Source organism: Pedobacter sp. B4-66 (assembly GCF_018492665.1).
In the GTDB taxonomy this organism is placed as follows: Bacteria; Bacteroidota; Bacteroidia; order Sphingobacteriales; family Sphingobacteriaceae; genus Pedobacter.
Window position 1 is genome coordinate 403,701 of the sequence record NZ_JAFVME010000006.1, and the last position, 57,671, is coordinate 461,371.

Here is a 57,671-nt window from a genome sequence, read left to right on the forward strand (position 1 = left end):
TGATTGAATCTCCATCCTTCCCGGCAATTTTAGAAATATTGGTAAACCCATGACAGGCATGAATCCAACCATCAAAGCCCCTGACAAAATTGTTTACCATACCATGGGTATCTTTAAAGCCAAACTTTCCTAAAAGCACCTCCTGACTATCAGACTTCCCATCACCATTATTGTCTTTAAAATGATAAACATTGGGAATGCTATAGGCAACAGCACCATCTGCTACCGGCATAATTCCGATTGGAATATTCAGATTGTCATTAAAAGGCGTGAACACCTCTGCACGTCCGTCACCATCACGATCCTCCAAAATGGTGATCCTATCCTTTCCTGCTCCCTGACCCGCTGCTATTGGGTATTCTGAAGATTGAGTTACCCATAGACGGCCCTGATCATCAAACTCCATGTTAATCGGTTTAGTAATATCAGGCTCAGAAGCAAACAATGAAATCTCAAAGCCCTCAGGAACTGTGAAACCAGCCATCTCTTCTTCTGGCGTCTGGAATTCTGTTGTCCGGACATGGTCCGCAAATTTGTTATTCTCTGATGAAGTGTCCTTATCTCCACCGGCACAACCTACCAACAATAAAGCAGCAAGACCAACGGAGAGTCCACGTTTCATTTTCCTAATAACAAAAGGTCTATTTTTAACCATACTCATAAAAAACTAATACTTTTTAAATGTGACACCAATTCCCAATATCCTTAACAATCAAGGATAAAGAAGTACCTTGCAATACCGTAGCTTATCGCCCCAACTAAAAGGGCAAATCAATAGACTACACTATGAATACATATCCGAAGGTAAATCGGGGGGGTGTGCTTAAAACAAATCTATAAAGTATAAAAGACGCATTTTGATACTTTCTGATCAGTTGATACAAGTATATTGCTCAATCATAAGTGATCCTGCCCAGAATGGGCTATAAAGATGATACTAGTATTTAGTCGTTGTTTTTCTTTAACTACTCAATTTTATTAAACCTCAAATGCATAACCCTTCCATCATTAACTTCAAAACCTATGATTTGATTTCTATTACCGCGTAATACCTTCAGGTGTCCCATCCACCAATAATCGGTACGCATGTGATCCTTTCCAGTAAGCTTTAATTTGGTATCCTCGTATTTATTATTGGTTAATATTAAATCCTTACCTTTTAAAACAACCCCATACTTACAATCCAGTTCCGGACAATAATACGTCCCTGCATACTCTTGCAATTGTTTATCTGTTTGATTATTGACTGCTACGTACTTAAACAAAGAACGTTCACCACCCGGCCACCATTGTTTAACAAGGACATCGCCTTTGTTTGTTGTGCTGAACAGAAATTTAACATCAGGTGAAGAAGCTTCCATGAAAGTGCCCTTTTCGTCTTTTAATAAGAGGTCTGAGCGGCCATACCTTTCCCAATACAATTTTTCATTGAATAATTTAAAAGTAAACTGTGTTCCGTCATCAGAAATATAATCACCAGAGAACTTCTTTGCACCTGCAAGATCTTTTAAAACGGCTTTACTGCTATCAATAGCCGAAACAACAGGATCAATTGCTTTTTTGGAAGTATCTTTAATAAATAAGTTAGCCATTTCATACATCTTACCCATGTTAAAATCACCAACATTACTAAAAATGATAAAGCCCATTTTTAAATCAGGAAAAGTAACAACCGATGTTCTGTAACCCGCATCGGCTCCGTTATGCGAATATTGTTTCCACCCTCTGTAGGTATTATTAGCAATTCCCAATGCATAGTCAGATTCTTTGCCGTTGTTAAATCTCCCCTTTTGCGTTAGCGTTTCTATGTCTTCCTGAGTACCTACCTTAGGATTGTAAAAATTCATAACCCATTTAGCCATATCATTCACATTGGTAAAAAGACTGGTTGCTCCTGCGTTAGAATACGACAAAATACTATTGCTAAAGCCACCTCCATCCTTAGGGTAATACGAATAGGAGCGATTTTTTACAACTTCAGTATAATCGTCATGAAAGTGTGTATCAATCATACCCAAAGGTTTGAAAATGACAGAATCTGTAAATTGTCTAAGCGTTTTCCCAGTAACAGATTTTACAATTTCAGCGAGCATCATAAACCCACTGTTAGAGTAACTATATTCTTCTCCCGGTTTAAAATTCAGGGCCTGTTGCTTGCTCAGCACTTTAACAATTTGTTCCTGCTTAATTACATCATCAAGCCTTGTGCCCGATATTGCCAACAACTGCCATTGATCTCTAATCCCACTAGTATGGTTAAGCAACTGCCGAATGGTAATTTTTTCTTTAAGATCAGGAAACCAGGGAAGATATTTATGAATCTCATCATCTAATTTAAGCTTCCCTTGTTTGGCAAGCAAAACAATAGCATAAGCCGTAAATTGCTTAGAAACTGATGCCATATGATAGATAGTTTCCGGCGTATTGGACACGCCGTATTCTATATTAGCCAAGCCATATCCTTTAGCATAAATCAACGAATCGTTGCGCACAATGCCTATGACACAACCAGGGCTGCTAAAAGTATTCCATTTCGCAAATAAGCCGTCAACTTTTTTTGTAATGGAGTCTGGCAACGCTTGTGCCCATACCTTTGTGGTCGGTATCAACGTGCATAAAAATAGAATAATCGCTTGTTTTCGTATATTTTCGATTTTCATATATTCCTATGGTTTTAGCTTCGATCTTATTTACCAATCGCGCTCTTGTGCATTTCATTTATCAACGACTTTAGCTGCCCAAGGTCACTTTCCACAGGTCTTGGGGCAAAAATGCTCTTCACAAAATGGTTTTTATCTATCAGTAAATACCTCGGTATACTTTCTATCATCATAAACTTAGACAACTCTGATTTATACTCGCCTTCTATAAGATATTGATCATTCTCTATTTTATCATTTATGGAAGCCTGTTTCCAAGCCATCCTATCCTTGTCCTGCGAGAAATAGACCACTGCCACTCCATTTTCCATCATCCATTTCTTAGCATCAACAGATGCCGCGATATCCAGTCTGCAGCCCCCACACCAGCTTGCCCACAAATCTATATACACAGCTTTCCCTTGGTAACCGGCCAATACTTCTCTTAAACTCTGTTTCTTTCCACTTGAATAATTCGTTAAAAAGGTACTATCTAATACTTTTTTTGTTAACGGCTTGTTTAACAACCGATATTTCAAATCAGATTCATTGATGTACCTTAAATAATTGGGGTCTTTCACTTCAATATAGGCTGACTTGATTAGTGATAATAAGGCTGCATCATCTATCGCGATTTTACGTTCAGAAGCATTACCAATCAAACTGGCAATTGCATAGTCTTTGGTTTTACCGCTTAGCTCTTTCCTTATTTTCTTTTCAACTCTTTGTAAGTTTACCTTATCCTCACTTTCTTTAAGGCTTGCATATCGAACACTTAGCGCAGACTTGTATTCATTAGCAGCCAGCAAGCGATCGTCATTAAATTTGAACTTTTTCATTTCATTAAGATAGTCCTGAGGAATACTGTCGATTACCATATCCGATATCGCGGAGTACAAAAAATTTATATAATAATATCCGATCTTATTTTGCGCTATATGAGAAAGTGTTTTAGATATAGGATAAAGTGACAAAAGTGCTCCCAGTTGCTTAGTTTTATCACTGTACCATTCATCAAGTTTTAGTTTATACTTTAACAAACTGTCTCGATTATCGCGAAACTCTTTGTTTACTGTATACCTTCTTGCTATTTGAGGGCCTCCTGTAAAATCAGTTACCATTGCAAACACCTGGTAATTGGCAGCATGGTTACCAAAGAATTTGATCTTTGCATCAAACCCTGCACCATCAATAGTAAACTTTATGGTGTCTCCAGGTGTTACATAAATCAACCACTTCCTCGACAGAATCATGAAATAAAGAAACTGTGGCTTACTTAGCTTAAAAGTGCCCCTAAACTGATTGTTTTGTTTATAATCAGTTAGTAGCTTTTCGGTTTCCTGACCGCTAAATAAGGGTTGTGTCACGATGAAAATATGATCCACCTCCTGATGGTTCGCTGTACCTGAGAGGGTAACTGTTCCCTGGCCAAAAGCAAAATTAAAGGCAACTGACAACAAGATAATGAGGAGCGTTGTTTTCATATTCAGTTTATAAATATTTGGTTATTTAAACTTACATAAAAATGGTGATTTATAATCGCGTTCAATATGAAAGACAAAGTTTTTATAGAGAAAAAAATATCAATAAAGTTTTGTCGTCAAATGACGTTACATTATATTTGTCGCTATATAACGACGCAATGATATTAAGACGAGACATTTTCCAAGCACTAGCAGATCCTACAAGAAGATCGATACTAATTCTCCTTGCTTCTCAGGCATTTACTGCCGGTGCAATTGCCAACAATTTTGATGGTGCGAGGTCTACTATTTCCAAACACATACAAATTCTTACGGAGTGTGGCCTCTTAGAAGCAAAACAACAAGGGAGGGAAATCTATTACCAAATCAAGATGGATCAAATAACAGACGTTGATTTGTGGTTATCTGAACTTAGAAAAATATGGGTTAACCGTTTTGATAAACTTGATCTGTATTTAGAAAAAATCCAAAAAGACAAACTACAGCATATGAAAATACAAGAAGAGGCATTTGTAATCACTCACTCATTTGAAGCTGATCTGAAAACAGTATATGAAATGTGGACCAATCCCACGCATTTTTCAAGTTGGTTGGGGCCAGCCGGAGCTCATATGTCGTTTTCTCACGCTGAAGTTAAAGAGGGAGGAATATCACAATGGTCTATGACCACTGATGACGGACAAACTAAGCATGGTCAGCTGAATTTTAAAATAATTAATCAGAACCATCTTTTAGTTTATGCTCAGAATTTTTGTGACAAAGATGGGAACATCATTAAAGCTCCATTTTCTGCTACCTATCCCAATTATTTATTAACCACCGTCAATTTTGTAAAAGAGAGCGACAATAAAACGAGAGTAACAGTAAAATGGGAAATATTTGGCGATGCAAAAGAAATAGAAAGACACACTTTTCTTGAGATGAGACCCATTATGAAAGTTGGGTGGAATTCATCATTTGAGAAGCTTGAATCACTACTCACCTTACTTAAAAACTAAAATCCTAAACACCAATCTATAAAACTATGGAAAAGGCAGAAAATAGAGAAATACGAATGACTAGAACATTTAAGGCTCCTATTGACTTGATGTGGGAGGTTTGGACAAAGCCAGAACACATTGTAAACTGGTGGGGACCTAATGGTTTTACCAATACAATCCACAAAATGGACGTCGAAGAAGGTGGGGAATGGAAATTGACTATGCATGGGCCAGATGGAACAGATTATGCGAATAGGAGCATTTTCAAGGAAATTATTCTTTTTAAAAAAATCGTATTTGAGCACTTTAATCCGCATTTCATCACCACAGTACTATTTGAGTCGGAAGGTGAAGAAACCAAAATAGACTGGTCGTTGTTATTTGATACAGCTGAAATGCGAGAAACTGTAGTAAAAGCGCACAAAGCAGATGAAGGTCAAAAACAAAACCTGGATAAACTAGAAAAGTATCTTTCTACGCTTCCAGGAAAATCTAAAGCTTAAAAAGCTTGTCGTAATACCCCCTTCAATTTGTCAGTACTGCCCAGTATAAAATAAAACAGCTTAGCATAACTTGCCATAAACTAAATATCAGTTATGAAAACAAATGAACAAGCATACAATCAACTGAGTAACTTCATTGGAAGTTGGAATACAGAAGGGCTTATACCCGCTTCAAATGGTCAGCCTGAAATAAAAATCATAGGCACAGACAATTATAACTGGATAGTTGATGGTTTCTTTTTACTACACACCGCAGATGTGACAATAGGTAACGACAACAGTAAAACACATGAAATTATTGGTTATGATGATTTAAATGGCCATTACACCATGCGGCATTACAACAATAATGGCAACTCAGGTTTTATGACCGCAACAGTTAATGATGGTCTTTGGACTTTCAATGGTGATAGCTTGAGGTTTAAAGGTGGTTTTAATGAAAAAGGCGACGTATTTTCTGGTGTTTGGGAACAACTTACGGATAGTAAAACCTGGGCTCATTTAATGAACATCAAACTATCTAAAATAAAACTAACATGAGAAAGGTAATTTTAGCTTTGGCTGTTTCCTTAGATGGCTTTATTGAGGGGCCTAACCGCGAGGTTGACTGGATTACTTTTGATGAGGAAACCGCAAACGAATTAAATGAATTCGCAAAGGAGATTGATACTGTTTTATACGGCAGGGTGAGCTACCAGCTTTTCGGGAATTACTGCCCTGATGATAATGGGCCTGATTTCGAAAAGAAATTTTACAGCGAGATAAACAAGATGCAGAAATATGTATTCTCGAAAACACAAACAGAGTTTGAAGGTGCCCCCATTGCAATTAGTTCAGGCATTGGCCAGGTAATACAAGATCTAAAAAAACAGGAAGGTAAAGACATCTGGTTATTTGGGGGCGCGGGACTAATCTCATCATTACTCAATTTAAACCTGGTAGATGAGATAAGAATTGGCATCCACCCTATAGTATTGGGAGCCGGAAATCCTTTATTTAAAACAATTTCACAACAAATTAAACTGAAGCTTTTAAAGGCTACAACCGGTAAATCGGGCGTAGTCGGATTGTACTACAAAGTTGAACAACATAAAGATTACTAACCAATTAAAAATTACAATAAAAAATGGCTGTTATAATTTTAGAAACAGAAAGGTTAGTCGTTCGACAAATTGAATATACTGATCTCAACCGGTTGAATTTTATCTGTAGTGATACAGAATTAATGAAGTACGTTGGAGATGGGAAGCCATTATCAAAAGATCAGGTAAAAAAATGGGTTGAAGTAACGATCATTAATTATGCTGAAAAAGGTTTTGGAAATTATGCCGTTGTAGATAAGGAAACCAATGAAGTAATAGGATATTGTGGTTTAGTATTCTCTATTGCTATTAATGAGATTGAATTAATTTATGCGTTAATAAAGGACTACTGGAATAAAGGGATTGGTACAGAAGTAGCAAAAGCTGTATTAGATTATGGTTTACATACAATCAAACTTAAAGTCATTTATGCATCAATTGATCCGGAAAATATACCGTCCCAAAAAATCCTGGAAAGAATTGGTTTCCAATTTGCCTTCGAACAAAATGATGAATTTGGTTTAAGTTCTCTCTACTATAAAATCATGTAAATCCTAAACTAATGAAAAAGACAATCGTATATTCAGTGTTAGCACTTCTAACGTTCTCATCATGCAATAGCTCGAACCAATCACAAGACAACAATAGTCAAATGAAAACGACCGAAAACGACACTTTAAGCTCCAAAAATGGCTATTCAGAAGTCAATGGAATTAAAATGTATTATGAAATTTATGGACAAGGGAAACCACTTGTCTTGATTCATGGAGGTGGGTCTACTATACAAACTACATTTGGAAGGGTTATACCAATGCTTGCCAAACATAGAAAAATTATAGCTGTTGAACTGCAAGCCCATGGAAGAACCAGTGATAGAGGAAAGGATTCATCTTTTGAACAGGATGCTGATGATGTTGCGGCGCTGTTAAAAAATTTGAATATTAACAAAGCAGACTTTTTTGGTTTCAGTAACGGCGGAACAACTACTGTTCAAATCTCCATTCGTCATCCTGAAATAGTTGATAAAATCGTTTTGGGTTCTGCACTTTTAAAGCGCAGTGGCGTTTCACCGCAGTTTTGGGGTTTCATGAAACAAGCACAACTATCAAATATGCCAGAAGAACTAAAAGAAGCTTATTTACAAGTTACACCAGACTCAAATGGCTTACAAATAATGCATGATAGAGATGCTAAAAGAATGGTGAATTTTAAGGATATACCAGACGATCTGATAAAATCTATTAAAGCCCCAACCCTATTTATCAATGGCGACCAAGATGTGGTAACGCCAGAGCACGCACTCGAAATGCATAAACTGATAACTAACTCGAAAGTAGCAATAATCCCTGGAGTACATGGTGAGTATATTGGAGAAATAACCACATTAAAATCTGATTCTAAAGAAGCAGACTATGTGATTCCAATGATTGAAAGTTTCCTTGATAAACCTGAGGCAAAATAAAAAGCTAAAGAGGAAGTTCAAAAAGCTTTGTGAACTATTTCATTTCCAAATTCACGTCGACTTTTATATCCTTTTTTGTCATTTTTTCAATCTTAACAACAGGCGATTCACTCGAATCAAATTTATTCTTCTTAATGAGTACATTTTTACTCGCCGTCAAATTAATAACCGGCTTAATGGCTTTCGTCGGCAATAAACTTGTTCTCGAAATTTTATTACCAGTAAAAACCAACCCATCTACACTTCTGGCATTAAGCACTCCATCATTGTACAATATAAATGTATTGTCCTTAATACGAATATTGCGATGAACCATGTTGCCCTCCTTTAATTCATGATTTTCCGGAGCAATATTTATAGCTCCACTTCCCGAATTAAAACCACATTCCTGAAATGTATTATTGCGAATAAGCACATCTCTAACCGCACCAGATTCAAACCAACTGGAAGCATCATCAGCAATCAGAATTGGATACATGCCAGTCCGATAAAAAATATTATTTTCAATAAGTACCTTACGGCGTGTAGTAAGTAGTAAACCACGTGTATTGGTTCTTTCAAAACGGTTATTTCTAACAATTACTTCCGGTGTCCAGGTAAGATTTTCTATAACTAAATCAGCTTGAGCAAATGATGGCAGGCTACCTTCCACTTCAAGCTCCATTTCACGTTTATTTATCAACTTTGCCGTTTTCAACTTTGCAGTTCCTATAGACATCAGTGTTTTTGGATTGATAAATGCGATGCTATCACCGGCAAAAAAGGCATCAAATCCATAGGTTTGATGGTGCATAAAACGTACTTTAATTTTGCCAGCATCAGCTGTCATTATTTGCAAATGTGTCCCATGAACATTCACTGGATCATCATGAGAACCAGAGGTAAAACAGCTATCTATTTTAACCACCCCTTTACAACCTGAAAAGTGAAAACAATCTGCAAATGATGAAACAATTCGGCCGCTATTTTCCCTGGGTGCAACGGTTACTTTAAACAAAGAAATATTTTCAGAAAACTGAGATACAATTCCTAAACCATGCATAAAATGCATTTTTACATCTTCAAGTTTTATGTCTTTAGACTGAGAAATAAATCCGCCACAATTATCACGATAAGGATCTCTAATTGTGAGTACATCACCCTTTTTCAATGAAGTTTTGCTGAAGTCGCCCTCAAACCTCACATTAAAAGGAGCTTTCTCAATGGCTTTACTTTCCAAAAAAGGACTAAAAGAGCTGTAATGCATAAAATTTTTAATCGGATCAAACAGGATGGTATGAAATGATTTTGTCTTCCACCCTTCACCATAAAAACTAATACGACCAATATCAATGGAATATTTAGAGTCAGCATGAATAGCTGTTTCAATAGCATTGGGTGACACCAACATTACTGTCACTTCCGACATGGTAGGCCTTTCATAATCGAATCTAATATTCTTGATCTTTACATTTTTACTGTTTAAAATTGCAAAAGAAACCATCTTGCCATGAAGTACAATTAATGTATTGTTTCCTTCAAGGGTCACGTCACTATTATCTTCAAAAAGAAAAGCAATATTTTTCACTTTTGAAAGCGTATCATCTTCTGTACAATTGGATATATATAATTCACGATGTGCACTTCCCTCTGGCCAAATGTCAATTCGCCCACCCGGCAATTCCAAAATGGCACCTTGTTTACCTTTACAAGCATCAATAGCCTTTTGTATACCAGCTGCAGCATTCTCAAAACTGTTCTTTTTTACTCCAAAATCAACAGCCTTAATAACAGTTTGAGAGTAACCGCTTACTCCAGCAAAAAATAAGAAAAGTAGTATAAAATAATTCTTCATGTCTATCCTTTTATTGTAAACCAACCAAATCCACCGGCAGGTATATTTACACTAATAAATGTTTCCTGTTTTTCATTTAGTTCCAGATTGCTGACTTTACCATTTTGGTCTGTTAATATAGCCTTTCCTTTTAAGCCTGTATAATAAAGAGGCACTTTCATTTGTTTGGTAATTGGCTTACCAGTAGGATTGAACACAATTAACATCCCTTTTTCATCAAGTTCTGGGTTAGCATGTAACATCGCATCCAAATCTCTACCTGTCGGACGAGAAACGTGAATGATATCTGAAGTAAGAATGGCTCTGTGTTCTTTAAACCAATTCACCCATTTTGATACCATTGCTTTTGTTTCAGGAGTATCATAAAGTCTGTTCCCTCTAACTGTAAACTGACAACCACTAGCCAAATGTTGAAACAAGCCAACTTCATACCTATCCAAATTTTGAGATAATGGCTCTAATCCTACCCTGGCATCATTGGTATAAAAACCAACCAGTTGTAAAGTCATCCAGCCCATAGTCGGGGTCTTGTGCCAGGTACCATCATAAATATACTGACGACCTAATAGCAATTGTTGTTGCGGAGTTAAATTCGCACTAGCCTCACGATACCCCATACCTGTAGCGGATTGCCCATTTAGAAAATACCAGTCTGGAATTGGCACATACATGTTACGGCGTTGAAGCTCGTGAAGTACACGTACCTGTTGCTTCCATTGCTGCCATTGAGAATCGTATAGGTTAGTATGATGTGGATGTGTTGTAGATGCACACACGTCACCATGATAAGGTCCATCCATATTAAAGGTCATCAGGCCTGTTTTATCGAAGAACTTCCACATGTTCGAGTAATACTTATCTTGCCAATCACTTGCAATACAAACACTCTGCCCGAATAAACTACCTGGTTTATTGGTAATCGGATCAATACAATCCACATCAGCCCCTCTTCCTCTTGAGGCAACCTGCAATTCATAACCTCCCATTACAATTCCTTTGGTAGCAGCATAAGATGATATGCCTTTCCATAAAGAAACATAACCGGTATCCAGGTTATCATGAGAAATACCTGGCCATGCCATAATATCTAACCTTTCAAATCCCAATTCTCCCATTTGATCTATAAAACCTTTAAGCTTCGTTTTATCGTGCGAAGTAATACCTCCGGTAATTAAAGATTCAGTTACCTGCGGAGCTAGCTTTCTGTAGAATTTACGATGTGCCAGACTCTGACGTTCTCTGTCGTCGTTGTCATGTAATAGCTCGAAAGTAGTAAAAGAAGTAAACTGTTGTTTTGACTTTACAGTTTCAGAAGGCCCCATAGGCACTCTGCTTACCAATAAATTATGATGTGGAAAACCAAGAAATTTGTCCTCTGCCTGATTGTGTGATGCCCAGGTATTGTATTCACTATCTGTTCTCCATGTAGTAGTACTTTCTCCTGTTTGGTAAGCCGGAGGAGTTCCGTTATAGTGCATTAATGCTGATCCTTCTTTATCGGCATTGGCCAATGCAAAAGAATAATCACTTTCAACATGTATACGTTTTACCTGATCCTGATTTACCGCTAAAACTTCGCATTCTGTTTCACGAACAACAAAAGATGAATTGGTATTATTGTCGATAGTTAACCATTTGGCAATAACAGGCATGCCTTCATACAGTTCATAATGCACAGTAACCTGTACCGTATTTTGCCAGTTGCTCTTATTCAATGGTGCTTTATAATGCATTAAAACATGTAACCCATTAGGCGGCCAATCAGTATGTACAGCATTATATTTTTGCTGCCAAGGATAGCGCGCTGTAGGTTGCATTACCTCAATACCTGTAAAACGGAATGCTGAAGGCTCAGCGATTAAATTGCTATACCAGCTTTCTAATAAATATGACTTTTCCGGCTGTCCGCTAAATCCACCTATATCATACCAGGTGCTATCTATCATTACCCTAGCTTCGGGTTTTACTGCCCTTAGGTATTGAGCGTCGGTATTTTCATTTTTAAACCCTACACAAGCTAAATTTTCTGCCACGTAAAATTCACGACTAAGCAAACCATTGGTTAATAATAGTTTCGCCGACATTTGACCCCGATCTTTTTGCAATAATAGCTGTACAGGTGTTTTAACCTGACTAACTAACCAGTCTTTTGAATTTTCAGCCGCAGCTGGGAATGATTGTACTTTAACAATTGATTTATTACCTTCAAGCGCTGCAATTAATGCACGCTGCTCTTCTGTAGCTTGTTTTTGTTTTTTCGCAAGCTGTTTACCATTAAATAACAGATGCTTGGTGACATCGAACTTTGTTTTATTTAAAGAAGCAAACCTTACTTCATATATTAACCCATTAAAAAAGCTCCCTTTACCCAAAGCCCCTATAGAAAAATTAGAAGATACAGTTTTAGCTACCGGTAAACCTGTTAGTGTTTTTACTCCATTGGCAAGCACCGAAACGGCCTTACCATCATTTACTACAGCTATATGAATCCATTCTCCCGCAATTGCCTTTGCAATAGGCTTGGCATTTTCTTTACCATCTATTAGCACCACCCACTGATCTTCTTTTTGCGATAAAACGTACCCCTCTTTATCATCGCCATAAGCAAGCGCTAAACCAATACTTCTCCCCTTATCATTTGCTCCTTGTCGGCTATTTACCTGAAACCAGCCTTCCAGCACGAATGATGTAGCTGCTTTACCAAAATTATCAGCGATACTATAACTACCCCGGTCTTTGAATGAAATCGCTCCCTCGCCGTTTAATTTTTTATCAGCTGGTGCATCTGCAAAAAAAACAGGTTGGCCATTTCGCTTTAAATCATGACCTAGGCCACTCAAATCCTTTAAAACATCGGGAGAAGTAGCATAAGTCACTGCACCTGACCGCCCCATATTATAATGAGCTACTACAGTCTGTTGAGCGTTAGCTTGGTTAAAAAGAAGCAGTACTGCAAATACACAACATACTTGCCTATATAAATTTTTGAAATCTTGAATCAGAAATAAGTTCATTTTGCTGTTTAGCTTTATTCTTCCGGGTTATTGATAGCGCTTTCTTAATAGTTCCATCATGTATACATTAATGTCCCATTGGCTACTTAGCGGTTCACGTGTATAAGGTACAGTTGGCATATAAGGAAAAGGACCAAACTCAGGAGTTATGGTTAAGTTGGTCGCGCCATTTTTTTGGTGATGTTTTAAAATAGCATCCCACCATTGCAGGTGTGCATTTAGTTGCTGTTCCCATTCAGGCGATCTTGGGTCATTCACCTGCGGACCTTCTTCATACCCTACCCTGGCATGAATGTGAATTGCATGGGTACAGGCTAATTCAAGAGCTTCCTGCTGATCGGCTAACAAGCTCTCAGCTACGTTACACCAGTGCGAAAAATCGGCAGTAATCGGCAAATCAGGAATCTTTTCTAAAATAGCCTTAGTCCCATGAGCCGAAAACAAGGCCTTATTGCGGTGTGTTTCGTGTGCAATTGGGATGTTGTATTCCGTTGATAAACCTTTCGCCAGATCAAACAATGCCTTATTCTCTTGAAACGAGAAATAGTCCTTTCCCGTTTGTGCGTCAATTTTTACCGGATTTGCTTCGAGCAGGTTACGCAATTGCTTTTCGTAATTGCACTTATGTTCTTCAAAATCTTTCTCAAAAGATTGATAATACTGTCCTATCAAAAGTAAATTATACTTAGCAAGCGCTTTAGCCTGCTCCTCTCTTTCAACAGCATCAAAAGGAACCCATGCTTCAATACCATCGTATCCTGCCTCCTTTACCTTTCGGCAAAAGGCATCATAAGTTTCATGTTCCTGTCCCCATCTTGGGCAAAAAAACTGTAAGGTCATTTTATTTGGTTGCATACTATTCTTTATTTTAGGGATGAAAAGGGTTACTAATACCCAATAGCTCTTTTCAATTTAACAAACATTTTTTTGTTCGAACCATCTCTATTTGTTTTGTATAAGTTCCAATTATTGGCGTCAACAGTTTCCAAATGGAATGATTGCGTAGGGTCCGACAGCTGATCCTTTACCCATATCGGGAATGCACTGGCAGCTCTTGCATCTTCCCATGTTCTTATTGCTTTAAATATAGCGTCTTTCTGAGGGCAACTTTCAACATCCTTTTGATTTATTTTCAAACTGTATGTTGTACCAACCCCTACTGAAATGGCTTGTATATGCTCATATTCTTCAACTGTAGATTTGGCGTTGATTGGGAAATTGCCACCCATACCCACAGGAAAATAGTTAGCATAAGTTACATCACGTAGATCTTTCCCCTGACTAGTTGTGCTACCCCATTCGCGAGTTTCAGCATCATACAAATTCTTTCCACCACCAACATTCCAAATGCTTTGATAATGCCATGATCCTTCAGATAAAGTAGCACCTGTGAAGCGGATATATGGAACACCTAATTGCTTTGCTTTTTCAAACATTTTACCAAAGAAAAGTTTGGTCGAATAATAGCCATGTCCGTTATTAAACAAAAACTCTTGTCCATCAAAATCATAATAAGCAAGGCCATTGATTTTACAAATCTCAGCAAAGTGCTCCGCTATTTTGTCTTGCAATTGCATATTCGGAATAAGTCCATCATAACCATAGTTAACCGTTACCTGAAGCTTATAAATAGTATCTCTGTTAGTATGATTTGATGGGGTAGTCTTCCAGTATCCTCGCTTTACATTTAAAAGTCGGTACGGTTTTTCTTTCGAAACACCCATATAATGGATAAGTTCCTTACCAATTTTAATCATATTTAAGTCCGCACAATGACCTTCCCAACTAGCAATCTCATCAAGATGCGTTGGGTCGTCAACAAGAATAACTGTGTCAGCTGCACTGATACTTTTTACCAGCAAGCGTTTTTGCTGATAACACAAACTATCGCTTGGTATTGGACTGGCATCCATTGTACCCGGAGCTAAAGCAGTAGTAATAGGAGTTCTACCTATGGTAATACCTTGTTTGGCTGCCATCTCCGAAAACTCCTTATGCGAAACATTTCCGGTTGTTAATTTTATTGGTTTGTTCTCAAAATTCTTTCCATCAATATAACCTTTGTTACCACGATCAGCTCTTAAAAAGCCTTGATCATATAAACTTATTGTTTTAAAACCCAATCTTGAGGTATAAGAAATTATGCTATCATTTAAATTACCACTGGTAAGAGCGTCAGGAACAAAAGCAGCAGGATCCTTTATCCATTTTCCGTTAATGGTTGGATGAGGAAGCTTTTCCGCCAAAACAATTTTTTGAATCACATCCAATAAAGCTGTACTGTCCGGACTCCCCCATAAGGCTACAGATGATCCAATATAATCTACCGACAGTGGTTGCACTTGTATGTGATTTGGTTTATTGGCCTGCATAAGCGGCATAAGTGAAAAATTGATTTCTCTTTCAAAAGACCTGTTTCTTGATTGATAAGCAATGGATATTTGACCTTTCTTATCTACTAAGGCTGCATTACCATACATAATTCTATACCAGGGCTCCTTATGTGCATAAAAAGCAACATCACTGATTCCATCTCCTCCTAGGGTAAAAATTTGTCCTTCGTGAAGGTTTTTAGGCAAAGGAAAACGCTTGGCATCCGGCGTATGTATAATATATTGAAAAGGAGCTGCATCACCAATAGTTTCAGCTAGTCCGCTTATAGTCTTGTCATTCAAAGCAAGCATACCAATTGCGTAGTTAACCGTTTTGCTGGTGTCGCGGGCAACGCCGATAATTTCACCCATTAGGTTGGTAATGCTGGTGTGGTAGTTTCCCCACTGGATGACATCAATCCCGTTACGCGGTGAGAGCGATTGCAGTGTAAGTTTGAAATATTTCTTTTTTGGGGCGATACTGATTTTGGCAACTGAACCATTCGGATATTTAAGTACCATGATCTGGCTAGCCTGAGTATAGGTTGCGCTCGTTGGCTGGTAGTAAACGTTCTTTTTACTATCATATAAACTCATCACCGGAGAAGGCTTATCTGTAGGGCTAAATTCCCGATTAGGCTTAACCGTGATGTTTTTCATGCTGGTGATGTAGCCCTTGTTGTTGATCTGGATTTTAAAATAATCTGTGCTAAAATTGTACTGCGCAAAAACCGATATTGGAATTGTTGTAACAAAAAAAACAATTACGATTTTAATGAAATTTAGTTTCATAATGAATTGGTTATTTCAGTTGTGTGACCTGAGGCTAAGTTACCAATTCAACATGATTTAAAAATCCACTATTTTGACTAAAACTGATGAATTATTTGCCTAACATATAAAAAATGGCCGGAATTTCTTCCGGCCATAATTAAAACACTAACCTATATTTAAAAAATAAACAACCTACTGTAATGGATCAAAAGTACCACCCCATTCCTTGTTTTGTGGCAATTGATCAGGTTCAATAGAAATTTGCGCAGGACTTAAAGAGTTAAACCAGTGATTAAGGCTCAAGTTATAAGTCTGATTGGTCGACGCTGTTTTATCCAGACTTTCTACAACAACTGCAGAGAATTTAGACCTTACCGAAGCGGTCATGATATTATCTGTGTTGCCAGGCAATGCCTGACCTTTATTTAGCATCAGGAATAAACCTCTTCTAGTTGATTGAGCGTTCAGAATATCGTAACGTTTCCATCTTCTTAAATCATTAAACCTAAACCCTTCAAAAGCAAACTCTACCTGACGCTCATTCATAATCGCAGTACGAATATCCGGCTGTCCAGCTGCGGTAATGCCATATTTCTGACCAGCACCAGGAGCTATGCCTGCACGTTGGCGAATAGCATACAAAGCGGTCAATGCCTCGTTACCACGACCTGTTTCATTTGCACATTCGGCAAGGTTTAAGAGTAGTTCGGCATAACGCATTGGCGAGAACCAACTTTTAGCACCAGATGCTACCCCTACTAAGGCATTTCTGTCTAAAAGCGTATCCAGACCTTTACGCTGGAAAAATCCTGTTACACCGTTTTCATCGCCATTTTGGATAACTGGAGAAATACCTGAGAATAAAGTATTATCTCTTGCCGGCAATACAGTACTTGGTGTTGCTGTTTCTTTCCATGTCCAGGCCTGCCAGTAAGAATGGGATCTTGGCGTTGTCATTCCTATCACATTTACATCTGGTGTAGGATATACTGTTCCACCACACCAAATAGTTGCATAAAATCGATCGTCGCGATTGGTGTAAAAATCTGTTAAAAACTGTTGATTATAAGCTGCATTAGCCAATTGGTTTTTATCAAACTGCATAGGGCTACCATCACGTTTTGGATAAGCAATCAATAATGGCAGTATTGGTTGATCGGCATTGGTTGCTCCATTTGTAAACGCGATTGGTCTTATAGCGTTAAAGTTCATGTAACTATCCGGGTAGTAGAACTGCCTGGTCATGATTTGCTCCTTGTTCCTCGAATACCAAATTAACTTGTAGTTTGCAAACAACCCAAAACCTGCAGCATCTGCAGCTTGTACAGCAGCTTTAGCAGCGTTGTAGGCATTTCCCCATCTACCTTGATCATTTGTTGGGTTAAACAATGGGCTTGCATACCATAAAAGTACTCTCGCTTTAAAACCAAGTGCAGCAGCGCGGTTAATCCTCCCGTAATCAACTCCGCTGTAATTAGGTGGCAAAACGGGAGCAGCTTCATCCAGATCTTTTATAATTTGGGCAACACATTCAGATGTTTTACTGCGTGCTACTTTCAACGAATTTGGGTCGTTACCATCTTGGGTGTGCAAAATTAATGGTACACCGCCAACTGAACTTACCATCCTCCAATATGTCCAGGCGCGCCAAAATTTAGCCTCGCCTATTAACCTATTTTTGGTACTTGGACTTAACACCGATTCTGGTACACCTGCCAATTGATCCATAAAATAATTGGTTTTGTCTATATAAGTATAATCCAGATTAGTGAAATTAACAGTCACATCGACTATACCCTGTTGGAAATTACCTAAGTTTCCTCCGGATGCATTAATACTCTCATCAGCATCTGCACCACTTCCAAGCTGCCATCTAGGCATAAGCCCCCCATACACATCGTTCAAATAAGCCTTAATTAAAACAGAATCGGTCCATACATTCTGTGGATTTATGGCTCCCGTATTTTCATAATCCAATCCTTTTTTACAAGATGAGCCGAACACAATTAGGGCTACATAAAGGATAAATTTATTTTTATTTAGATATTTCATTTTGATTTCCTTTTAATGTTAAAATTTAGAACGTTACACTAACACCGGCATTGAATGATTTAACAATAGGGAATGCCGTGCCGCCGTCCATTTCAGGGTCATAGAATTTTTTATTGAATTTACTGATCACAAAAAGGTTAGATCCTGACACATAAAAACGAACATTGTTTAAGTATTTTTTATACAATTTTTGTGGGAGATTATACCCAACATTCAAAAACTTTAGGCGTAGAAAACTTGCATCTGCAAACCAAAAATTACTTGCACTAGTATTAACCGACCCCGCATCATCATTTGCGCTGTAGCGAAAAGGTAACCAGGCATTAGGATTTTCCGTACTCCATGATTGATCGGTCCATGGTCTCCACATCCTGTTCCATTCTACTCCTCCAGACAAATCCCTGAAAGATTTTTTATAGCCAAATGATCCATTAAAGTTCGCAGTAACACTTATCCCCTTCCATTCTGCATTTAAGTTTAAGCCTAATACTTTAGCATTATTGCTTTTATTCAGCACACTAATGTCGAAGTCATTGATTGTGTTGTCTCCATTAAAGTCCTTATACGCAAACTGCCCTGGTTTTGGAGCACGACCATTGAAATTGTATCCTGGATGTGCCGCCAGCAAAGCATCAACATCGGCTTGCGATCTAAGCAAATGATCAACTGTGTAACCCGTAATCATGTTAGAAGAACGACCACTTCCAATTTGATTTTGATAATCATAAGTAATATTTTGATCTCTTACCACATACCATGCATCACCGTAAGTAGCATTTAGACCTATATCATACTTAAATTCACCAACGTTATTACTATAGTTTAAACTTAGATCAATACCATTTGCTTTCATTTTGCCATAATTTACTGATGGTAAAGGGCGACTAAAAGTTGGTGGTGTACTTTGGATCCTTGTGCTTAAAATATCATAAGTGAGGGTATGCCAATATTCTGCTGTAGCAGTAAAGTGTTTTAAGAAACTGATATCGACACCAAAATTTTTGTTCAAGTATTTTTCCCAGGTAATATTCAGATTCGGAAATACATTATATCGTATACCTGGATTAAGTGAAGGTGTCTCGCCAAAAATTGCATTGTTCCCTGGAACGTAATTATCTTCATATTGCCAGCGTTTGGCATTCGCATCATCTTTTGCACCATTTGGATCTATCGCGACAAAGTCATTACCCGTTAGTCCAACTGAAGCCCTTAATTTTAATGACTCTACTCCTTTTACCTTGCTAAAGAAATTTTCTTTAGAAATAATCCAGGCTGCAGATGCCGAAGGAAAGAACCCCCAACGTTTATCTACCGGGAAATTTACCGAACCATCGTAACGATAAGTAAATGTAGCCACGTACTTATCTGAATAATCGTAGGCAAATTGCCCAACATATGATTTACGACCTGTTGTTGGTAAGAAACCATAAGTGTTACTAATACCCTTTGTAGCTGTACCATTTACAATACCCCCACCTCCGGTAGAAGCCCACCATTGATCGGTCGTGTAAATAGGGAAACCATTGATAATGGCATCTATGCCGTCGTAATTCCTTTCCTGACGCTCATATACCAATGCTGCATTAACATGATGTTCACCAAAATTTCTTTCAAAATTTAGCTGAAAATTCAATTGATCCTCCTGATTCCAGGCCGACAGTTTTTCTATACTAGAACTATGTGCAGTAAGACGCTGTCCAACAATAGTATTCAAATCCCAAATAACAGGCTCAATCTGTTTCAATTGGTAATAGGTAAAAGGATGTGAATATATTTTTTGATTACTGTTGTTGAAAGTTTTTATATAACCTACTTTAGCACTTAATCCTTGTAAAAAGGGCGCCTTATAAGTTATATTTAAGTTAACAACAGATTTGATGGCTTCCGAATTGTTGTAACCTGCCAATCCATCTGCTTCACCTGATTTGTTGGAAATCCAAAAATAATCTACAGGCAAACCAGTTGCAGTAAACGACGGCATGTAAGGTTGCCATACCAGGAGTTTAGGATACATATCTCCTGACCAATTGCCTTGAGGCGAATTAAATTTATTGTTGTTTAAGCTAAGACCTGCAAAAACGGTTACATCTTTGGTAAGGTTAGCCGTTATATTTGTTCTAACATTATATTTTTTTTCGTTGGTATTCTTGATAAAAGTTTCTTGATTTACATAAGAGGCTCCGATAAAATATTGAAGTTTATCTGTACCGCCTGATGCACTTAAATTATGTGTAGTAATGGAAGGATTTACATAAACATCTTTTAAGAGATCAAAGCCATAACCCTTGCCACCACCAAAATCTGTATCTTTGAAGTAAGCTTTTGCCGTCTCGGTCCAGGGAGTGTTTGCAGGCCCACCAGCTTCACCCCAAATTCTGTTTTGAATCTGTCCCCATTCCATAATACTTGTTAGCTCCATATTTTTTCCACGGACATCTCGCCCGGTGTTCACAGAATAGTTAACAGATACTTGACCTGCTTTACCGCGTTTGGTCGTAACTAATACTACACCCGAGCCCGCACGAGCACCATATGCAGCAGTAGTAGCGGCATCTTTTAAAATGGTTACTTCTTCAACGTCATTAGGACTTAAATTGTTGAATTCCGCAGCATCATTAGTAACCTTTCCATCAATCACATACAAAGTCGGAGCAGCATTCCATGAACTTGGTGTTCTTATTCTAATACCAGGCTGTTCACCAGGTTTGCCATTAGGTGTAGAAACATACAAGCCGGCCATTCTACCTGCCAATAAATTACCAACTGATGTAGTCGGGATTTCTGTATCTGTTTGTGTAAATTTAACAGAAGCTACTGACCCGCTCAAAAGTGCTTTCTTTTGCTTTGAATAACCGACAATTACCGTTTCCTGCAACCCAACAGTAGTAGAGACCATTTCTACTACCATTCCCTGTTTAGCTGCAACAGTTACAGCTTCGTAACCGGTCATTGTAATTTTTAGCTTTGCCCCATTAGGCACGACAATTGTAAATTTACCATCCCCATCAGCTTGTACCAGGGCGGTAGCAGCCTCATTTTCCTTGCCTGGTGTACCTGCAATAGCAATTGTGGCACCTGCCAAAGGGACTTTCCCTTCTGAATCAACTACTGTCCCTGATATTTTTACTTGCGCAAAAACATACTGGGATTGTAGTAACATGAAGACGATTCCGAGCACCCGCAAGTGCATTTGTAAAATTCCTTTCATACGTTATTAGTTTATGGTTATATCTGGGGCATGTTGTATACATGCCAATCAAGAATAAATTGAAAGAAAAAAACACCTGAAAACCACAACGATCTTAACAAATACCTGTGCTATTTTGCTAAGCGCTTAGCCTTCGTTTTTATTCATTCTACCCACCAATAAACTTCCAACTGAGAATATGCGGCTACTTCTAATGTTAATTTGATAGTTTGTAATGTTTTTTTTGCTTCCCAATCTTTATCGTAAGTCGAATAATCGATATTCAAATCATTTAGATTTTTTTTCTTAGCTTTACTTCTAAACCAAATGAATCACCTGAAATGCAGTATATCTACGAAAACTTCACCTTTCCGCCTGAACAATCATTTACCGTACGATCAGAAATTCTAGAGGTAAAAAAGTATACTTCATTAAAGTCTCACGTTAATTTTGAGATTGCATTGATAGAAAACTGTTGTGGAAAACGCTTTATTGGCGATCACATAGAAGATTTTTCGGGAACAGAACTCGTACTTCTAGGAAGTTATTTACCACATTGCTGGCAATATTATAATGCCATAGATGATAAGGTACAACCTCAGGCAGTTGTGGTGCACTTCTTTCCTGACTTTCTGGGAAAAGATTTGCTAGCTAAACCTGAAGCAGTTCATTTAAATTCTCTTTTCGAAAATGCAGCAAAAGGTCTTTTATTTACGGGTCCTACAGTGGCCAGAGCAAAAATAATATTAAACCAGATGTTATTTGAAACAGGATTGTCTCGTGCTGCGTTAATGCTCCAGCTTTTGGATGTTCTCGCTCAGTCTACCTCTTGTAAAAGCCTGTCCTCTCCTTCTTTTAATATTATTGAAACTTCAACGGAAGCAACCAAGATCAACCGTGTATTCGACTATATATTCAAGCATTTCAAAGAAGATATTTCTTTGCAGGATGTTGCTTCAATTATCCCCATGTCAACAGCCGCTTTCTGCAGATTCTTTAAGCTTAAAACCAACAGAACTTTAGTTGAATTTATAAAAGAAATAAGAGTTGGACATGCAGCCAAGTTATTAATGGAAGGCAACCATAATATAACAGAAACCTGTTACAAAAGTGGATACAACAATATCTCAAACTTTAACAAGCATTTTAAAGAAGTAAAGGGTTTATCTCCAAGAGACTTTACTAAACTATATAAAATTACCGCTTAAACTAATTATTGTTGAACTTGTAAAAAGGAGTTACTTCAACCCACTTCTGTCCTTCAGTTGTTCCATTAACTCCTTTTTGGTAAGTATTCATTAGTTTATTCCATTCCACGCAGCGAGGGCTATAAGATTCTGCTAACTTTCCCATTTCATTTAAATCCGCATTTTTAGGTACTGTTATTGTCATAACAATAAGATCGTTGAAACGATAAAGCGTAATACTTTTATAGCCTGCTTTTTTAAATCCAGCTTCTACCTCAGGCCAAATTTGTTTATGGTATTCTAAATACTCACTTAGCTTTTTATTGTTATCCACGGTATTTACCACAAATACTTTCTCTACAAGTTCAGCCTCTTTATGGTTAGAGTCAGCAGGCTTACACATCATAAAAGAACAGGTAAAAATTATTAATGCAAACTGTAGAAATATTTTTTTCATCGAAGTATTAGTTAAAAATTAAATATATTAAAATCATTACAGATGCCAATCCTAGCCAAACAAACCAAATAGGTCTGGAATTATAGGCTTCCTCCTCTACTACCGTACCTTTTGTTTCTAACAGTGATGGTATTACAGTGTTTATTGCAGGCTTTGTAATTAATGTTACTGCCACAATTACAATACTTAGCGCTACGAATAGATAAAATGAGAGTAAAAGGAAATGTGGCCAATAGCCTTTATAAGGATAGTTTAATACATGACATGCCCCAAGTATTAAGCAAACCAACCCACCACCATAAAGAACTATTTCTACCGAAATGCTATTCACCCTTTTCCATATAATTCCTGCGAGAAAAACAACAGACAATGGTGGCGCAAGTATAGAAACCAAGCCCTGACTTAATTCAAAAAAGTTCTTCCCTGAATAAGAAAAAACCATGGCGATACCCACACCAATTATTGCTGCAATAATGGTAATCCACCTGCCCATTTTTATCTGTTGCTGTTTATTTAAAACTTTAACCTGCGAAACCACATCCAGTGTAAATACAGTACAAAAAGAATTTAAGCTAGATGACACCGTATCAATCAATGACGCAATTAATGCAGCAATGCTTAATCCAAGCAAACCATGAGGCATTAGTTCTTTTATCATGGTAATGTAGGCATTATCAGCCTGCGCTGTATCTTTAAATAAAACATAGCACATAATACCCGGAAGAATAAATATTAATGGCATTATTATTTTTAGTGCCCCAATAAATATTGCTCCATACTGCCCTTCCTTTAGGTTCTTTGCAGCCAATACTTTTTGCACTAAAGTTTGATCTGCACACCAATAATAAATTGCTACAACCGGATACCCCAAAATAATAGCAACCCATGAATATTCGGGGTTTGAGGCCGGAAGAAATAGTTTCCAGAAAGATTCCGGCGTTTGGCTAACCAATAAATCTACGCTACCAATTTTTTGAAACCCCAAAAAAGTAAGCAGTATTGATGACACGATAATAATGATCGATTGAAAAACTCCTGTACGAACTACCGCTTTTAGTCCCCCAATAGCTGTAAAACTGGTTGCAACAACAGCAATAATGACAACTGCTGTAAATAAAGAACAATCAAATATTCCTGAAATCAAGAGCCCGCCTGCATACAAGGCACTTCCTAACCATACCACCAATATTGAAATTAAGCTATATATGACCAAAAAATTATAAGATCGTTTACCAAAACGAATCAGTAAAAATTGTGGGATAGTGCTTATTTTGGCTTTTAAGTAATAAGGCAAAAAAACCATGGATAACAGCATTAAAAATATCCAGGCCAGTAGTTCAAAATTACTACCAACAATACCATGCGAAAAACCAATACCTGCAAAACCAATTAACATCATAGGCCCTGCATTGGCACTAAACATAGAAAAACCAATTTGCCACCACTTCAAAGATCTTCCACCCAAAAAAATGTCTTCCTGGTTTTTCTCTTTTTTATTAAAGCGAAAACCAATAAAAAACAAAGCAAGGGCATATAGCCCTAAAATTATATAATCGATGTAGTTGAATGATAAACTCAAATTTGGTCTCTTAATTACATAGATACAACAGGGTTATATTTTGGAACATCTTGTTTTTCCCATAACCTTTCTAGTACTATCTTGTTTTCTTTATAACAATATTCCCAATCAATCCTTACCGGTAACCCTTCTATTTCAGACAAATAGAATCTACCATTTCCCCATAATGGCTTAATTAAAAAATATCTTTCTAGCCCATACATAAGTGAGTGCAGATATTCAATCATTGAGTTATCATTGGCAGAAGTCATCAGAAAGGCTGAATATAGGGAATATCCACCAGATGAAAATTGCAAGTTTTGATTTTCGCATAAATCTCTTATTTCCATCCATTCTTTCATTCCTCCCAGCTGTGTGGGTACTGGCTGCAAATGTCTCACTCCGGAATTCACAAGAGTTGGGAAAATTTTCGATGTCCGTTCCGATTCCCCATAAGCTATCATAACCGATGTTCTTTTACAAAGCTCCTCAATTTGATCATAAGCAGCTGAGTGTATGGGTTCCTCTAACCAGCACAAACTCTCCTCTCCAATGGCATCAAGAAATTTGAATACTTCATTACAGGTCCAAACCTGATTTACATCTGTGGCAATCTTCATTCTATTCCCAACCAACTGATTTACAAATTTTACCCTTGCAATGTCTTCACTTATATTAGTTCCAAAATCTTTTCCAACTTTCATTTTGTAACAATCAACCCCTGCATCCATAAAGAGGTTCACTTCATTTTCAAGTTGATGCAAGGTATAATTGGTTCCCCCACCGCTTCCATACATCTTTACATCATTCCTGGTCGCACCAATGTATTTGTATAAAGGAACGCTTCTACGGCGAGCAGCTAAATCATACAAAGCCATATCAACTTGCCCCAATATGGCACCCGCTGCACCTTTAAATCCTTCATTCCTAATTGACCAATACAATTTCGGGTAAAACTCTTTATACGGTACCGAATGGCTATGAAAAAGAATTGGAAAGAGGCAGGTTTCCAGAATGTTCATGTAACTGTTATAAACAGGAGCTTCTCCAACATTCCCATCTTTATCCTCTATGGTAATAATTGATATTCCGAAGTTAGGGAAAGGCCCCATAGTGGCGTCCTGAAAAGGAGTTACCGCAGCAACCTGTTCTAAAACTCTTATTCTGATTCTTTTTATATTGAAGATTTCGTTATCTATATTGTACATCTATTGTTGATTAAGCGTTTGTAGTATGTCGTTATAAATTTCTAAAGGCAACTCCCCCAATTTCATTGCGCTAAGAGTATCTGTTAGCTGCTTCCTATCAGCAGCACCAATTACAATTTTAAATTGAGCCGGAATGGTTAAAAGAAACCGATGCGCAAGTTCTTGTAATGGGGTATTATATTTTTCGGCTATGGCATTAACTCTTTTAGCCTGTGCTATGCTTTTTAAATCGAGCCAATTGGGAGGTGAATTGGTGAATTCCGAAAAATTAGATCCTAACAATCCCATGTTTAAAGGACTGGCGGCATAATATTGTCTATTATGCGCTCTACAAAAAGGAATAGTAGTATTCAATGCGTCAATACCACACGCATTGAGCGTGTTATATTCCATAATCACATCAAATTGGTTAGACTTAAAATAGGGTTCAAACCACTCAGGGGTGTTACCGCCCAGACCTATTCTTTTTGCATAACCTTGATGCATAAAGAATTCCATTTGCTTTAATATCAGTTCTATATCCGATTGAGGAATGGCAGCAGGATCATGTAGAAAAAGCACATCTATAATGGTAACATTCAGTGTTTTCAAGCTGTTTTCTACACTCCTTTTCATTCCGTCAGAGGTGTAATCGTAATGCGCTTCATCAACCTTATAACCTTTACTGCGCCCCACCTTTGTACTGATTAATGGTCTTTTACCAGACCATTGGCCTAAGGCAGTACCTATTAGCTGTTCTGCATCTCCATATGCAGGGGCCGTGTCTATAGCTGTAATCCCTTGTTCGAGGGCGCTTAAAACTGTCTCAATTGATTCCTGGGTATCTACCTCTCTCCAAATACCGCCAATCCCTGCAGTGCCCAAAACCAATTTATTTATCTCTTCTAACATAATCACCTCAATTACAATACCGTTACATCATTTACAGTATTAACTTTAACCTTTATTGTCTCGCCGGTTTTAACCTTTACTTTAGGCCATCCTAAAAATGCTGTATAGCTTAATGGCTTTATTGTTTGTTTTTCAGTTTCGGCCATTACGGATACATTTGCATCATACCCGGTTGTATTTGTAAGCTCAATTGTAATCCCCGATTTATCACTTGACAACATCTGAGCTTTAACATGATCAAAGACATATATTTTCTTACGATCCATATTAACATAAATACCGGGAATTTCCAAAGCCATCAGCATCCCATTTGTTTCTGTCCACGAGTTACGCGTGTTTATAAAATTACCAATACTGCCTTTTCCTTCAGCATCGCTTAACTGAATTCGTTCCATCGAAGAACCGATCAGGTTGTTGGTAGTTAAATGCCCAGGCATATTTACAGCTTCAGCATGCGCATGCTGAATATCTCTTATCAAATCCGCATAAAGCTGGTTACCTGTAGCCCTAAATAGCTTAAAAACATAATCACCCGAAGCTGTACAAATGCCCGGGGCAGCATGCTTATTCTGGATACTGGCCCAAATAGCACCGGCCATATTGCTCTTAAGCTTTCCAATTTCACTGTTCGGTGGAAAAACAGGATCATAAGAGAATGTCCATGTGGCACCTAATGCAGCTTGAACTTCTGCCTTATTTAACCATTCTTTTTGCCCTGTATAGTAATACAAAGCCATTAATGATTCTAAAAATCCAAATGTAGATTCAGCATCTGCATCTTGAGATATATCTCCACAATGGCCACCTGTTAATCCTTGCTTTTCAACATCACGATGGTAATAAAATTTAGCTGCATCCTGGGCAACTTTCATCCATTCCTTATTATGGAAATAATCGGATGCCATTGCTAAGCCTGCCGGAACAATAGCCCCAGCTGTTGAATTATACACGGCAATCTCGCCTGTTTCAGGAACAATATACTGGCCAAATTCACCATCTTTTTTCCAGGTATTTGCAAAGGCAGCAGCAAGTTTTTTAGCTGCATTTTCCCACTCAGGTTTAACACTTTTACCATATCCTTGAGCTTTTAACAACTGCATGTGTTTTATGAGCCAAAGCAACGCATCAGCATTCTTCCTCACCATTGCCTGAACAGGCTTAAAATCAGGAGACATTTTCTCAGGAATGATTTCGCCGCTGGCTTTAATTCCTCCATAAAAATACCCGCTTTTTCCTTGCAATTTATTTACTACAAAATCCAGTTCGGTGATAACCCTATCTCTCTCCTTTTTATCATTAAGAGCTAACATTGGGTAGGTATTCATCATACCGCTAACCCATCCAAGCTGAAAATCCTTATTATTTTCCGGTCTGTAAAAAGATCCTGCCGGAACCTCTACAAAGTTTCCTCTGCATATATCTGTAGATACCTGAAATAATTTACTCATCGGTAAAATATTACGAGGATGGTTTAAACCTGAGAGCTCTTTACGCACCTGCATAAATTTCTTTAACAGGTCTGGAATGCTTGATGCATTAAAAACGTATACCTTAAAACCAAGTGCTACCTCATCACCAGATTTCCAATCAGGTGCTTTATCACCACTCAAATGAAAATCGCCAAAGCCAGTTGCCATTTTACGAACTGCAGGTGCAGAAATACTAAAAGAACAGCTGTCTTTTGCAGCATTTTCAGCAATAGTTAATCCGCTGCTGCCCAATTTGGTCATTTGCTCAGTAAGCACAATAAATCCCTTCTGTTCCTTTTCTGAGAAAAAACACATCGCAGGTGTAGCCACATTTCCTGTTGTTAACTCTATAAGCGAGGCTTTATTTGGTTCAATAGAAAGTCGGGGATTGTTAGAAATGGTAAGTGGCACCGAAGGATTGTAATACATATCCTTTGGATATTGTGGACTGTAGCTATTTCCAATTGCTCTATAGCGGTTTCCATTGTAAACTGAAGCCGGTACAAGCACATAGTTTTCAGGATTCCATTTACTAAAATCAAAAGAAACTGAAACTGCAGATGACTTAGCGCTACCACTGTTTAAGCGAAATGATGTAGAGACATCCGTAACTTCGGGATGCCCGGAAACCGGACTTGCTTTAAACTGCATGCTCCAGGTGCCCGTTTTTGTCTGCAATAATTCTTTATTAAATATCTGCTCAGATAATAAGTCTGTTCCATTAAATTCTTTAACAGACAATCTTAATGAACCATTAATATCTTTTAATAATTTATTAAGGGACTCAACCGGTTCTTGTGCTAAGGACACCATTCCATTGCTTAAGCAAAGAAAGCCAATCAATGTGACCCTTAAATTCTTCATTCCCATAGTTTAATTTACTAGTTTAATGTAAAGATTAAACTATAGATGGCTTAATACCACCCATAAATTGACTATTAGTAATGTTTTTTTTGCAATGATTTAAATGAAGATCAGTTTTTTATTGGTCTGATGATTATTGCCTGCCCATTCTTTGTCAGCAACTGAATATTTAACACAGTTGATGCATTTACATTCATCTTCTTTATCGCAATTTTGGTTGGCGTTGAAAGTGACGCATCATCAGCATAAATTGTGGCTTCATACTGTTTGTTTTTACTTAAAAAATCGAGTGATAACGTAAAGCTTCTTGCTTTATCTGTTAAAGTTCCAACGTACCAATCATTACCGCTTTTACGTGCTATGGTTCCAAACTCCCCTATTTTGCCTTCTATTACTTTTGTATCATCCCAAACAGTTGGCAAGGCATCATAAAAACTAAGATCAGGTATTTCTGTTATAACTGAAGCCGTTGATCCTGCCCCACCTTTTTGCCTTGGAGAATCAGCAGGTCTGTCGTACCAATACACAAACTGCCAAGGACTATAAATGCAAATCGCCTTTGCCATTTGAGAGGCATGCGAGCCCATTTCGTTTACTCTTGGGGCAAAATAGCAATTGGTAAAATCCCCTGCTCCTGCTATCATCCGAGTAAACATAGTAATTAATACCTGTTGGTTATCAGGACTTTCTTCTTCACCACGTATTCCTTCCTGAGTTAATAAATTCGGATAAGTTCTGGAATATCCTGTTGGTCGGTATTCATCATGAATATCAATCATCAGCTGATTACTAGCAGCTTTTCTCACTGCCTCATGTAGCCAGGATGTATTTTGTTGTGATCCTACATTAACAAAACCGTATTTTATCCCTTTTACACCCCATGATTTAAACAAGGGTAGTATCGAATCTAGCTGTCTGGATAATGCTCTCTGATTTACATAAAGTATCACACCAACGCCTTTAAGCTTTCCGTAATCTATAATTTCCTGCAGCGTCAATGGCCCTGTAGATCTCGAAGGATCAACATTTACAGCCAAAGCACTGGATGCATTGTCGTATTCATGACCATACCAACCAGCATCAAATTCTATGTACTGTAAATTGTGTTTGGCTGCAAAATCTATACTGGCTTTACCTCCTGTTGTGGTAAGTGTTACTTCACGAATTACTTTGCCCGGTTTTATCCATGACACATCTGCTAAAGCAGAAGCATGATTAAGATTCAGAATAAAATGATTGTTTTCTAAAAGTTTGCCTGGTGACTCAGCAATCATTACAAAGCGCCATGGAGTTGAGAAATCTGTATTATAAATTGCCTTACCATCAAGAGTAGTAACAAGCATTAAACTATCTTTTGGAGATCGGTTAAATTTCATTCGTGCATGATCTACCAGCGCTGCCTCTCCCAAAGCGATGAACCGATTTTTACTCAGTTCAATTACATACGGGCGTTCGGTTCCGTTTATAGTTTTACTGATGCTACCCCGACTATATTTTGCCTGGGCATTACCTGCAATCCAGGAGGTATAGTCTTTAGTAAACTTAAAGCCCGTTAGCTCACGGGGAATGGTAATTTCCTTACTCGCAACTAAATTATACTTAAATGCGACACCTTCATTATAAACCCTTGAAGTGATAGAAAATAAACGATAAGGTTCTTTAGACTCTTTAAATTGAGTGGTTACTTCATTATAATGATCTGTATAACTATTTTTCTCTCCGTATACCGGGTTCCATTTTTCATTTACAAGTTTTCGTTTTACGGAAACAATTTCAAGGTTTTCCGACAACGGATTTTCATTTTCAAATTCAAGTCCTAAAGGCGAATTAGCAACAACTGGATTGCCTTTATAGGAAATGGAGTAGCTTAAAGTATTGTATTTACCTGCACCTGTAATAATAATTAATGCTGTTTTTTTATCGGGGCTTAACACTTTAACCTGTTTTATTTCTTTAGCTTGAAGTATCAGAACATTACTTATAAAATACAGCACCAACAGCAACTTATTCATATTTTGTTTTTGATTGAATTAAAAACGGCCTTACAACGTTCCAATGTAAGGTTTTGATTTACTAAATGGAATAAACTCTACGCGATATGGGGTATTGGCACACATCATACTCCACAGTACTTTGCCGTTTTTATCAGTAAGATACACCTGATTTTGTTTAGAAACACAGGTTAAAATAGTATCGTCATTAATCAGATAGGCGCTTCCCATTCTATCTGTAAAAGTTCCTTCTTGTAATTGTGTCTGCAATTTTAAAGAAACTTGCTTGGATACTGGATTTAAATCAAAGGCTAATATCTGCGAACGTTTTTTACTGGTCCCATTGTCAAATAACATGATGTTCTTTTGATTGTTTACATGCACTGCATGTCCCTGGTCAAATTCAGCACCTTGAGGTAATACAAATTCTCCTCCCTTTCCAAATTTCCACATCACCTTTTTGTTTGTGGCATTAACCTTCCAAATTTGGCCATTATTATAAAATGAAATGATGTAGTTTCCATCTGTGTCAATAAAAAGACTATTGGCATGCATCCAATCTTTTGCCTCTTTTAAAATGTTTTTTTCTTTTAAAGGATCAAGCGCATCAAAGACACTCCAACTCCATATTTTTTTACCGGCTTTATCTATTACCAAAATACCGTCGCCTTTAACAGTATCTGCCTGTTTACCACCTACAGTGCTTAAATCGATAAGTTTTTCTTCTGCACTTAAGGTCACATATTGATTTTTTGCATTAAGTAATATTTCATGATGAATTGTTTGTTTAAAATCCATCACTCCTTTTTTCAAATGAAAAATGGTATCACCGGTTAGAGACAATTCTAAAATTTCATTTCCATAGCTCGTTGGGTAATCCATTGGAGCTAAAATTGCAAGAATAGTTTTGTTTTGGGTAAAATGAGCTACTTTAACCCCCGTGTCGTTAAATCTTTGATACCACCTTAAACCACCTTGAAAATCTATCATACCAATAAAGCCTGGTGTTTCTCTGTTATAAACCAACATACTACCATCTTTAAATTCGGTTGGTAATTCCTGCTCATTTTGAAGATTTACATGATATAAACCAAGTAATTGATCAGGAATATCTTTTGTTTTAAAAGTATATATATCAGATTCAAACCTCACTCCTCCATTTCCAGATACAATGCGATATTGGTAAGTTGAATTAAATTTCAAATTGGTTAGTACTATTTTAAAGTCGCTTCTTTGTGTAGAAACAGGAGTAGTATTTAATTTATCTTTTTGGCCATTAATCCAATATTCAATATATGCATCTTCAGGCTTAGCGCAAGAAAACTGAACAGCAACTCTTAATGAGTTTCCATCAACTGTTTCATTTAATGAGATATTTTTGAAAGTACTAAATGCATCCTCAGTACATGCACTAACACAGATTGCAATGATCATTATTCCAATAGCAAATATTCTTGAGTGGTTTATTTTTGAAAACATTTAGTATAGTATTTGATTATAAATCTGTGGGTTTAAAGGTAGGTCGTCATTCTGAAACAAATTCATAATGACGACCTACCTTTTTTGAGAACCTAATTAATTAAAGAACTATCTCCACAAAGGGTTTTGTTCAATTTTGTTATTAGTTTGTAACTCCCCTGTCGGAATAGGGAAAATATAGTTTCTAGGTTGTAAATATTGGGCACCTTGCTTGTTTGTTTGGGTAAAATGTGTTTTTAGCTCAGCAGGTGTATACCAACGTTTTAAATCTTGCCATCTGTTTTGTTCAAAAAACATTTCTAACAATTTTTGATGACTAAGTTCACTCATTACACTGGTTAAGTCCGGAAGATTTGCGCTCGTTTTTTCTGGCAATCCCGCTCTTACTCTAATTCTGTTGATGTCTGCAATTGCCTTTGCTAGATCTCCATTTTGGGCAGCAGCTTCAGCATGCATCAGTAATACCTCTGCATAACGCATAATAACATTATTAGCAGTTGAAGGGGTTGCAGACCAATAATTATCGGCACTCTCTTTACCGCTCCATCCATTGGTAAATTTATTAATTAAGAACTGGTTAGTACCGGATATATCTAACAATGATTTAGGGTCGATTTTGGATATATTAGCCTGCGCAGACGCCCAAAGGTCATCAAAAGTTTTGGTGCCTCCATACCATTTCACATCAGCTTCACCGAAATTTGAGTGTTTCCATGATAAGGTATAATACATCCTTTTGTCGAATTTAGTATCCGAGCCAGCAGGTCTTTTTTCCAACATAAATTGATCAATAAAATAATTGGTTGGTACATATTTAAACCATCCACCTCCGGCAGGAGGGCCAATCAGCTGAGGTAAATAATTATACATAGGTGAGTTTGCACCTTCTACACCCCAAGGACCATACGGATCGCCAAACGGACCATACACCCACTGAAAAACAGCTTCCTTGTTAAACTCATTTTTATCGGTAAAATTTTCCGAATAATCAGAAATCAAATCGTATGAATATGGAGCAGTATTTAGCAAGGCTAAAGTGGTCTGGGCTTTTTGGTAATCTTTGATATACAGATAAGTTTTACCTAAATAAGCAATGGCAGCGCCACTTGTTGCCCTTCCCAAATCTGCAGACGGTCTTGTAGGAGGCAACCCATTCATCGCATCTGTAAGATCCGAAATTACTTGGGCATAAACCTCCGCTACAGGTTTACTTGGCAAAAATTGATCATCGGCAGTTTTTGCAGGGGTAATAAAAAGTGGTACATCACCGAAATTAGAGGCCAATGTAAAGTAACAAAGTCCACGCAGAAATTTAGTTTCAGCAACATATGCCTTTCTCAAATCATCACTAACCTCCACCTTCTCGGCATTAGCCAACACCAAATTAGCGCGATAAATGGATTTGTAAAGCGCTGAAAAAGTAGAAGCTGCATCTGAATTTGTAGCCTCATTTGTAAATAAGGCTATATTAGTAGTAGCAGCTTCTCCACCTGGAAATGTAAGCACATCGTCGCCCAATGAATTTATATTCTGGATACCTGTAAATGCACCCCAATAGCCATACAAAGGCTGTCGTAAAAGACTATAAACGGAAGCTACTGCTGACTTTAAATCAGCTTCAGTTTTCCAGAATTGTTCTTCAGTAGTTTTATTTGGATTTGTTGTTTTAAGAAAATCTTTTTTACAACCATATATCGTTAACAACGCAAGCGGAAGCGCCACTGCCATTGTTTTAATTATATTTTTATTCATAATTTCTTTAATTATTCAGTTAAAAAGATACGTTTAAGCCTACGGAAACAATTCGTTGCAATGGGTATCCTCCGCTGTCGAAACCTCGTCTAAGTGGATTACCATCATTTCCTAAATCCGGGTTATACCCTTTGTATTTTGAAAAAGTAAATAAATTTTGACCTGAAAGGTATGCCCTTATTTTCCCAACGTTTAAACGTTTCGCAATATCTTCAGCTACTGTGTACCCTAGTTCGAGCCTTTTTACTCTAACATAAGCGCCGTTTTCTAACCAACGATCACTATTTCCGCGGGAATTTAAATTTACATCTGCGAGTGTGAATCTTGGAAAGCTTGAACCGCTGTTTTCAGAAGTCCAGGCATTTAAAACCGAGGTAGATAAATTGGTATAAGCTGTCATTTGCTCTGTCCAGATTCTGCCACCATTATAGATTTTATTTCCAAAAACCCCTTGCACCAATAGATTAAAATCAAAATTCCTCCAGCCCAATGTAGCCGCTATCCCTGTTTCAAGAGTTGGAATAGGACTTCCGGTATATTGTTGATCATTGTTATCAATTTTACCATTATTGTCGAAATCAACAAATTTTATATCTCCAGGTGCAGCGTTTGGCTGTATTTTTTGACCGTTTGAGCCTTTATAAGCATCAATCTCTGCCTGTGATCTAAATATTCCGTCTGTTTTTATTAAAAAGAAACTTCCTATTGGATTCCCAACCTTAGCGCGTTCTATATCACCGAATTCCTGATTACCACTTCCTATAGTAATGGCAGTCATTCTATTGTGCATGGTAGTCATATTCCAGCCAATTTTATAAGAAAAATCACCGGCTACATCTGAATAATCCAAAGCCAACTCTATTCCTTTGTTATTAATTGTACCGGCATTAACAGTTGGCGTACCAGAAATCCCTGTACTAAGTGGTATTGGAACTGCCAACAATACACCGCTAGCTGTTTTATTATACCAGTCGAACACCAATGACATTTTTCCGTTAAAAAATGCGGCATCAAGACCGGCATCAACAGATTTTGATTCTTCCCATCTTAAATTATGAGGAGAAGCGTTACCACTAGGAATAGATCCCACGATCACCCCACCATTGGTAGCAAAATTTAAGTTGTTACTAATCCCATTAATTGTAGAATAGTTTGGTATTTGATCATTTCCCAGCAAACCAATACTACCTCTAATTTTTAATGAATTCATGAATGCTGAAATTCCTGAATTACCATAAAACTTCTCATTGCTGATATTCCAACCGGCAGATACGGCAGGAAACACACCGTAATAATAGCCTTCGCCAAACTTAGAAGATCCGTCTCTACGAATTGATCCGCTGATCATGTACCTCGAGTCATAAGAATAAGAAACCCTTCCAATAAGAGATTCTCTTCTCACATCGGCTAAATCTCCTCCTACTGATTGGTTTGATTTCTCAGATCCAAATGAATAAACTCCATTAGGAAGGTTATTTGCATTTGCATTAAAATAATTACTAGTGTCCTTTTGGGCAGTATAACCAGCAAGTATTGAAATATTATGTAATCCGAGCTTTTTATCATAACTAAGGGTATGTTCTAATAACCATGAACTAGAAACTCCGCTACTTTGACTTAGTCTTGGTTTTGCAAGTATTACATTACCATCATTATAGGCATAGTCATAATTATTACCAAAGCCTCTACTTTCTGATATTGCACCATTGATTTTATACTTCAATTGATCAATCAATCTAATTTCTGCAAAAACATCCGCAGTTACTGAGCTGTTGTTATTTCTATAGTCACTAGAATTCAAAATCGCTACGGGATTTGAAAGATTTTTCATACCTGAGTTTACCCCACCCCAACCACCTGGCAGGTTTGCAGGATTATAAACCGGAACAGTTGGAGGCACAATTAATGCACTCAATATATTACTATGAGATTGATCTCCTCCCGGAGGAAGTGTGCGTTCACCAGTTTTATTGTAAATAAAGGTTTGGCCAATTCTAACCCTACCTTTTTCGTATAATGATTTGGCTCTAAAATTAGCGCTATTGAAATCAGTTTTTATGATCGTACCTTTTTGGTTCAAGTAGCTACCGGATAAGCTATATTGAAAATGTTCTGATCCCCCGGTAATGTCTGCATTGGCTTTGTAAATCGGAGCATTCCTAAAAATTTCCTCCTGCCAATTCGTATTCGTACCATTATAAGCAGGAAAATTTCCACCAACAGAATTTAATAGCTTAGTCCATTGCTCACCATTAAGCACGTCCATGCGCTTAGCTATGGATTGACTGCTGTAAACTGCATTAAATTGAACCTTAGGCTCAGTATTCTTTCTGCCTAATTTTGTAGTTACCAGGATAACTCCACCTGCAGCTCTTGACCCGTAAATACTGGCAGCCGCAGCATCTTTTAACACTTCAATGTTCTGTATATCAGAAGGATTTAATCCATCCAAACTACCAAAAGGCATTCCATCAATAACAACCAATGGACCATTAGAACCTAGAGTTCCTGTACCACGAATTGTGATATTTGATTTTGAACCTGGTGCACCCGTACTTGATTCAATTGATACACCGGCAACACGCCCCTGTAATGCATCAGTTACATTATTAGAAGCATTTGCACTCAGTTCGTTTACATTTACAGATGCTATTGAACTCGTAATTTCCGTTTTACGTTTGGTTCCATAACCGATTACAACTACTTCTGTTAAATCGCGCAATTGAGGTTTAAGGCGGATATTCATAACAGTTCCTTCCTGAACCTTTATTCTGGTTACTTCATACCCAACATAGGAAACTAATAAGATGGCACCATTATCGGGCACATCTACTTGAAATTCACCATTTGAGTTGGTGGTGGATGCTATCTCTGTGCCCTCTACTTTTACAGAAGCTCCCGTAAGTGAACTACCGTTTTCATCCATGACTTTACCTTTTATCAGTATCTTCTGTCCGATTAATTGCGACAGGGAAAGTATATTCCTTGTTTTAATTACAACAGTTTTATCAACAATAGAATAAGCCAGTGGCTGATTTAAAAAACACTGATTAAGTGCATCTTCAATAGATGCATTCTTAACGCTAATATTTATAAGGTTAGCGTTTCTTATTAAATCTGTATTGCCAATAAAGTAATAACTGGTTTGGCTTCTGATTTTCCGGATAATGGTTTCCAGCGAAGCGTTTTTTTCACTCAGGGATATCTTTTGTGCTTTGGTTGATGCACTTACCTGGAGTAAACATGTCACTAATATGAGAATGGTTAGCCTCATTATACGTATAATTTGTCCAGAATTTAAAGCAAGCAGCTTAAATCTGAATTGATCGTAAAATTTCATACATTTGGTTTGTTTTGGTGTCACAACGAAATTCTTTCCTCTTTTAATAGAGAAAGTCTCCGTCGATAAATTGATTAGTTGTTAAGCTGAATTTTTATCATGGCATATCCAAACATCGGTCGGGGGTGTTCGAGCATCCCTGACTTTGTTTAAACTACCGTTAGTTCTGTATTTGTTATGGCATAACGATAATTTTCCTCCCTTCTATTTTAAAGTGAACATTTCCTGTTGATTCTAACACTTTTAATAAGGATGATATATTTTTTGTTCGTTCTATTACACCTAAAAAGGAAAGGTTTCCTTGCTTACCTTCAAATTCATAGTCAACATCGTACCATCTGGACACGCGATGCATAATGCTTTCTAGTTTTTCATCGTTAAATACGAAATAACCATTTTTCCATGCAACGGCTTCTTCCAGACTAACCGGCATAACTTTAATCTCTTTAGTATTTTTATTAATCTGAGCCTGATCCCCAGGAGTAAGCACTTTTTGGTTGCCCTTAGCTGTTACTTTAACTGAGCCTTCTAATAAAGTCGTTTTTGTTGATACTTCATCAGTGTAGCTATTGATGTTAAAATGAGTACCCAATACTTCTACTTCCTGATTTTCAGTATGTACTACAAATGGCATCTCTTTGTTTTTAGCTACTTCAAAATATCCCTCTCCAGTAAGTTCTACCAATCGTTTTTCTCCTTTAAAAGCAGTCGGGAATTTAAGTGACGATGCTGCATTAAGCCAAACATGAGTACCATCTGGCAATATTACCTGGTATTGCCCTCCACGAGGTGTACTTATGGTACTAAACATTGCTTCTCCTGTTTCAGAATTTCCAGTCAAAGAATTTGCTTTATAAATAAGAATCCCATTGGCGGCTTTTACTATTGAACCGCCTGTTTGATTTGCAAGCTGCTGAATAGTTGAATCGGTTAATACTACACGCTCACCACTTGGCAGGGTAAGAATAGCCTTATTCCCTCCCGGCAAAATATCTTGTTTCTTATAGGCTGTAATTGCTTTAAACGACGATGGTAAATGTTCGGATTTAAAGAAAATTAATCCTGCAGTCAGCATCAGCAGAAGGATGGCCGCGGCGGCCATCCATAATCTGTAATTAGAGGTTTTTGAGTGCGCTTTTATTTTAGTTTGAATACCAGCCCAAACCTCCTGTTCAATATCAGTTGTCCATTTATTCTTTTTTCCTATGCTATCTAGTGAAATTAAGACATCATCTTCCAACTGATCGTCATAAATACCAGTTTTTATCATTGTCACTAATTCGTGCCATTCTTCTTCAGAAATGATATCTTCCTTAAAGTATTGTAATAGTATATGGAAACGGGCTCTGTTCATTATTGTAATCGTATTTTAACTAAAGACGATTCAAAAAAACAAATGGCCCAATCAGAAATAAAAAATAATTACAATAGATAGAAAAGCAAGGCTCATAACAGTATAAATATGTGATTTGAGATAATCACGCACGCTTTTACGACTCAACTCTAAATGCCGTTTTACTGTTAATTTAGAAATGTTCATTTTTAAAGCAATTTCTGCATAACTAAGCTCCTGTTCATTAACCAAAAGCCATGCTTCCTTTTGCTGAGGAGGTAACTGCTCTATCGCTTTCTGCAATAATTTATCATATTCTATTTCTTCAATCTTATCATCTGTGGAGTTTACAGATTCATTTTCTCTCAATATCAGTTCTGTAAAGATTTTGGTTTGTATTGTCACCTTTTTAAAATGATCAAGGGTTAAATTCCTGGCCATAATAAAAAGGTAATCCTTTAAGCTTTTTACCTCTTTTAATTTTTTACGATTGTTCCAAAATTTGATATAAACTTGTTGCACAAGTTCAATAGCAATGTGCTCATTTTTCACATAAGCCATTACCGCATTATAAATGTTCTTATTAGTTCGATAATATATTTGGTTAAAGGCTTGCTCATTACCAAGTACAATCTGTTCTAACAGTAAATTATCTTCACCAGTATTTTGCTCATCCAATTGTAACATATATCATAAAGCCCTAAGTTTATCTGGAAATGCAACAATTCTAATATAAATATTTTAATCAACTGTTCAACCAACTATCTTAAAATATAAAATAGCTAATTAGATAAAAAAAACTATTTCTACATACTTATCGTTTTTATTAATTACTTATCATACTCCTTCAATTACAAACCAGCTATAGCTTTCTGGAGCGATACTAACGATCAGATCAATTGTATAATCTCTGTTTAGTTTATAATTTTTTACGGGGCCTTCTTTTTCTTTCACCCTTGCAATGTCTGTTAATCCGGTATAATACAATGGGACTTTTATGGTTCTAACTATTTCCTCTTTTGTAGGATTATACAGCATCATTAAACCTTTTTCTTTTTGTTCTGGATTAACATGTAATATTCCATCCCAGTCACGACCATCGGCTCTGCGCAGGTGGATCACATCCGAGTTCAATATATTTCTGTACTTTTTGTACCAGTTAATAACTTTTATAACTGTCTGTTTGGTCTCTTCAGTATCATACAATCTTGGTCCACGGTAACATGCTTGTACTCCTGCACCATAATACTGCATCATCAACTGCTCATAGTCTTTTAAGTGATCAGATAAAGGCTCTAGTGTGGCAGCACTACCACCTCCCTGATATTCAGTAAGCGGCACAAAGCCCCAACCCATTGAAGGAGTTTTCTCCCAGGTTGCATCATAAATATTCTGACGGTTTAGTACTTTTTGATGGTCCCTTGGTAATGAGAAATTCACCTCTCTGTAACCCAATGCAATTTTATTGGTGCCATCTAAAAAATACCAATCAGGGGCATTAATGTAAACTCCCTTTTCGCTAAGCCAGGTATACAATTCTTTTTGGATCTCCATTTGTTTCCATTGTGAATCATCTAAACCTTTATGACCAGGGTGTGTTGTTGATGCGCATACATCTCCAGGATAAGGCCCGTCATTTTCCCAAATATCAAAACCGGTTTTTGTATAAAAATTCTTAATGTTGTTTCTATACCAAAGTCCCCATTTACTACCAAAACAAGGAGCATTATTAAAAAAGGCTCCTCCCGGCTTACCGGTTTTCGGATCAATTACATCGTCATCAGGGCTTATGCTTCGAGAGCTAAATAAGGAATACCCACCTATCTTTATGTTTTTACTGTGTGCATAATCAGCAAGTTCTTTCCATCTTTTAATATTTACCTGCGTAGTATCTTCCATATTCAAATAACTACCAAAACTAATGATCATGGCCTCATAACCTGTTGCAGCACATTGATCTATAGCAGTGCGAACCTGTTCTGGATTTTTGGCCACCAGGTGCATAAATGTTGGGTTTGCGGATGTCCATGGTGCTACTGTACGATACATCTTTCTAATGGCTAATCCACGGCTTTCCCTATCATCTTTATTCATTAACAATTCATGCGTACGTACCGAGTTCAGTGTTTCTCCATTCTTTAATTCAATTCCTTTAGCTTTTTCAGGGTAAACCTCTAAAAGCACTGGAGTTTGATATCGGTAATGAACCTGGGAAGTATAGGTAGAATCTGGCTTCCAGTGAGTAGTCTGATCACTATTCGCATAATTCATTGAATTATTAAATGCGTAATTGGTTTCAAAATATATTCCACTTGGTTTTTTCATAATTTGAAAACTTCCTTCTACAGAACTTTCCTCTTCAACCATACCCAAAACCTCATTCACAACCTGATCTATTTTAAACGATTGACTTCCTTTGTTCACCACACTCAAAGACTTCACAATTAAAGGAATTCCATCATAGAGTTCATAAACTACACTTACCTCTAATCCGCTAAGTTCTGCCACTTGAGGTTTGTACAGAAAAGAAACTGTTTTACCGGTTGCTGGTTTAGTATGTAAAGCCCAATATTTGGTATCATTCCATTTCAAACGAGGTGTAATAGGTTTAACATCGTAAGAAACATATTTAAAATCAGTAGCGCCTGCAGTAAATCCATCAATCCATTCTGGTAGCAAATAGGCCTTTTCCTTTTGCCCCTGAAGTCCACCTATGTTATAGGTTTTGCCATTTATGATTAACCTCGCCTCTTCTCTTACAGAACGCAACAGCTGCTGTCCGGTACTTAAATTTGTATAATCTATACAGGCAACATTAGGTGAAATCCTAAACACCCTTTTTAGTAAGCCATTCTGTAAAACAAGATTCTTCCCATCAGCACTTTTGACAACCTGAGCTTTCTCTGTAACTGGTTTGATTAACCAATCCTGCACGGAAGTTCCCTGAGCAAATGCCCCGAATGCACCGGTAAGCATTAAGGTAATTATAAATAGAATTTGTAATTTTTGAAGTTTCATTGGGTTTATTTTGGTTTGTGTGTGTCTAAAGTATAAAAGATTATTTTGAATTCCTGCTTTTGTACGCATTTGGAGAAGTTCCCATTAATTGGGTAAATAATCTTGAAAAGTAATAAGGGTCGTGATAGCCTAGCTGAGCAGCAACTTCTTTTACTAAACCATTGGTTCCATAAAACAATTGACAAGCCTTTTGTATTTTTAACTGATTAAAATAATTTATAGGCGAATGACCTGTAATATTCTTAAAAATGGTTGAAATCTTTGAATCTGAACATCCCGCAGCTGCTGATAAATCTGGTAGAAGGATTGATCTATGAAGATTGGATTGCATGTATGCCTTTGCTTTCTGAAAAATAACATCGTGAGAATTTTCTCTATTTTTTTTGATAATCGAACCTCGCTGAAAAAGAAACAGCGTGAGGTAATTAACCAATTTCATATTTACATAAGCAAGATACTCCTTATCATATCCTTGTTCTAATACGCTAAAGATTTCATTAAATAATTGTACTGCATCGTTTTTATAAGGGAAGTGCTTAGGGTTGAAGCAGTCTTTGGTAAACGACATATCATTTATATTGGCCAACATATTACCTCCAAATTCTATCCAATATATTGTCCATGGATTACCCTCAGATGCGCCATATTCATGCTCAACATTTTGAGGAAGAATAAAAAAACTATTTTCGGTTACCTTTTGAATTCCCTTTTCATTTTTTACCCAACCTGTTCCTGCAACACAATAAATTAAAATATTATGTGCACTCCCACTCTTCCGGTGAGTATGGTGCTTTGCCGCTACTGGGTAATACCCTAAATCCTTAATGAATAATCCATTAAACAATGGGTTATTTAGCCGTTGTTTCTTCAATACCTGTTGAGGTATTACAATGACCTTTCTTCCCTCACCTTTCCAATAATTCCCTGGAATATTATCTTTCATATCTTTAATTGATGGCCTACGCTTGCGATAGATTACTGTAGCTGAGCATCATTATCAAAAAGAAATTAGGACAACATTGCCGATCAGCCTGTTAAATGGTAAAATTAAATATTTTAAGGGCTATAAAAGTGGTATTATATTGATCAATATCGATGCTTTTTTTGCTTAGCAAAGAAAAATCCGGTTGCGCCATGCCCAACCGGATTCCTACAGTTTACTGTGAATTTTAATTTAAATCACTTGTAATTTTATAATTTCATTGGTTGCTGTTTTAAAGGAAATCCTGTTTCCACTAATAGTTTCAGATCTCTTACCATTTCTAATCAAGAGCACCTTTCTTTCAGGCCATGGATTTATCAAAGTACAGAGCTTCCCTTTTTCACTTACTATTTTAACATCGCTAACAAGCTCATTTTTCAATCTGGCCGAAACCAGAAATGCCCCCCAAGATCTGATATTTTCAAAACTCGCATTTTGCTTTTTTGGTAACCCACTGAATAAACGGATTACATTTCCTGCACTCATGCAAAGCATTTCATTAAGTGCATTAGCTACTGTGCAGCTGTTTTCTATTCCGTGCGGATTGTTTAATTGAAAACCATTGGGGTAAGTGTGTAAAGCATATTTATTTAGTTCATTTAGGATAATAGAAGGATCATATCCTACCCTAATTGCCGCCATAAAAAAACTACTACTGGTATTATTATCCTTCCAGCGTTTCATCTCATCAATGGTATTGCGGGAAAGCGTCAATAACTCTGTCTTACTATCCAGATTAATTGCATTAGAAGGATAAATGTGTTGTATTCCCAATCCATTATCTGCCCACCAATCGACACCTTTTTCAGTGTACCTAAATACCTGTCTGTTATTTCGTGTTTGAACCGGAAAATCGCTCAGTTTACTAAGAATATCCTTCCATTTCTCCTGCCTGCTCTCATCAATCTTCAAAGTAGAACTTAAATCAATAATCAGATTAAATGCGTTTCTAAGCAATCCGAGTGATAAAATTGGGTTCTTATCTTTCCCGGATCCTTCGTGAATTGCATCGCCATAAATTACATATCTACCGTTTTCTAATTTCAGGTAATCTTCCCAGAAATTAACCACTGCCAAAGCATAAGGATATATCTTTTTGCCATACTTTTCATTATAAGTACAACGCCACTCTTGGGCCATATTGAGCAATCCGTATGCAGCATTAGAACGTTGTCCAAAAAACAATCCTCCCAATTCTTTTTCATACGTTGGAAAGTTGCGAGTAACCTCTATTCCTAAGGGGCCAATGCCTACAGGATAAAGAATACCTCGGGTATTTGTTACGTTATGTGCATACCACTCGCCTCTTGGCATAAAATCAAGAAGTGGGGCATCATGGGGTTCCCCTTGCTCCAATCTGTTGGCCGCATAAAGCGCATAAAAAGGAGCTTGAAAATTATAATTCAAATGATAATCACCATTCCATGCCGGTTTATCAGTAGTAGTCCAACCAAATATTCCTGGAGGAAATTTGGGATCTCGACTGCAAGCGGCCATCGCATATAGTCCCTGATAATATGCTTTCATTAATACCCGATCTTCGACACTTATATTCGATTTATCCCAATACAATTTCCACCAATTATTATGTTTGTTCATTAAGCTTGTAACCGATTTTTCATCAAGCTTGCTTATTCTGTTCAACACCTCATTTAAAGGCTTTGCATTTTTAAACTTGCTTTCAATTGAAAGGCCAACAATCACTTTCTTCCCTGGTTGTAATAAAACAGTGCTATCTTTATAATTAAAAGTTTTTAAGGCAACAGACACTTCTGTAGGAATATCTACACTGTCAGTGAACGAACGCGTAAGCCAATAAACATTATTTACTTTACCACTTTTCAAGTTAGCATGTTTATGTTCTGGAGCAGTTAAACGAATAGAAACTTTTGTTGCTGTTCCTACTGCACTTAATTCAATAAAGATCAGGTTTTCAGTTGCCGACACCCATGATCTTGCAGTCACCTTTTGTGTATTCTTTTGTAGCAAACTGGCTGTAACACCATTCCTAAGAGATTGTTCTGCAGAAAAATCACCCTCATTAAAACCATTAACTTTTATATCTACAAAACCAACCACCCGAGGACCTGATAAGCCATCAGCCTTTGATTGCAACCTCCAAAAATCGTTCTTAGATAGATAATACCTTAGCTGATCTCCTTTAAAACCAACACTCATGGTTACATCACCATTCCCCATTAAGGGAGCATCAACTGAGACATCATTTGGAATATGTGCAGGTGGTTTTGTCCAGATATTCTTAAATGATGCGCTCTCGCCATTTAAAAGCTGTTTACTTTGAGACCACACATTTAAATGACATAGGATTAAGAAGAGACTAATGTTAATTGTTTTATTCATATATAAATCCTTAAAAAAAGGCCTACCTAAAAGGTAGGCCTTGAACCTAAATCTACCAAACATTACTTGTAAGAAATTAGCATAAATGCTCCGTTTCTAAATTTACGGGTTAGCCTATATGAATTGATTTCCTTGTAATGACATGTTAAAAAATAATCAAACTAATTAATAGTAAAACTAATAGTTAATCAGCAGCCCTTCAATAGAGGATTATCCAAAAAGAATGGATTATTTTACAAACTTCAATTTCCAGTTTACGACCTGACTCTTGTTTGATTTAACAAGCACCCTTACCCAACCGTTTTCTTGTTGAGGCAAAACCTTAATTGTAGTTCCATCTGTATCACCAATTAGTGAGGCTTTATTAAGCTTCCATTTTCCACCATCATTTAACCCTGCAATTCTAAGCTCATAGTCATCACCGGCAATCAATTTGCTAGTACCCAAAAGCACTCCATCTTTCCAATCCTCTTTAAGCAAATCAATCATCCCCTGCGTTACATGCTGAGAGGTTGAAACCACTACCGGATGATTTGATTTAGCACGTACTGCTATTATCTTGCAAGACTCAGCAGGAAGCTCCATAGCAAATGAACCAGAAATATCAGATAGCGGTTTATTCTCCCAAAAATCAAAAGCGTAATAAACGGTTTTATCGGCCAATCCAGTCCATTTTGTTGAACTGCCTATCTTTTGAGGAGTAGTAGCCCAATTGAATAAGCCAATCACATTTCTCTGAACATTAGTTTTATGGTCAGTTGCAAGCCAAATTGACGGAAGCGATTTTTCAAAAGCATCAACCGGTCTGGCAATCCCATTATGTGATGCCATACTACGTTTCATGATTTCAATTCTGTCATTTGGCAAGTCTGGTAGCCAGTCGCTACTTAGAAAAAATTGTTTGGAAACAGCTACATATGAAGGTAATAACCGTGCTCTGGTTAAACTACCAATACCATCAGCGGCTGGATCTGCGGTTGATTTACCATTTTCTCTTATCATAGATGGATCCGGATCATTCCACCAAACTCTACCATTCAAAAAATACAATCTGGATGCACGGATTACCCCGGTACGAATACTTTCTCCATCATGATTAAAATCGGGACCAATTCGCATCGAATTCACTAATCCCATAGAAGCACCAAACGATCGCATATTCTGACTCACACAACATCCGGAAAGGAACACCTCATTTCCAACAGCATGTCGCAATAATCTTAATCCATCACGATAGGCTTCAATCTGCGTTTTCATTGGATTAAACAAGGGCTTATTATTTCCTATACTGTCATTTTTATAACCATCATTGATGTAAACCTGCTCAGTAACTGTACCTGTCCAAAGTCCATCCATTTTGAAATAATTATACCCCCAACCCTGCATCTTCTTTGCAACATAAGAAATATGATTCTGAACCTCAGGATTTGTTAAATCCAAAGAAGTTCCACCCCATGAAGTCTCATAAGGTTTCCCATTTAATCGCTTCGCGAACCAGTGCTGACGATCTTTATATTCTGGATCCTGGTGATTACGACTAAAAGGCATCCACCATATTCCGGCAATCAAACCATCATTTTTTATCGCTTCGGCAGTCTTTGTCATACCATTAGGATAACCTCCCTTTGGATCTACCCGATCAAAGCCTCTACGAGGGCCGCTATATTTACCCCCGGCTTGCCATTCATCATCAATCTGAAGTGCACCCATTCCAAAAGGCTTCAATTGATCTTTTATAAAACCGGCAAGTTTAATCGTTTCAGATTCGGTACCGGCACCACCATTTTTTTCGGAATACCAGGTACAATAAACAGCAGTCCGCGGTTTCAATTTAATATTTTGTTGCTTTGCAATCGCATCTGCAAATTGCTCTTCGCCTAACCTGGCATCAGTAAAATAACCAATAGCCAAAGTTTCAGTAGCTTCGGTTGTTCCGGCAGCTAAACGAAAACGTCCGTAATCGATTTGTGCTTTTATATCAATCAGATTATTATTAACGCTAGAAAATAACACTCCACTTCCCTTTTCATTTGTTAACCAACCAGCTACTACACCATTACGTGTGGCAGGATCAACAGTAGTTAAGAACACGTAACTACCCGGATTTTTATCCGCATCAAGTAAACCTCCTGTTCCCAGCGTTTTTAATTTCGATACAGGTTTATTAAGATCAACTGAAAATGAAAGAGGATTAAGCTTTTCAATGTCAACAAAATCATTTCCAGAATTTTTAACAGTTTGATTTACAAACAAAAATGGCTGAGATGGATATAAGGCAAACGATATAGAACCACCATCAGATGTGTTAAAAACCAATGCATTTCCTTTACCAAACGCAGCACTAACCATCTCCTTTTTTGTTACTGTTCCATTAATACCTTTTGGGGTAACATTTTTCAAAAAAATCTTATTGCCCGATTTAAAGATCACCTCTAAATTCTTTCCGGCAACATTATAATTTACCGTGAGAAACTTATTAGTGATTACTGGTTGCTCTTTTGCTTTTTGAACAACTATTTTATGTATTCTTTCCTGCCCTGCAAACGCTCCTACTGAGCATACTAATGCAATAAAAAACAAGAGTTGTTTTTTTCTTATCATAAAATTTTAGAATAAGTAACTAAACTATTAATTAATAGCTCAAAACACAATAGAGTATTCTACAAATACAATGGATTATTTTACATAACTTTTGTGTTAATTTTATAATCATAGCTCCTTATGCTCCATTCACTTAGAAATTATATCAACAGAATCACTTCTTCAACCATTTCTGATGAAGAATTCAAGTATGTGGAGGCGGCTTTTAAAATGAAAACCTTAAAGAAAAGGCAATTCCTGTTACATGAGGGAAGCGTTTGCAAATTTATGAGCTTTATTATCAATGGAGCTATGAGGCAATACCATATCGATGATAAAGGCAACGAGCATATCATTAGTTTCGGCATTGAGGAATGGTGGATTAGTGACCGCGGCAGTTTTACCAACCTTACTCCCTCCAGATATAATATTGATGCAATTGAAGACACCAACTTACTGGTTACTACTCGCGACGAAATCAACTCCCTCAAAGAACGTTCCCCACTGTTTTTAAAGATGGCTCATATTTTAGATGAGAATAGTTTTATAGCCTCTCAAAAAAGAGTAGAAGCCACAATCAGCTATACCGCTGAAGAGAAATTTATCTATCTCATGGAAACCAATCCAGTTTTCGTTAAGCGTTTCCCTCAAAACATGCTGGCCTCCTATCTTGGTATCACCCCCGAAACCCTAAGCAGGGTACGGAAATCGTTGTTGGGAAAGTAATAGAATTATTGATCTATATCAAGCCATTTTCTTACTTCAGATCAATTTCAACCCCGAATTTGCCCTGTATCTTTAGGTGTGATTGTTACGATAAACAATTCAGCAATTTAACACCAATAGAGAAGAAAAATGAAAAAGCTAATATTACTACTTACCCTGTTCGGCAGCTCTTTGGTTGCCGCATCTCAACCAAAACGAAACCTGGTTCAGGAAGAAAAGAATAAAAAGATCGTCTCCGATTTCTTTCTCCTTTTTTACAATGATAAAGATCTTGAAAAAGCCAAAAAGATGATGCATCCTGATTTTGTAAACCATCATCCCTATTCCGGCAAAGGAGTAGAAGCTACAATTAACGCCGTCAACAAGCATCTATTTGGGAAGTTCCCTGAGTTTAAAGTCAACATCAAACGCATAACTGCTGAGCATGATCTGGTATGGATCCAATGTTATACACAGGATTTTCCGGGTGATCATGGCAAAATGTCTATGGACATATGGCGCATCAAAGATGGCAAGATTGCCGAACACTGGGATATCATACAGGACATTCCAAAAGACATTACCCCCTCGTCTATGTACGATTAATAGCCATTCATTTTCATCAATCCATAAAAATTCAATTTCATTAACCCTAATTTAAATCGAAAATGTTAGCAAAAGAAAACCCAAAAGCAGGACTTGGTGCCCTGTTAACCCCAGACAACTGTGTATTGATATTGATTGACCACCAACCTTTCCAGTTCGCCGGATTGCGAAGTCACGATACCCAAACCATAATTAACAATGTTGTTGGATTAACCAAATCAGCAAAAGTATTTGGAGTACCCACTCTTTTCACTACAGTTGTAGAACAACGCGGCGGGCTACTTATCAAGCAGCTACAAGAGATATTCCCCGACCAGAAACCTATCGACAGAACCTTTATCAACACTTGGCAAGACCCACGTATTGTAGATTGGGTAAAAGCTACAGGGAAAAAGAAGATCGTTATGGCCGCATTGTGGACAGAGATCTGCCTTGCTATGCCAGTAATACAGGCACTAGGCGAAGGACATGAGGTGTATATTGTTACTGATGCCTCTGGTGGTGTAAGTCTCGAAGCGCATGAAATGGCAGTAATGCGCATGGTTCAGGCAGGTGCCGTTCCAATTACCTGGACTGTTTTTGGCTCGGAACTTCAACGCGATTGGGCACGTACCGACACTGTACCTGCTTTAGCTGAAATGCTGGTAGACCATATGGGAAATGTGGGAACAAGCCTAACATGGGAATTCCAATTGTTAGCTACTCCGGTAACTGAATAAGCAACCTTTAAAACCATATTTATGAAAAAGACTATTGGTATAATCGGAGCAGGCAACATCGGGCAAACGGTTGCCCGATACCTCTTAAAAGCAGGACACCCCGTAATGTTAAGCAACAGCAGCGGGCCTGATACTTTAAAAGACATCATATCTGCATTAGGTGGGGCGGCATCCGCAGCAACAGTAGAAGCAGCAGTAAAAGCAGACATTGTATTGTTATCATTACCCTGGTCGCAAGTTCCCTCACTTACAAAAATTACAGATTGGAACAACCGGATTGTAATTGATGCAACAAATCACTTTATCAGTTATGCCCCGGATTTTGAAGTGCAAGACCTTGGCGGCCGGGCCTCAAGTGAAGTAGTTGCAGAATTGCTACCTGGCGCAAGAGTAGTTAAGGCCTTTAATACGATTTTCTTCAAAATACTAGCCGCAGATCCAAAATTGGCCGGAGGTAACAGGGTTTTGTTTATTTCTGGGGACGACAAAACGGCGAAAAATGAAATTGCAGACATTATAACCTCAATTGGTTTTGCACCGATAGATTTAGGTTCTTTAAGTGAGGGAAGTAAACTCCAACAGGCAAAGGGAGCTCTCGCCACTTTAAATCTGGTGAAAATGTAAAAATTAATCAGTTAAACTTTATTTTTACTTGAAATGATTACCCGGACCAGGATTTAATCCTGGTCCAATCAGCTGTAAAAATGAAACTACTGCTCACCGATCCAAATTCCGGCGGACACTTACTGCTCCTAAGCGGGGAGCAGAACTTTGACCGTCATTTCTATAGTAAAGACCGCGATAATAAGTATTTCACTATAGTTTGGAACCGTGGGGAGCAACAAAAGGTGACTATAGACAATGAGGAAATTGATTTTCCAGCACAGACCATTTTACCCCTGATGTTCAATCAGTCGTTTTTCTTTGAGCGAACCTCAGATCTAATAGCCTGGCAATTCAACAGGGAGTTTTACTGTATTATCGATCATGATTCAGAAGTAAGCTGTGTAGGATTTCTGTTTGGAATAAGTCGTAATTTGTTTATCAATCTTAGTGAAACTGCCCGGAAAAAAATATTGTTATTGCATCAAATGTTTGTTTCTGAAATGAACACGAGTGACAATGTACAAAACGACATGTTGGTGATGTTATTGAAGAGACTTATCATTACAGTAACCCAGTTAGCCAAATCGGAATACATCCCGGATCCCAAAATGCAGAACGATAGATTCAACACTATTCGTAAATTCAATTTACTGGTAGAAGGCAATTTTCACAATGAACATTCAGTAAATTTCTATGCTCAACAGCTAAACAAATCCCCAAAAACACTTTCAAATCTCTTTGCCATATTTAATCAAAAGACCCCTATTCAGATTATTCAGGAGCGCATAATTATTGAAGCAAAGCGGCTCTTATACTATACAGATAAATCTGCCAAGGAAATCACCTATGAACTCGGCTTTGAAGACCCTGCTTATTTCTGCAATTTCTTCAAAAAGCACACTTCTTATTCTCCCCTTCGCTTTAGAAATAAGAAAGAAATTATTTAAGGACTTACCAAAAAACTCTAAGCTCCTTTTAAAGTTAGATATTCAACAATGACCTATCAATTTAAATTAATACCTAGCAAAATGCCCACCCAGGGCTGATGCTGGTAAATCCACTTCGTCTTGTTCTTATCCATCAAGTGATCAACTCCAAGTGCTAAGCCAACGTTGAAACGTTTGGCATCGTATATTCCGGCAATGCCGACACTACTTACAAACCCGTCGTATTCATAATCGATCGCCTGTCGGGTTACATAAGTATTCATTGTTACTGAGCCAAGTCCGGCAAATACGCCATATCCATACCCACTATCCAGCATTTCTTTTCGTTTCCCAAGATATAGGGCAGTACTTAAATTTGCATTCAACTGACTCGGAAATCCCCTAACTCCGGGCCTGATCTTGAAAGGTATGGTAATGATATCGATGTCTATCTTTGTGTCGCCTGCCTGCACTGGCAGTGTTTGACCAGTTGCATCTAATGATTTACAGATACAAAAGCCAACACTGAGGATACACCCTAAGGTATAGTTTAGTCGTTTTTTCATCCTTAATTTTTTTTAGAAAGCCTGCATAGCATTGGCCTAAAGCCACTGGCTGAATTTTCTAATGAACCAATTTTTAACCATCTGAGTAAGTAAACAATAGCTAAACAGGATGCCAACCAGCCATGGAAAATAACTTAACGGCAGAGGCTGAAGTTTAAGTGCTGCTGCAAAGGGCGAAAAGGGCAGTAAAATACCAACAACCATAATCAGACTAGTTAGCGCCACTACTGGTGCTGCTGCCCAGCTTTGAATAAAGGGAACTTTACGCGTACGGATCATGTGTACAATCAAGGTTTGTGAGAGCAGTCCCTCTATGAACCAGCCCGATTGAAACAGGCTTTGATGTTCCGGACTGTTCGCTTTAAAAACAAAGAACATGACTGCAAAAGTTGCATAATCAAAAATGGAGCTAATTGGGCCAATAAAGACCATGAAACGGCTAATACCCCTTGCATCCCATTTTTGAGGCTTTTCAATAAACTCCTTGTCCATACTATCCCATGGAATGGAAATCTGCGAAATGTCGTACAACAAATTCTGGATTAGCAGATGGATCGGCAACATGGGTAAAAACGGTAAGAATGCGCTGGCGCCTAGCATACTAAACATATTTCCAAAATTGCTGCTGGCCGTCATTTTTATATATTTAATGATATTGCCGAAAGTCCGACGGCCATAAATCACTCCTTTTCTAAGCACCATCAGGTCTTTTTCTAGCAGGATGATATCCGCATTTTCCTTGGCAATGTCCACCGCAGTATCAACAGATATCCCTACATCTGCATCCCTTAAGGCTGCGGCATCATTAATACCATCACCCATAAAACCAACCGTATGTCCTTTACGCTGCAGGAGTTTAACGACTCTTGATTTTTGAACCGGGCTTAACTTAGCCAGGATACTCAACTGATCTATTTGTTCCAACAGCTCATCATCACTTAGTTTATCCAATTCAGCACCCAACACAATATGGTTAACAGGAATGCCTACATCCCTGCATATTTTACGGGTAACGATCTCATTGTCTCCGGTAAGCACCTTTATACTCACCCCTAGCTTATGTAAACTTTCGATAGCAGGCTTTGCAGATGGTTTTGCAGGATCAAGGAAACCGATAAAACCTGTTAAAACCATATTCGATTCGTCACTAATGCTATAATTAAGCGGGCGTTCATCATATTCTTTAATGGCAACCAGCAATACCCTGAGCCCCTCCTCATTTAGTTTTCTGGAAGTATTGAGTACCGTGTCCCGCATCTGTTTATCCATAGGAACAACCTTATCCTGTTCCTTGTGCAACTGACGGTCTTCTCCCGGATCAAAACTGTGACTGCAATGTGCCAGCATTTCTTCAACAGCCCCCTTGCAAATCAGCAAATGTTTCCCATTCTTTTGCTTCAACACTACGCTCATCCTCCTGCGGTGAAAGTCAAAAGGGATCTCATCCAGTTTCTGATAGTCTTCCTCAACCTTCAAATAATCGTGTAACTCTATGTGTTCAAGAATCGCAGCATCCAGCAGATTTTTCAAGCCAGTTTGATGAAAACTATTCAGATAAGCCCACTTCAACACTTCATCATCCTGTTCGGCTTGTACATTCAGGTGCCTTTCCAATACAATTTTATCCATGGTTAAGGTACCGGTCTTATCCGTACACAATACATCCATTGCCCCTATGTTCTGAATGGCGTTTAAACGCTTAACAATAACATTGGATTTGCTCATATTTCTAGCTCCTTTGGCCAGATTTGCCGTTACAATCATCGGTAGCATCTCAGGAGTTAAACCTACTGCCACCGAGATACCAAAGAGCAAGGCATCCATCCAATCCCCCTTGGTAATCCCGTTAATCAGGAAAACAAGCGGAACCATAACCAGCATAAAACGAATTAATAGCCAGCTTACTTTGTTTACCCCCTTGTCAAAACTGGTTTCAGCCCTTTTCCCTGTCAGCGTTTTACCCAAGGCACCAAAATAAGTCCTGTTTCCGGTACAAACTACCAGCGCCAATGCGGTTCCGCTTACAATATTGGTTCCCATAAAACAAATATTATCCAGCTCCAGCAATGCCTTCTGATCAGCATCTGCAATGGCGGCATGCCTTTTCTCTACCGGGAAAGATTCGCCGGTTAGCATCGCCTGACTTATAAAAAGATCTTTTGATTGCAAAATACGACAGTCAGCAGGTACCATATCTCCTGCACTCAACAGCACAATATCGCCGGGTACCAACTCAGTAATATCGATCTCTCTTTTACCGGAAGTTTTCCTAAGCACCGTTGCTGTGGTTTTAACCATACTTTTTAATTGTTCAGCAGCATTACTACTGGTAAATTCCTGCCAGAATCGCAATAGCACACTCAACATCACCATAACCCCCACTACAATTACGGTTTTATACTCCCTTTCAGCGGGATCAGCAAGCAGCACATCCATTACAAAAGAAATAATGGCCAACACAATCAACACTGCAATAAATGGATTAAGGAAAGCCTGAAACAACTGCACATACCAGGACGGGGCCTTGTTGTGCTGAACTTCGTTTAAACCGAACTGTTTTCTTTTGAGGCCGACCATGCGGCCGGTAAGTCCTTCCTGGTGACTGTTGAGAAGCAATAAGCTCTCCTGATTTTCTTTTTTAGCAACTTGGTGTATCAGTTTCATGATTGCAGCATTTTCCCTTACAGAAAAATGCGTGATCAATCTGCAGGGAGGTTAAAAAATTGATTTCTTGTAATAACTCGGACCAGAATCCATTGCTTATTATTTTTTAATGTGCCACAAAAGTAGACATAAAGAGCCCCTCCCATGGTTAGAGCCTAATTAGAATTTTATTAGAAAATCATTAGAATTTTTAAACGTGCGGAAATTCAACAGTAAAAACTGCACCCTCATTTTTTGCTGAAGAAACCCATATCTCTCCTTTATGCAGCGTCACTATTTTTTTTGTCAGGGAGAGCCCAATACCACTTCCTCCAGCATATTGACTATTCTCGGCCCTGTAAAATGGTTTAAATATATGGGGCAGTTCTTCGGCAGAAATACCAATGCCATTATCCTGAAAGCGAATAATTACTTTATCTGCATAATAAGTGATAGCCACCTGACAGGCTTTATCGGCAGAGAATTTACATCCATTTTCCATGAGGTTTATAAATGCCGTATTTAACAGGTACTCATTCCCTTGTATAGAGATGAAATCATCATCCTCAATTTCTTTTTCAAAAATCAAATTAACCTGATACCCAGGACTGCGGTGTAACAGCTGGCTTCTTGCATCCATTAAAATCTCATCCAAACGAAGTTCTTTAAAGCTGATTTTTGACGGATCATAACTGGCTTTTGCAAAATCGAGTAGATTACTGCTCAACCTGGCCAATTGTCGGCCGTCTTCAATGGCATGGCTAATCGCCTGCTTGTAATCCGTTGTGCTACGTTCCTTCTGAAGTGACAGTTCCAGCTCTCCAAGCATCGCTGCTAAAGGAGTACGGAGTTCATGAGCTATGCTCGATACAAATTGCTTCTGGGCATCAAATGAGTTTTCCAGTCTGTCAAGCATTTGGTTAAAGGTAATGGCCAGCTCTGCAATCTCGTCTTTCCCATTCCCTTCGGTAACCCTTGAATCCAGACTTTTCGCATTGATCTCTGCTACCTTACCCACCAGGTCTGATACGGGCTTAAGTGCCTGTTTAGCAAAGAAATTACCAAAAATAAACACAAGAACTATCGCAATCAGGAATCCGGAAAACAAGGTATATTTAAGTACTTCAGCATTATTTAACCCATAAACGTCTTTTGCAGCTGCCGTAATTACATAAAATTTTCCCTGATGGGGATAAAGAAATCCAATTACCTGCAATTCACCCTGATTAAATGTTATCCTTTTACGCGCAATGATCTCGTCTATCATTGCTCTGGTCTCTTTTACTTTATCTATACTTACCGCGTCATGATAAAGCAGTTTAAAGTGTGTATCGTAAATGGCTACTTCTTCAGGATACAATTCATCAGAAGAATTTTTATAGATGAGCTGAAGCACAGCCGGGGAAATTTTTGCATCCAGTAAAAGACTGGCCTTCGTTATTGCCGACTTATACAGTTCCTTATAATACTCCTCTTCTCTATTTTTACTATAAGACAGGTATACTGTTAGCGCAAATACCAGCAAAAGCGTAGCTATAATCGCTGTAAACAGTAGAGTTAACCTATTCCTGATCTTCATACTAATGATGGTTTTATAAGCTTCTGAATATAAAGCCCTGACCAGGCTTGGTATGGATCAGTCGGGTTGAAAAATCCTTATCAATTTTCTTTCTCAGGTAATTGATATACACGTCAATAAAATTGGTACCTGTATCAAAATGTGCATCCCATACTTTCTCAGCTATTTCAGCTCTTGAAAGCACCCTTTCACTGTTGCGCATCATAAATTCCAGCAATTTCAATTCCTTAGGCGTTAAACTGATCTCGGTACCGGATCGGAATACCGTCTTGGTTTGGTTGTTTAACTCCAAATCCGCATACTTCAAAATAAATCCCTGATCTTTTACAGGCGCATGGTTCCTTTTCAACAAGGCCCGAACGCGAACATGAAGCTCTCTCAATTCAAAAGGCTTTACCAGATAATCATCGGCTCCTGCATCAAAACCTTCTACCTTATCATCAGTAGTGCCCAATGCGGTAAGCATAATAATGGGAATATTAGAATACACATGCCTAATCTCCTTGCATAAATCCAAACCATTTATTTTGGGTAAAATGATATCCATAATGATCAAGTCATAAGGTTTGGAAAGTGCCAGCTTTTTTCCCATTTCCCCATCAAAGGCAACGGTTACCTTAAAGTCCTGCTCTTCCAGTCCCCTTTTTATCAGGTCGGCCACCCTTTGGTCGTCTTCTATCAGCAGTATTTCCATCCGTATATGATTTGTTTTAATGGTAATGAGGCTATCATGAGTACTGCTCATAATGGTTTCATAATTAATCAGCAAAGCAAAGATAGTACTTATCACCTAGCTGCAAATAACATAACAACCATACATTTATTAAACCAAAATAAATCAGTTTCTCTCCTATAATCCCCATCCTTGGTTACCTAATTTGAGTATTTAGGAATTATAGTGAATACCTAGGAAATTTGAAAAAGAAATAGCCGGAAAAATCGTTTCCCGGCTTATTTGATTAGCCAGCTAAGAAATGGCTGGTCAGTGCTTTAAAACTATCGAATTTAAGGTGATAAGCTGAAGTCTCACCGAATCCATAACTCACAAAGGCGAAAGGGATTCCAGCCAGCTCACTTTGCTGACTGTCGCCATCGGTATCACCAATATAGATGGGATGCTGCAGGTTATACTTATCAATAAGTAACCTGATATTGTGGTTTTTTGGCTTAAAATTTACACCATGAGCAAATTCATCTGTTATAAAATCATTAATATTTGCCCAGTCCATAAACAGACGTATAACCTGCGCATCACAATTGCTAACGATAAATATTTTATACAGTTTAGAGAGCTCCTTTAGGCCACTATGAACATCATCATATAGTTTACCTCCCCTTTCAGGGATCAGTTCACGGGTGAATACCTCTACATCAGCAATAACCTGATCACAAATGGATTCCCTATACCCAGGCATAACCCTGTCGATAAGGGCTTTTCTTTCCAGTCCGGTTAAAGCACAAATATCTG

General features: G+C 37.7%; 41 protein-coding genes (2 of these 41 cut by a window edge). 12 read left to right on the forward strand and 29 right to left on the reverse strand.

Annotated features, from left to right (window positions below; genetic code table 11):
* The 3 genes from J1905_RS13440 to J1905_RS13450 form a co-directional block, all read right to left on the reverse strand.
* Positions 1-661 carry the beginning of a PVC-type heme-binding CxxCH protein gene (locus tag J1905_RS13440; RefSeq protein WP_214227794.1) on the reverse strand. Its footprint begins 2,885 nt before the window's first position, so the window shows 661 of its 3,546 coding nt (coding positions 1-661); the start codon lies at positions 659-661; its stop codon lies beyond the left edge, outside the window.
* Between the two features lie 304 nt (positions 662-965).
* Positions 966-2,660 carry a serine hydrolase domain-containing protein gene (locus J1905_RS13445; RefSeq protein WP_214227795.1) on the reverse strand — a complete coding sequence of 565 codons (1,695 nt, stop codon included), beginning with the start codon at positions 2,658-2,660 and terminating at the stop codon, positions 966-968.
* A 26-nt stretch (positions 2,661-2,686) separates the two neighbouring features.
* Entirely contained in the window at positions 2,687-4,123 is a 1,437-nt protein-coding gene (locus tag J1905_RS13450) for a TlpA family protein disulfide reductase (RefSeq protein ID WP_214227796.1), read from the reverse strand.
* 158 nt (positions 4,124-4,281) lie between these two features.
* Between J1905_RS13450 and J1905_RS23815 the strand changes: the two genes are divergently transcribed.
* From J1905_RS23815 to J1905_RS13480, 6 genes are all read left to right on the forward strand, one after another.
* On the forward strand, positions 4,282-5,121 hold the full coding sequence (locus J1905_RS23815; protein WP_214227797.1) for a metalloregulator ArsR/SmtB family transcription factor: 840 nt from the start codon (positions 4,282-4,284) through the stop codon (positions 5,119-5,121).
* 26 nt (positions 5,122-5,147) lie between these two features.
* Positions 5,148-5,606, forward strand: coding sequence for an SRPBCC family protein (locus J1905_RS13460; RefSeq protein WP_214227798.1), 459 nt, complete (start codon positions 5,148-5,150; stop codon positions 5,604-5,606).
* 93 nt (positions 5,607-5,699) lie between these two features.
* Positions 5,700-6,146, forward strand: coding sequence for a DUF1579 family protein (locus J1905_RS13465; RefSeq protein ID WP_214227799.1), 447 nt, complete (start codon positions 5,700-5,702; stop codon positions 6,144-6,146).
* Complete coding sequence (locus J1905_RS13470; protein ID WP_214227800.1) at positions 6,143-6,709, forward strand: dihydrofolate reductase family protein; 567 nt, start codon at positions 6,143-6,145, stop codon at positions 6,707-6,709. The genes J1905_RS13465 and J1905_RS13470 overlap by 4 nt, the downstream gene beginning before the upstream one ends.
* Positions 6,710-6,732: 23 nt before the next feature.
* Positions 6,733-7,239, forward strand: coding sequence for a GNAT family N-acetyltransferase (locus J1905_RS13475; protein ID WP_214227801.1), 507 nt, complete (start codon positions 6,733-6,735; stop codon positions 7,237-7,239).
* 11 nt (positions 7,240-7,250) lie between these two features.
* Positions 7,251-8,150, forward strand: a complete 900-nt coding sequence (locus J1905_RS13480; RefSeq protein ID WP_214227802.1) for an alpha/beta fold hydrolase — start codon at positions 7,251-7,253, stop codon at positions 8,148-8,150.
* Between the two features lie 34 nt (positions 8,151-8,184).
* Here the strand turns inward: J1905_RS13480 and J1905_RS13485 are convergent, their stop codons facing one another.
* From J1905_RS13485 to J1905_RS13510, 6 genes are all read right to left on the reverse strand, one after another.
* Positions 8,185-9,984, reverse strand: coding sequence for an alpha-1,3-galactosidase-related protein (locus J1905_RS13485; RefSeq protein WP_214227803.1), 1,800 nt, complete (start codon positions 9,982-9,984; stop codon positions 8,185-8,187).
* A 2-nt stretch (positions 9,985-9,986) separates the two neighbouring features.
* Positions 9,987-12,998 (reverse strand): LamG-like jellyroll fold domain-containing protein, encoded by a 3,012-nt coding sequence (locus J1905_RS13490; protein WP_214227804.1) that lies wholly within the window; start codon positions 12,996-12,998, stop codon positions 9,987-9,989.
* Between the two features lie 27 nt (positions 12,999-13,025).
* On the reverse strand, positions 13,026-13,853 hold the full coding sequence (locus tag J1905_RS13495) for a sugar phosphate isomerase/epimerase family protein (RefSeq protein WP_214227805.1): 828 nt from the start codon (positions 13,851-13,853) through the stop codon (positions 13,026-13,028).
* Between the two features lie 32 nt (positions 13,854-13,885).
* Positions 13,886-16,162, reverse strand: a complete 2,277-nt coding sequence (locus tag J1905_RS13500) for a hypothetical protein (RefSeq protein ID WP_214227806.1) — start codon at positions 16,160-16,162, stop codon at positions 13,886-13,888.
* Between the two features lie 174 nt (positions 16,163-16,336).
* Entirely contained in the window at positions 16,337-18,196 is a 1,860-nt protein-coding gene (locus J1905_RS13505; RefSeq protein WP_214227807.1) for a RagB/SusD family nutrient uptake outer membrane protein, read from the reverse strand.
* Between the two features lie 25 nt (positions 18,197-18,221).
* Complete coding sequence (locus J1905_RS13510; protein ID WP_214227808.1) at positions 18,222-21,404, reverse strand: SusC/RagA family TonB-linked outer membrane protein; 3,183 nt, start codon at positions 21,402-21,404, stop codon at positions 18,222-18,224.
* Between the two features lie 320 nt (positions 21,405-21,724).
* On the opposite strand from J1905_RS13510, the gene J1905_RS13515 reads away from it, so the two are divergent.
* Positions 21,725-22,591 carry an AraC family transcriptional regulator gene (locus tag J1905_RS13515; RefSeq protein WP_214227809.1) on the forward strand — a complete coding sequence of 289 codons (867 nt, stop codon included), beginning with the start codon at positions 21,725-21,727 and terminating at the stop codon, positions 22,589-22,591.
* A 1-nt stretch (position 22,592) separates the two neighbouring features.
* Here J1905_RS13515 and J1905_RS13520 read toward each other — a convergent pair whose 3' ends face one another.
* The 15 genes from J1905_RS13520 to J1905_RS13590 all read right to left on the reverse strand — a co-directional run bounded on the left by J1905_RS13520 (position 22,593) and on the right by J1905_RS13590 (position 47,874).
* Positions 22,593-23,027: an L-rhamnose mutarotase gene (locus tag J1905_RS13520; protein WP_214227810.1), complete on the reverse strand. Its 435-nt coding sequence runs from the start codon at positions 23,025-23,027 to the stop codon at positions 22,593-22,595.
* A gap of 7 nt (positions 23,028-23,034) precedes the next feature.
* Complete coding sequence (locus J1905_RS13525) at positions 23,035-24,606, reverse strand: sodium:solute symporter family transporter (protein ID WP_214227811.1); 1,572 nt, start codon at positions 24,604-24,606, stop codon at positions 23,035-23,037.
* Between the two features lie 14 nt (positions 24,607-24,620).
* Positions 24,621-25,793 carry an enolase C-terminal domain-like protein gene (locus tag J1905_RS13530; RefSeq protein ID WP_214227812.1) on the reverse strand — a complete coding sequence of 391 codons (1,173 nt, stop codon included), beginning with the start codon at positions 25,791-25,793 and terminating at the stop codon, positions 24,621-24,623.
* Positions 25,794-26,684, reverse strand: a complete 891-nt coding sequence (locus J1905_RS13535) for an aldo/keto reductase (protein ID WP_214227813.1) — start codon at positions 26,682-26,684, stop codon at positions 25,794-25,796.
* An 11-nt stretch (positions 26,685-26,695) separates the two neighbouring features.
* Entirely contained in the window at positions 26,696-29,017 is a 2,322-nt protein-coding gene (locus tag J1905_RS13540; RefSeq protein WP_214227814.1) for a hypothetical protein, read from the reverse strand.
* A gap of 110 nt (positions 29,018-29,127) precedes the next feature.
* The gene (locus J1905_RS13545) at positions 29,128-31,029 is read right to left on the reverse strand and encodes a glycoside hydrolase family 97 protein (protein WP_214227815.1); all 1,902 of its coding nucleotides are present in this window, start codon (positions 31,027-31,029) and stop codon (positions 29,128-29,130) included.
* Between the two features lie 30 nt (positions 31,030-31,059).
* Positions 31,060-32,487 (reverse strand): aryl-sulfate sulfotransferase, encoded by a 1,428-nt coding sequence (locus J1905_RS13550; RefSeq protein ID WP_214227816.1) that lies wholly within the window; start codon positions 32,485-32,487, stop codon positions 31,060-31,062.
* A gap of 108 nt (positions 32,488-32,595) precedes the next feature.
* Positions 32,596-34,239 carry a RagB/SusD family nutrient uptake outer membrane protein gene (locus J1905_RS13555; protein WP_214227817.1) on the reverse strand — a complete coding sequence of 548 codons (1,644 nt, stop codon included), beginning with the start codon at positions 34,237-34,239 and terminating at the stop codon, positions 32,596-32,598.
* Between the two features lie 19 nt (positions 34,240-34,258).
* A complete protein-coding gene (locus J1905_RS13560) occupies positions 34,259-37,579 on the reverse strand; it encodes a TonB-dependent receptor (protein WP_214227818.1) in 3,321 nt (1,106 codons plus the stop codon).
* Between the two features lie 175 nt (positions 37,580-37,754).
* Entirely contained in the window at positions 37,755-38,933 is a 1,179-nt protein-coding gene (locus J1905_RS13565) for a FecR family protein (RefSeq protein ID WP_214227819.1), read from the reverse strand.
* Positions 38,934-38,984: 51 nt separating this feature from the next.
* Positions 38,985-39,599: an RNA polymerase sigma factor gene (locus J1905_RS13570; protein ID WP_214227820.1), complete on the reverse strand. Its 615-nt coding sequence runs from the start codon at positions 39,597-39,599 to the stop codon at positions 38,985-38,987.
* Positions 39,600-39,749: 150 nt separating this feature from the next.
* On the reverse strand, positions 39,750-41,930 hold the full coding sequence (locus J1905_RS13575; protein WP_214227821.1) for an alpha-galactosidase: 2,181 nt from the start codon (positions 41,928-41,930) through the stop codon (positions 39,750-39,752).
* Positions 41,931-41,970: 40 nt separating this feature from the next.
* Positions 41,971-42,873: an AraC family transcriptional regulator gene (locus J1905_RS13580; protein ID WP_214227822.1), complete on the reverse strand. Its 903-nt coding sequence runs from the start codon at positions 42,871-42,873 to the stop codon at positions 41,971-41,973.
* 231 nt (positions 42,874-43,104) lie between these two features.
* Positions 43,105-45,273, reverse strand: coding sequence for a glycosyl hydrolase family 95 catalytic domain-containing protein (locus J1905_RS13585; RefSeq protein ID WP_214227823.1), 2,169 nt, complete (start codon positions 45,271-45,273; stop codon positions 43,105-43,107).
* Positions 45,274-45,501: 228 nt separating this feature from the next.
* Entirely contained in the window at positions 45,502-47,874 is a 2,373-nt protein-coding gene (locus tag J1905_RS13590; RefSeq protein ID WP_214227824.1) for an alpha-amylase family protein, read from the reverse strand.
* Positions 47,875-47,994: 120 nt separating this feature from the next.
* On the opposite strand from J1905_RS13590, the gene J1905_RS13595 reads away from it, so the two are divergent.
* The 5 genes from J1905_RS13595 (at position 47,995) to J1905_RS13615 (ending at position 51,436) form a co-directional block, all read left to right on the forward strand.
* Positions 47,995-48,579 (forward strand): Crp/Fnr family transcriptional regulator, encoded by a 585-nt coding sequence (locus tag J1905_RS13595; RefSeq protein WP_214227825.1) that lies wholly within the window; start codon positions 47,995-47,997, stop codon positions 48,577-48,579.
* Between the two features lie 129 nt (positions 48,580-48,708).
* The gene (locus J1905_RS13600) at positions 48,709-49,164 is read left to right on the forward strand and encodes a nuclear transport factor 2 family protein (protein WP_214227826.1); all 456 of its coding nucleotides are present in this window, start codon (positions 48,709-48,711) and stop codon (positions 49,162-49,164) included.
* A gap of 62 nt (positions 49,165-49,226) precedes the next feature.
* On the forward strand, positions 49,227-49,883 hold the full coding sequence (locus J1905_RS13605; protein ID WP_214227827.1) for a hydrolase: 657 nt from the start codon (positions 49,227-49,229) through the stop codon (positions 49,881-49,883).
* Positions 49,884-49,904: 21 nt separating this feature from the next.
* Complete coding sequence (locus tag J1905_RS13610) at positions 49,905-50,507, forward strand: NADPH-dependent F420 reductase (RefSeq protein WP_214227828.1); 603 nt, start codon at positions 49,905-49,907, stop codon at positions 50,505-50,507.
* A gap of 80 nt (positions 50,508-50,587) precedes the next feature.
* Positions 50,588-51,436, forward strand: a complete 849-nt coding sequence (locus J1905_RS13615) for a helix-turn-helix domain-containing protein (protein ID WP_214227829.1) — start codon at positions 50,588-50,590, stop codon at positions 51,434-51,436.
* Positions 51,437-51,492: 56 nt separating this feature from the next.
* On the opposite strand, the gene J1905_RS13620 is transcribed toward J1905_RS13615, so the two are convergent.
* From J1905_RS13620 to J1905_RS13640, 5 genes are all read right to left on the reverse strand, one after another.
* The gene (locus tag J1905_RS13620) at positions 51,493-51,981 is read right to left on the reverse strand and encodes a hypothetical protein (RefSeq protein ID WP_214227830.1); all 489 of its coding nucleotides are present in this window, start codon (positions 51,979-51,981) and stop codon (positions 51,493-51,495) included.
* Positions 51,982-52,017: 36 nt separating this feature from the next.
* Complete coding sequence (mgtA, locus tag J1905_RS13625; RefSeq protein ID WP_284445108.1) at positions 52,018-54,684, reverse strand: magnesium-translocating P-type ATPase; 2,667 nt, start codon at positions 54,682-54,684, stop codon at positions 52,018-52,020.
* Between the two features lie 151 nt (positions 54,685-54,835).
* Positions 54,836-56,203 carry a HAMP domain-containing sensor histidine kinase gene (locus tag J1905_RS13630; protein WP_214227832.1) on the reverse strand — a complete coding sequence of 456 codons (1,368 nt, stop codon included), beginning with the start codon at positions 56,201-56,203 and terminating at the stop codon, positions 54,836-54,838.
* Between the two features lie 13 nt (positions 56,204-56,216).
* Positions 56,217-56,897 carry a response regulator transcription factor gene (locus tag J1905_RS13635; protein WP_214227995.1) on the reverse strand — a complete coding sequence of 227 codons (681 nt, stop codon included), beginning with the start codon at positions 56,895-56,897 and terminating at the stop codon, positions 56,217-56,219.
* Between the two features lie 265 nt (positions 56,898-57,162).
* Positions 57,163-57,671, reverse strand: partial view of an HAD family hydrolase gene (locus J1905_RS13640; protein ID WP_214227833.1) — the 3' portion only. It continues 130 nt past the right edge of the window; the window shows 509 of its 639 coding nt (coding positions 131-639); the start codon falls outside the window, past its right edge — the gene reads right to left on this strand; its stop codon occupies positions 57,163-57,165.

Bases quoted from the DNA above. Each gene is read 5' to 3' on its own strand.
- J1905_RS13445 (WP_214227795.1), bottom strand. From the start codon at position 2,660: ATGAAAATCGAAAATATACGAAAACAAGCGATTATTCTATTTTTATGC.
- J1905_RS13450 (WP_214227796.1), bottom strand. From the start codon at position 4,123: ATGAAAACAACGCTCCTCATTATCTTGTTGTCAGTTGCCTTTAATTTT.
- J1905_RS23815 (WP_214227797.1), top strand. From the start codon at position 4,282: ATGATATTAAGACGAGACATTTTCCAAGCACTAGCAGATCCTACAAGA.
- J1905_RS13460 (WP_214227798.1), top strand. From the start codon at position 5,148: ATGGAAAAGGCAGAAAATAGAGAAATACGAATGACTAGAACATTTAAG.
- J1905_RS13465 (WP_214227799.1), top strand. From the start codon at position 5,700: ATGAAAACAAATGAACAAGCATACAATCAACTGAGTAACTTCATTGGA.
- J1905_RS13470 (WP_214227800.1), top strand. From the start codon at position 6,143: ATGAGAAAGGTAATTTTAGCTTTGGCTGTTTCCTTAGATGGCTTTATT.
- J1905_RS13475 (WP_214227801.1), top strand. From the start codon at position 6,733: ATGGCTGTTATAATTTTAGAAACAGAAAGGTTAGTCGTTCGACAAATT.
- J1905_RS13480 (WP_214227802.1), top strand. From the start codon at position 7,251: ATGAAAAAGACAATCGTATATTCAGTGTTAGCACTTCTAACGTTCTCA.
- J1905_RS13485 (WP_214227803.1), bottom strand. From the start codon at position 9,984: ATGAAGAATTATTTTATACTACTTTTCTTATTTTTTGCTGGAGTAAGC.
- J1905_RS13490 (WP_214227804.1), bottom strand. From the start codon at position 12,998: ATGAACTTATTTCTGATTCAAGATTTCAAAAATTTATATAGGCAAGTA.
- J1905_RS13495 (WP_214227805.1), bottom strand. From the start codon at position 13,853: ATGCAACCAAATAAAATGACCTTACAGTTTTTTTGCCCAAGATGGGGA.
- J1905_RS13500 (WP_214227806.1), bottom strand. From the start codon at position 16,162: ATGAAACTAAATTTCATTAAAATCGTAATTGTTTTTTTTGTTACAACA.
- J1905_RS13505 (WP_214227807.1), bottom strand. From the start codon at position 18,196: ATGAAATATCTAAATAAAAATAAATTTATCCTTTATGTAGCCCTAATT.
- J1905_RS13510 (WP_214227808.1), bottom strand. From the start codon at position 21,404: ATGAAAGGAATTTTACAAATGCACTTGCGGGTGCTCGGAATCGTCTTC.
- J1905_RS13515 (WP_214227809.1), top strand. From the start codon at position 21,725: ATGCAGTATATCTACGAAAACTTCACCTTTCCGCCTGAACAATCATTT.
- J1905_RS13520 (WP_214227810.1), bottom strand. From the start codon at position 23,027: ATGAAAAAAATATTTCTACAGTTTGCATTAATAATTTTTACCTGTTCT.
- J1905_RS13530 (WP_214227812.1), bottom strand. From the start codon at position 25,793: ATGTACAATATAGATAACGAAATCTTCAATATAAAAAGAATCAGAATA.
- J1905_RS13535 (WP_214227813.1), bottom strand. From the start codon at position 26,684: ATGTTAGAAGAGATAAATAAATTGGTTTTGGGCACTGCAGGGATTGGC.
- J1905_RS13540 (WP_214227814.1), bottom strand. From the start codon at position 29,017: ATGAAGAATTTAAGGGTCACATTGATTGGCTTTCTTTGCTTAAGCAAT.
- J1905_RS13545 (WP_214227815.1), bottom strand. From the start codon at position 31,029: ATGAATAAGTTGCTGTTGGTGCTGTATTTTATAAGTAATGTTCTGATA.
- J1905_RS13550 (WP_214227816.1), bottom strand. From the start codon at position 32,487: ATGTTTTCAAAAATAAACCACTCAAGAATATTTGCTATTGGAATAATG.
- J1905_RS13555 (WP_214227817.1), bottom strand. From the start codon at position 34,239: ATGAATAAAAATATAATTAAAACAATGGCAGTGGCGCTTCCGCTTGCG.
- J1905_RS13560 (WP_214227818.1), bottom strand. From the start codon at position 37,579: ATGAAATTTTACGATCAATTCAGATTTAAGCTGCTTGCTTTAAATTCT.
- J1905_RS13565 (WP_214227819.1), bottom strand. From the start codon at position 38,933: ATGAACAGAGCCCGTTTCCATATACTATTACAATACTTTAAGGAAGAT.
- J1905_RS13570 (WP_214227820.1), bottom strand. From the start codon at position 39,599: ATGTTACAATTGGATGAGCAAAATACTGGTGAAGATAATTTACTGTTA.
- J1905_RS13575 (WP_214227821.1), bottom strand. From the start codon at position 41,930: ATGAAACTTCAAAAATTACAAATTCTATTTATAATTACCTTAATGCTT.
- J1905_RS13580 (WP_214227822.1), bottom strand. From the start codon at position 42,873: ATGAAAGATAATATTCCAGGGAATTATTGGAAAGGTGAGGGAAGAAAG.
- J1905_RS13585 (WP_214227823.1), bottom strand. From the start codon at position 45,273: ATGAATAAAACAATTAACATTAGTCTCTTCTTAATCCTATGTCATTTA.
- J1905_RS13590 (WP_214227824.1), bottom strand. From the start codon at position 47,874: ATGATAAGAAAAAAACAACTCTTGTTTTTTATTGCATTAGTATGCTCA.
- J1905_RS13595 (WP_214227825.1), top strand. From the start codon at position 47,995: ATGCTCCATTCACTTAGAAATTATATCAACAGAATCACTTCTTCAACC.
- J1905_RS13600 (WP_214227826.1), top strand. From the start codon at position 48,709: ATGAAAAAGCTAATATTACTACTTACCCTGTTCGGCAGCTCTTTGGTT.
- J1905_RS13605 (WP_214227827.1), top strand. From the start codon at position 49,227: ATGTTAGCAAAAGAAAACCCAAAAGCAGGACTTGGTGCCCTGTTAACC.
- J1905_RS13610 (WP_214227828.1), top strand. From the start codon at position 49,905: ATGAAAAAGACTATTGGTATAATCGGAGCAGGCAACATCGGGCAAACG.
- J1905_RS13615 (WP_214227829.1), top strand. From the start codon at position 50,588: ATGAAACTACTGCTCACCGATCCAAATTCCGGCGGACACTTACTGCTC.
- J1905_RS13620 (WP_214227830.1), bottom strand. From the start codon at position 51,981: ATGAAAAAACGACTAAACTATACCTTAGGGTGTATCCTCAGTGTTGGC.
- J1905_RS13630 (WP_214227832.1), bottom strand. From the start codon at position 56,203: ATGAAGATCAGGAATAGGTTAACTCTACTGTTTACAGCGATTATAGCT.
- J1905_RS13635 (WP_214227995.1), bottom strand. From the start codon at position 56,897: ATGGAAATACTGCTGATAGAAGACGACCAAAGGGTGGCCGACCTGATA.